Origin of the sequence: Vibrio sp. 10N.261.46.E11, from assembly GCF_041472735.1 — a bacterium.
Lineage (GTDB): Bacteria > Pseudomonadota > Gammaproteobacteria > Enterobacterales > Vibrionaceae > Vibrio.
Window position 1 is genome coordinate 57,672 of the sequence record NZ_JBFRQW010000060.1, and the last position, 51,835, is coordinate 109,506.

General features: G+C 45.8%; 47 protein-coding genes, 1 pseudogene and 1 riboswitch (1 of these 49 running past the window's edge). Of the genes and pseudogenes, 24 read left to right on the forward strand and 24 right to left on the reverse strand.

Annotated elements, in window-relative coordinates:
- The 3 genes in view from AB4407_RS17915 to AB4407_RS17925 are tightly spaced (at most 16 nt apart) and all read left to right on the forward strand, a layout consistent with a single transcriptional unit that may run on beyond the window.
- Window positions 1-268, forward strand: the end of a protein-coding gene (locus AB4407_RS17915; protein ID WP_012603002.1) for a virulence factor BrkB family protein. Its footprint begins 674 nt before the window's first position; 268 of the gene's 942 nt are visible here — the last part of the coding sequence; its start codon lies beyond the left edge, outside the window; the stop codon is at window positions 266-268.
- The gene (gene dtd, locus AB4407_RS17920) at window positions 240-674 is read left to right on the forward strand and encodes a D-aminoacyl-tRNA deacylase (RefSeq protein WP_004735590.1); all 435 of its coding nucleotides are present in this window, start codon (window positions 240-242) and stop codon (window positions 672-674) included. The genes AB4407_RS17915 and dtd overlap by 29 nt, the downstream gene beginning before the upstream one ends.
- A gap of 16 nt (window positions 675-690) precedes the next feature.
- A complete protein-coding gene (locus AB4407_RS17925; protein ID WP_372121508.1) occupies window positions 691-1,626 on the forward strand; it encodes a YiiD C-terminal domain-containing protein in 936 nt (311 codons plus the stop codon).
- 39 nt (window positions 1,627-1,665) lie between these two features.
- Here the strand turns inward: AB4407_RS17925 and AB4407_RS17930 are convergent, their stop codons facing one another.
- The 4 genes from AB4407_RS17930 to hslR all read right to left on the reverse strand — a co-directional run bounded on the left by AB4407_RS17930 (window position 1,666) and on the right by hslR (window position 7,052).
- On the reverse strand, window positions 1,666-3,636 hold the full coding sequence (locus AB4407_RS17930) for an AsmA family protein (protein WP_372121509.1): 1,971 nt from the start codon (window positions 3,634-3,636) through the stop codon (window positions 1,666-1,668).
- Between the two features lie 154 nt (window positions 3,637-3,790).
- A complete protein-coding gene (gene pckA / locus AB4407_RS17935) occupies window positions 3,791-5,416 on the reverse strand; it encodes a phosphoenolpyruvate carboxykinase (ATP) (RefSeq protein WP_123284190.1) in 1,626 nt (541 codons plus the stop codon).
- Between the two features lie 337 nt (window positions 5,417-5,753).
- Window positions 5,754-6,647, reverse strand: coding sequence for an Hsp33 family molecular chaperone HslO (gene hslO, locus AB4407_RS17940; protein WP_372121510.1), 894 nt, complete (start codon window positions 6,645-6,647; stop codon window positions 5,754-5,756).
- Window positions 6,648-6,665: 18 nt separating this feature from the next.
- A complete protein-coding gene (gene hslR / locus AB4407_RS17945) occupies window positions 6,666-7,052 on the reverse strand; it encodes a ribosome-associated heat shock protein Hsp15 (RefSeq protein ID WP_372121512.1) in 387 nt (128 codons plus the stop codon).
- 288 nt (window positions 7,053-7,340) lie between these two features.
- On the opposite strand from hslR, the gene gspC reads away from it, so the two are divergent.
- The 12 genes from gspC (at window position 7,341) to AB4407_RS18005 (ending at window position 18,932) form a co-directional block, all read left to right on the forward strand.
- Window positions 7,341-8,264, forward strand: a complete 924-nt coding sequence (gspC, locus tag AB4407_RS17950; protein WP_372121514.1) for a type II secretion system protein GspC — start codon at window positions 7,341-7,343, stop codon at window positions 8,262-8,264.
- Between the two features lie 41 nt (window positions 8,265-8,305).
- The gene (gene gspD, locus AB4407_RS17955) at window positions 8,306-10,330 is read left to right on the forward strand and encodes a type II secretion system secretin GspD (protein WP_280604601.1); all 2,025 of its coding nucleotides are present in this window, start codon (window positions 8,306-8,308) and stop codon (window positions 10,328-10,330) included.
- A complete protein-coding gene (gene gspE, locus AB4407_RS17960; RefSeq protein ID WP_004735599.1) occupies window positions 10,330-11,832 on the forward strand; it encodes a type II secretion system ATPase GspE in 1,503 nt (500 codons plus the stop codon). Before gspD ends, gspE begins: the two co-directional genes overlap by 1 nt.
- A gap of 1 nt (window position 11,833) precedes the next feature.
- Window positions 11,834-13,054, forward strand: a complete 1,221-nt coding sequence (gspF, locus tag AB4407_RS17965; protein ID WP_004735600.1) for a type II secretion system inner membrane protein GspF — start codon at window positions 11,834-11,836, stop codon at window positions 13,052-13,054.
- An 88-nt stretch (window positions 13,055-13,142) separates the two neighbouring features.
- On the forward strand, window positions 13,143-13,586 hold the full coding sequence (gene gspG / locus AB4407_RS17970) for a type II secretion system major pseudopilin GspG (RefSeq protein ID WP_004735601.1): 444 nt from the start codon (window positions 13,143-13,145) through the stop codon (window positions 13,584-13,586).
- 99 nt (window positions 13,587-13,685) lie between these two features.
- On the forward strand, window positions 13,686-14,279 hold the full coding sequence (gspH, locus tag AB4407_RS17975; protein ID WP_065682029.1) for a type II secretion system minor pseudopilin GspH: 594 nt from the start codon (window positions 13,686-13,688) through the stop codon (window positions 14,277-14,279).
- A complete protein-coding gene (gene gspI / locus AB4407_RS17980; RefSeq protein WP_372121515.1) occupies window positions 14,266-14,640 on the forward strand; it encodes a type II secretion system minor pseudopilin GspI in 375 nt (124 codons plus the stop codon). Before gspH ends, gspI begins: the two co-directional genes overlap by 14 nt.
- On the forward strand, window positions 14,627-15,412 hold the full coding sequence (gspJ, locus tag AB4407_RS17985) for a type II secretion system minor pseudopilin GspJ (protein ID WP_372121516.1): 786 nt from the start codon (window positions 14,627-14,629) through the stop codon (window positions 15,410-15,412). The genes gspI and gspJ overlap by 14 nt, the downstream gene beginning before the upstream one ends.
- Window positions 15,396-16,445: a type II secretion system minor pseudopilin GspK gene (gene gspK / locus AB4407_RS17990; RefSeq protein WP_372121517.1), complete on the forward strand. Its 1,050-nt coding sequence runs from the start codon at window positions 15,396-15,398 to the stop codon at window positions 16,443-16,445. Before gspJ ends, gspK begins: the two co-directional genes overlap by 17 nt.
- Window positions 16,414-17,643, forward strand: a complete 1,230-nt coding sequence (gene gspL / locus AB4407_RS17995; RefSeq protein ID WP_372121518.1) for a type II secretion system protein GspL — start codon at window positions 16,414-16,416, stop codon at window positions 17,641-17,643. Before gspK ends, gspL begins: the two co-directional genes overlap by 32 nt.
- A 19-nt stretch (window positions 17,644-17,662) precedes the next feature.
- Window positions 17,663-18,145: a type II secretion system protein M gene (locus AB4407_RS18000; protein WP_372121519.1), complete on the forward strand. Its 483-nt coding sequence runs from the start codon at window positions 17,663-17,665 to the stop codon at window positions 18,143-18,145.
- 7 nt (window positions 18,146-18,152) lie between these two features.
- A complete protein-coding gene (locus AB4407_RS18005) occupies window positions 18,153-18,932 on the forward strand; it encodes a type II secretion system protein N (protein ID WP_102257549.1) in 780 nt (259 codons plus the stop codon).
- A 121-nt stretch (window positions 18,933-19,053) separates the two neighbouring features.
- Here the strand turns inward: AB4407_RS18005 and cysQ are convergent, their stop codons facing one another.
- The 4 genes from cysQ to AB4407_RS18025 form a co-directional block, all read right to left on the reverse strand.
- On the reverse strand, window positions 19,054-19,881 hold the full coding sequence (gene cysQ / locus AB4407_RS18010) for a 3'(2'),5'-bisphosphate nucleotidase CysQ (RefSeq protein WP_009848015.1): 828 nt from the start codon (window positions 19,879-19,881) through the stop codon (window positions 19,054-19,056).
- Window positions 19,882-19,917: 36 nt separating this feature from the next.
- Window positions 19,918-20,469 (reverse strand): ADP compounds hydrolase NudE, encoded by a 552-nt coding sequence (gene nudE, locus AB4407_RS18015; protein ID WP_017094150.1) that lies wholly within the window; start codon window positions 20,467-20,469, stop codon window positions 19,918-19,920.
- A gap of 339 nt (window positions 20,470-20,808) precedes the next feature.
- Window positions 20,809-21,393, reverse strand: a complete 585-nt coding sequence (nfuA, locus tag AB4407_RS18020; protein ID WP_004735612.1) for a Fe-S biogenesis protein NfuA — start codon at window positions 21,391-21,393, stop codon at window positions 20,809-20,811.
- Between the two features lie 109 nt (window positions 21,394-21,502).
- Entirely contained in the window at window positions 21,503-22,216 is a 714-nt protein-coding gene (locus AB4407_RS18025) for a ComF family protein (RefSeq protein WP_372121520.1), read from the reverse strand.
- Window positions 22,217-22,309: 93 nt separating this feature from the next.
- On the opposite strand from AB4407_RS18025, the gene bioH reads away from it, so the two are divergent.
- Window positions 22,310-23,086: a pimeloyl-ACP methyl ester esterase BioH gene (bioH, locus tag AB4407_RS18030; protein WP_372121521.1), complete on the forward strand. Its 777-nt coding sequence runs from the start codon at window positions 22,310-22,312 to the stop codon at window positions 23,084-23,086.
- Between the two features lie 174 nt (window positions 23,087-23,260).
- Window positions 23,261-23,734: a hypothetical protein gene (locus tag AB4407_RS18035; RefSeq protein WP_009848010.1), complete on the forward strand. Its 474-nt coding sequence runs from the start codon at window positions 23,261-23,263 to the stop codon at window positions 23,732-23,734.
- Window positions 23,735-24,016: 282 nt separating this feature from the next.
- Here AB4407_RS18035 and AB4407_RS18040 read toward each other — a convergent pair whose 3' ends face one another.
- A complete protein-coding gene (locus AB4407_RS18040; protein ID WP_372121522.1) occupies window positions 24,017-26,347 on the reverse strand; it encodes a Tex family protein in 2,331 nt (776 codons plus the stop codon).
- 663 nt (window positions 26,348-27,010) lie between these two features.
- On the reverse strand, window positions 27,011-27,493 hold the full coding sequence (gene greB, locus AB4407_RS18045; RefSeq protein WP_239829138.1) for a transcription elongation factor GreB: 483 nt from the start codon (window positions 27,491-27,493) through the stop codon (window positions 27,011-27,013).
- A gap of 175 nt (window positions 27,494-27,668) precedes the next feature.
- On the opposite strand from greB, the gene ompR reads away from it, so the two are divergent.
- Together ompR and envZ are read left to right on the forward strand one after the other, a co-directional pair.
- On the forward strand, window positions 27,669-28,388 hold the full coding sequence (gene ompR / locus AB4407_RS18050) for a two-component system response regulator OmpR (RefSeq protein ID WP_008218409.1): 720 nt from the start codon (window positions 27,669-27,671) through the stop codon (window positions 28,386-28,388).
- A gap of 145 nt (window positions 28,389-28,533) precedes the next feature.
- Entirely contained in the window at window positions 28,534-29,829 is a 1,296-nt protein-coding gene (gene envZ, locus AB4407_RS18055; RefSeq protein ID WP_372121523.1) for a two-component system sensor histidine kinase EnvZ, read from the forward strand.
- 176 nt (window positions 29,830-30,005) lie between these two features.
- Here the strand turns inward: envZ and recG are convergent, their stop codons facing one another.
- From recG to gmk, 4 genes are all read right to left on the reverse strand, one after another.
- The gene (gene recG, locus AB4407_RS18060; RefSeq protein WP_102249009.1) at window positions 30,006-32,084 is read right to left on the reverse strand and encodes an ATP-dependent DNA helicase RecG; all 2,079 of its coding nucleotides are present in this window, start codon (window positions 32,082-32,084) and stop codon (window positions 30,006-30,008) included.
- A 179-nt stretch (window positions 32,085-32,263) separates the two neighbouring features.
- Window positions 32,264-34,390 (reverse strand): bifunctional GTP diphosphokinase/guanosine-3',5'-bis pyrophosphate 3'-pyrophosphohydrolase, encoded by a 2,127-nt coding sequence (gene spoT / locus AB4407_RS18065; RefSeq protein WP_372121524.1) that lies wholly within the window; start codon window positions 34,388-34,390, stop codon window positions 32,264-32,266.
- A gap of 45 nt (window positions 34,391-34,435) precedes the next feature.
- Window positions 34,436-34,708: a DNA-directed RNA polymerase subunit omega gene (rpoZ, locus tag AB4407_RS18070; RefSeq protein ID WP_009848003.1), complete on the reverse strand. Its 273-nt coding sequence runs from the start codon at window positions 34,706-34,708 to the stop codon at window positions 34,436-34,438.
- A 119-nt stretch (window positions 34,709-34,827) separates the two neighbouring features.
- On the reverse strand, window positions 34,828-35,451 hold the full coding sequence (gene gmk, locus AB4407_RS18075) for a guanylate kinase (RefSeq protein ID WP_048661314.1): 624 nt from the start codon (window positions 35,449-35,451) through the stop codon (window positions 34,828-34,830).
- Between the two features lie 324 nt (window positions 35,452-35,775).
- Window positions 35,776-35,875: riboswitch (purine riboswitch) on the forward strand.
- A 58-nt stretch (window positions 35,876-35,933) separates the two neighbouring features.
- On the opposite strand from gmk, the gene AB4407_RS18080 reads away from it, so the two are divergent.
- Together AB4407_RS18080 and AB4407_RS18085 are read left to right on the forward strand one after the other, a co-directional pair.
- Entirely contained in the window at window positions 35,934-37,304 is a 1,371-nt protein-coding gene (locus tag AB4407_RS18080; RefSeq protein WP_372121525.1) for an NCS2 family permease, read from the forward strand.
- Window positions 37,305-37,447: 143 nt separating this feature from the next.
- The gene (locus AB4407_RS18085) at window positions 37,448-37,873 is read left to right on the forward strand and encodes a phosphate-starvation-inducible protein PsiE (RefSeq protein ID WP_009848000.1); all 426 of its coding nucleotides are present in this window, start codon (window positions 37,448-37,450) and stop codon (window positions 37,871-37,873) included.
- An 89-nt stretch (window positions 37,874-37,962) separates the two neighbouring features.
- Here the strand turns inward: AB4407_RS18085 and AB4407_RS18090 are convergent, their stop codons facing one another.
- The 10 genes from AB4407_RS18090 to AB4407_RS18135 all read right to left on the reverse strand — a co-directional run bounded on the left by AB4407_RS18090 (window position 37,963) and on the right by AB4407_RS18135 (window position 49,932).
- Window positions 37,963-39,381 (reverse strand): hypothetical protein, encoded by a 1,419-nt coding sequence (locus tag AB4407_RS18090; RefSeq protein WP_372121527.1) that lies wholly within the window; start codon window positions 39,379-39,381, stop codon window positions 37,963-37,965.
- A gap of 121 nt (window positions 39,382-39,502) precedes the next feature.
- Window positions 39,503-41,086, reverse strand: a complete 1,584-nt coding sequence (locus tag AB4407_RS18095) for a PTS transporter subunit EIIC (RefSeq protein WP_009847994.1) — start codon at window positions 41,084-41,086, stop codon at window positions 39,503-39,505.
- A gap of 9 nt (window positions 41,087-41,095) precedes the next feature.
- Window positions 41,096-42,526 (reverse strand): Sapep family Mn(2+)-dependent dipeptidase, encoded by a 1,431-nt coding sequence (locus AB4407_RS18100; protein WP_372121529.1) that lies wholly within the window; start codon window positions 42,524-42,526, stop codon window positions 41,096-41,098.
- Between the two features lie 80 nt (window positions 42,527-42,606).
- Complete coding sequence (gene rpiA, locus AB4407_RS18105; RefSeq protein WP_032555301.1) at window positions 42,607-43,320, reverse strand: ribose-5-phosphate isomerase RpiA; 714 nt, start codon at window positions 43,318-43,320, stop codon at window positions 42,607-42,609.
- 1 nt (window position 43,321) lies between these two features.
- Window positions 43,322-45,316, reverse strand: a complete 1,995-nt coding sequence (gene tkt, locus AB4407_RS18110; RefSeq protein WP_372121530.1) for a transketolase — start codon at window positions 45,314-45,316, stop codon at window positions 43,322-43,324.
- Between the two features lie 9 nt (window positions 45,317-45,325).
- Window positions 45,326-46,279, reverse strand: coding sequence for a transaldolase (gene tal, locus AB4407_RS18115; RefSeq protein WP_017099278.1), 954 nt, complete (start codon window positions 46,277-46,279; stop codon window positions 45,326-45,328).
- Window positions 46,276-47,019, reverse strand: coding sequence for an HAD family hydrolase (locus tag AB4407_RS18120; protein ID WP_372121531.1), 744 nt, complete (start codon window positions 47,017-47,019; stop codon window positions 46,276-46,278). The genes tal and AB4407_RS18120 overlap by 4 nt, the downstream gene beginning before the upstream one ends.
- 53 nt (window positions 47,020-47,072) lie before the next feature.
- Window positions 47,073-48,233 (reverse strand): iron-containing alcohol dehydrogenase, encoded by a 1,161-nt coding sequence (locus AB4407_RS18125; RefSeq protein ID WP_372121532.1) that lies wholly within the window; start codon window positions 48,231-48,233, stop codon window positions 47,073-47,075.
- Between the two features lie 115 nt (window positions 48,234-48,348).
- On the reverse strand, window positions 48,349-49,080 hold the full coding sequence (locus tag AB4407_RS18130) for a ribulose-phosphate 3-epimerase (protein ID WP_012603032.1): 732 nt from the start codon (window positions 49,078-49,080) through the stop codon (window positions 48,349-48,351).
- 9 nt (window positions 49,081-49,089) lie between these two features.
- Window positions 49,090-49,932, reverse strand: a complete 843-nt coding sequence (locus AB4407_RS18135) for an HAD family hydrolase (protein WP_029225314.1) — start codon at window positions 49,930-49,932, stop codon at window positions 49,090-49,092.
- 211 nt (window positions 49,933-50,143) lie between these two features.
- On the opposite strand from AB4407_RS18135, the gene ulaR reads away from it, so the two are divergent.
- From ulaR to AB4407_RS18150, 3 genes and pseudogenes are all read left to right on the forward strand, one after another.
- A complete protein-coding gene (gene ulaR / locus AB4407_RS18140; RefSeq protein ID WP_009847985.1) occupies window positions 50,144-50,920 on the forward strand; it encodes an HTH-type transcriptional regulator UlaR in 777 nt (258 codons plus the stop codon).
- Between the two features lie 40 nt (window positions 50,921-50,960).
- Window positions 50,961-51,035 (forward strand): annotated as a pseudogene (locus AB4407_RS18145) (phosphate-starvation-inducible E); the annotation flags it as partial.
- Between the two features lie 309 nt (window positions 51,036-51,344).
- Entirely contained in the window at window positions 51,345-51,557 is a 213-nt protein-coding gene (locus AB4407_RS18150; RefSeq protein WP_017071067.1) for a cold-shock protein, read from the forward strand.
- Window positions 51,558-51,835: the final 278 nt, after the last annotated feature.

Here is a 51,835-nt window from a genome sequence, read left to right on the forward strand (position 1 = left end):
ATTCGAACTCAGTAAGAAAGGCTTTGCGGCTTACATTACTCAGTTTCCGTCTTACCAGTTGATTTATGGCGCATTAGCGGCGATTCCCATTCTTTTTGTTTGGGTCTATTTGTGCTGGTTGATTGTGCTAGTGGGTGCTGAAGTGACGGCCGCGTTGGGCGAGCAGGAACAGTGGAGTGACTCACAAGAAATGGTACACTCGTCGGATAAAGACAAAATTACAGAGCAAGGAAACAACAGTGATAGCACTGATCCAGAGAGTAAGTGAAGCTGCCGTCCGTGTTGATGGCGAAGTCGTGGGTGAGATTGAGCAAGGTTTATTAGTTCTGTTAGGTGTAGAAAAAGGTGATGACGAAGCCAAAGCCAAACGTTTGATGGAACGAGTGACCACTTATCGTGTCTTTGGAGATGAAGACGATAAAATGAATCTCAATGTAAAGCAGGTAGAAGGTAAGGTATTAGTGGTTTCTCAATTCACTCTGCCAGCTGACACCAAGAAAGGGACACGTGCTGGATTTTCTCGCGGTGCTCACCCAGAAGATGCAGAGCGTCTTTACAACTACTTCTCTGACCAATGTGAATCAGTGTTGCCAACGGAACGTGGCCGATTCGCAGCCGACATGAAAGTGTCTTTGGTTAATGATGGCCCAGTGACATTCTGGCTGCAGGTTTAGGCTTAAAGGAATAAGCATGTTTAAACTCATAACCCCGACCACCGAAAATCAACTGAACAAGTATTACCATTTTCGCTGGCAAATGCTCCGCGAACCTTGGCGAATGCCGGTCGGTTCAGAGCGCGATGAATATGACCCAATGAGTCACCATCGCATGATTGTTGATGGTCGAGGTCGCCCGATGGCGATTGGTCGTCTCTATATCACCCCAGATCTAGAAGGTCAGATCCGCTACATGGCGGTGAAGAACTCTCGCCAAAGCAAAGGCATGGGCTCACTTATCTTGGTTGCGCTAGAGTCACTGGCACGTCAAGAAGGGGCGAAGCGTTTGGTGTGTAATGCTCGTGAAGATGCGATCTCATTCTATGAGAAGAATGAGTTTGAGCGTCGTGGTGAGATTAACGACCAACGCGGGCCTGTGCGTCACCAACAGATGGTAAAACCTCTTGATCCGATGGCTGATGTACTGCGCAAACCAGAATGGTGTAATGAGCTTCAACAGCGCTGGGAGCATCAGATCCCGATCAGTGACAAGATGGGCATCAAGATTAACCAATACACGGGTTATCAGTTCGAGTGTAGTGCTCAGTTAAATCCAAACCTTAACCCGCATAACACCATGTTTGCTGGCTCAGCCTTTACCTTGGCGACCTTAACCGGTTGGGGTATGACATGGTTACTCATGAAGGAGCGTGGGTTGACTGGTGATATCGTACTAGCAGATAGTAATATTCGTTATCGTCATCCAGTTGAGCAAAATCCAGTGGCATCCACGTCATTGGATGGGATTAGTGGCGATTTAGATCGCCTCGCGTCTGGCAGAAAAGCTCGTATCATCATTCACGTGACCATTAACAGTGGCGACATGGAGGCGGTTGAGTTTACAGGAACCTATATGCTGATCCCTGACTACAAAAAGAGATTATCAACAGACTCCAATGTAAGCGTATAGCTGACAATGGCTAGCAGATAAAGATACAGATAGAAGGCGCTACTCTTGTGGAGTGGCGCTTTTTTGTTGGCAGTCGTTAATCTCGGAATACTCAGCTTGGGTGAGCTTTCCTGATATTTGGTGGCATGGGTCGGATAGTGAAATAGAGAGAGTGTGTTGCTCGGTTTTTAGCAAGTCGAGCTCTCCAGACATTTCGCCATTTAACGTTTGAATCCTTTGTTCGCCTTGCTCTGCTGCCGATGCACCAATAATGTGCACTGGCTCGAGTGTGAAGCGTCCACGGTCAAAATTCGCATTGAGCTCTGGGATTTCAAACACGTTATCAGTCGATGTTTCAGAAAGCTTGTCATTAAAGGTCATCACTCCTTGGCGAACGCTACCAGTGAGTTGACCTGTTGTGGAATAGCCGAGCATTAATGAATCGCCGTATAAACCCGCAGCTTGAAGTTCAAACTCGCCATAACCGGTTGCGTCGAGCGGTAATTCCAGTGGTTGCAAGATTGGCGAGATAGGCAAGCCATCGACAGAGATATCTATACTCCACGGCTTGCTGATTTGGTTAAAGTCGAGAGTAGCATTCGCTTCAATATAGCCATTCTTTAATGGTGCAAATAGGCGTGTCAGCGTCCATTTTCCTTGCTCGCTATTCATTTCAACCACCGGCTGTGCGCTAATAATGTTTTGGTAGCTGGCATCATTCGCGCTGGCCATCAGCTTTCCTTGCCACAGACCTAGCTTTCTATCTTGTAGCAGTTGAACCTGATGTCCCTCGACATGAAGCCCTGAGACCTGCCAGTAAGGTTTTTCTGCGAGTTGGACAAGTTGGCTGCGTTCTATGTTAATTCGGCTAATTTCGATATTCTGGAGCTGCGTGAGCCAAGGTATCAAGCGAGTGGCGGGTAGAGGGCTATCTTGGCTTTCCGTAATCCACTTTATACCTTGCAGGTCGAGCTGCGCTAATTGAATGCTGCTAGGAGTAACCTTGCCATTGAGCTGTACAGTGCCCTGCAGGAATTGAGTATAGAAATCTTCAATCTGTATCTGGTTTGGCTCTAGGTTTAGCTTGATATTTGGCTCGACAAACATGTCTTCATCAATGGTCACTCCCTCTGCTTGCAGAGAGAAAATGGCTTTCTGTTGCTTCCACAGTTCAAAGGGTAGTTGGATATTTTCTAACGAGGCATCAAAGGCTGCGAGATGGCCACCTTTCCACTCTACATCGCTACGCAGAATATCTAGGCTGTTGATGTGGTTAATCTGAATACCTGCCACATCCCACTCTTTGCTTAGTAGGTTTTGGGTTTGCTGCTGATTGAGTCGTAAGCCATCGATGGTCACATTCACTAACGACCAATCTTGCTGATATTGCTCTGCTTGTCCGGAAATCTTAGCGCCACGCCAGTCAAACGAAGTACCATAAAGGGTGCTGTCACTCGGCTTGAGGTCCAGGTCAATCAACAGGTTATCGAATGCTTCACCTTGCCAATATAACTGCGAGGCTGAAAGTTGGGTTTTGCCATAAGGTAGCAGTGAGTTTTGGTTATCCCACACGGGGTCGGCGATCTGAAGGTCGATGCCTCGTGCATTAAAGTCTGGAGTCGAGAAATCTAGGTTATTGATTGCTAGCTGACGGAGCTTGAGGTTTGGTTGGGTAAACACTGATGTGAATGTGTCTAGATCGTTGGCTTCTAACTGCAGTCCGCTGATCAATACAGAGTCCAAAACCAGCTTAGTTTCAAGAATAGAGTCTGGGCTGAACCAGATGTCGACCTTGTCGATATACAGGGGTGGTTGTTTTTCCGATTGGCTTTGGGTGATGCCCATCAAGGTGATGTGATAAGGCGCCTGATACTCAACATCTTCAATGAGCACAGGTTGTTCAATCGTATGCTTGATAAAAAAGTTAGCAACATCGGCGCGGTATTGGGTTTGTAGGCTTAACAGCAATGCTGCGATAAACGCAACGGCGATAGCCAACACAATGCCGAACACCATGAATACCTTTTTCATTCCCTGAAAGCCTTAAATCTCAATAGTCTTAAAACAGAGTGGAACAAAAAGGGTCAAGCATCAACAAAAAAGCCCCTCAAAAGAGGGGCTTGCTACAAAAATATCATTTTAAATTGGGCGTTCGCTTTTGGCTAAGCCCGAGCAGATGGTTGGATTAGTCCAGTTGAGGACCAGCGGCAACCAGTGACTTACCTTCAGCGTTGTCTGTGTACTTGTCAAAGTTGTTGATGAAGCGTTCGGCTAGATCTTTCGCTTTGCTTTCCCATTGTAGTGGGTCAGTGTACGTGTCGCGTGGGTCAAGAATCGCTGGGTCAACATCGTGTAGCGCTAGTGGCACTTCTAGGTTGAACATAGGGATAACCTTAGTATCAGCCTTGTCGATAGAGCCATCTAGGATTGCGTCGATGATGCCACGAGTATCTTGAATAGAGATACGCTTGCCTGTGCCGTTCCAACCTGTGTTCACTAGGTAAGCTTCAGCGCCAGCTGCTTCCATACGTTTCACGAGCACTTCAGCGTACTGAGTTGGGTGAAGAGTAAGGAACGCCGCACCAAATGCCGCAGAGAATGTTGGTGTTGGCTCAGTAATACCACGCTCAGTACCTGCTAGTTTCGCAGTGAAGCCAGATAGGAAGTGGTACTTCGTTTGCTCTGGAGTCAGTTTAGAAACTGGTGGTAGTACACCGAATGCATCAGCAGTCAGGAAGATAACTTTTTGAGCATGGCCTGCTTTTGATACTGGTTTAACGATGTTATCGATGTGGTGAATCGGGTAAGAAACACGAGTGTTCTCAGTTTTTGAACCGTCATCAAAGTCGATAGAGCCATCACCACGAACCGTTACATTTTCTAGTAGTGCATCGCGACGGATTGCATTGTAGATTTCTGGTTCTGCCTCTTTAGATAGGCGAATGGTTTTCGCGTAACAACCACCTTCGAAGTTGAAGATGCCATCGTCGTCCCAACCGTGCTCATCATCACCGATTAGCTCACGTTTAGGATCGGTTGATAGAGTTGTTTTACCTGTACCAGATAGGCCGAAGAAGATGGCAACATCGCCTTTCTCGCCGACGTTTGCACTACAGTGCATTGAAGCGATGCCTTGCAGAGGCAGTAGGTAGTTCATCATTGCGAACATGCCTTTCTTCATCTCACCGCCGTACCAAGTACCACCGATGATTTGAACGCGCTCTGTTAGGTTGAAAGCAACGAAGTTTTCAGAGTTTAGACCCTGTTTTTCCCAGTTAGGGTTCGTTGTTTTAGCACCGTTCATTACCACGAAATCAGGTTCGAACGTTGCTAGCTCTTCGTCTGTAGGACGAATGAACATGTTCTTAACGAAGTGCGCTTGCCACGCTACTTCAGTGATAATACGTACACTTAAACGCGTATCTGGGTTAGCACCACAGTAACCGTCAATGACAAATAGGCGCTTGCCAGATAGCTGAGTTGTCACAAGCTCTTTAAGCTCATCCCATACTTCAGTTGTAATCGGTTTGTTGTCATTTTTGCCTTGATCTGACCACCACATGGTATCGCGTGTAGTGTCATCTTTAACAATGTACTTATCTTTTGGTGAGCGGCCAGTAAAGATACCAGTATCAACCGCAACAGAGCCTAGTTCCGTTACTACGCCTTTTTCGTAGCCTTCCAAACCTGGCAGTGTCTCTTCAACGAATAACTGCTCGTAGCTAGGGTTACGAAGAACTTCAGTAACGCCAGTCAGTCCGTGCTTAGTTAGATCAATTTGTGCAGCCTTAGTATGTTCCATAACGGTCATAGGTGCTCCTTGTAGGATATTTTGTAGGGATTTTGTATTAATTTTTTATTGTTATCTGCTCACCATGCTAGCAACGAGACTCTGGGGAAACAGGGATATAGCTCAAAAAATATCCATATTAACCGTGAGGTTTTAAGCGCCTCATCACATATTGGCCTGACTAGTCTATCCTGTACGCAAACCTTTGCGCTAGGGGAGGGGATATTATTAATTGATTAAAATTAAGAGGTGATTTTATTACGAGATGTTACGGAGTTTGCGCTATTTTGATCACAAAAAAGGCCAGCGTAGTGCTGACCTTTTTGGGGTAAATTACGTGTTTTTGGTACGCCGTAAATTAATGAACCGTATTGCTGCCTTTATCTGCCGCTTCTGCATACAGAGCATCAACATCATTCTTGTCGAACGAGTAGTTTGTGCCACAGTAATCGCAGTGTAGAGCAACGCTGCCTTCCGTGCTAAGGATGTCGTAGATCTCCTCTTGAGCGACAGTAATGATAGCGGCACCGCTTCGGTCACGTGAACAACCACAGAAGAATTCAACCGGTTGTGGTGTGAACAGTTGTACTTTCTCTTGGTTGTACAAACGGTAAAGCAGTTCGTTTGCTTCTAGAGTGAATAGCTCTTCGTTTTTAACTGTGTCCGTTAACTGCTCTAGGTGCTCGAAGTCATCTGGCGTACCGGTACCGTCTGGCATAACCTGCAGCAACATACCCGCAGCGTGTGCTTTGCCTTCATGTTCACCCGTACGTAGCCATAGACGAGTCTTTAGCTGTTCAGAGTTTGCGAAGTAACCTTCAAGGACTTCAGCTAGAGTGTCGCCTTCAAGACCAACGATCCCTTGGTAACGTTCACCTTTCTTAGGATCGATAGTGATCACTAGGTGGCCTTTACCCATAAGCTCGTGCAGGCCTGCGTCGTCAGCAATATCGCCTTCAAAGCGAGCAACACCACGGATTTTCTGGTCGTTATCGCCATTGATAACAGCCAGAGATACTGGGCCGTCACCTTGCAGTTGCATAGTGATAGAACCTTCAAACTTTAGAGTCGCCGTGAGTAGCGTCGTTGAAACCAGTAGCTCACCCAACAGTTTTTGTACTGGTGCTGGGTATTCCTTGCTAGAAATAATCTGTTGGTACGCTTCATCCATCTGTACCAATTCACCACGAACTGATAGGTCTTCAAATAGGTAGCGATTTAAAACATTACTTGTAGACATTGGGTTGGCCATTTGGCTATTCCTTCTAGCTTATTGAGTCTTGAACTTGATGATGTCACGACGTTGCTTTTTATCTGGGCGACGTTCTGGTGCTGGGCTATGAGCATTCAATTTACGTTGTTTTGCAAACTCTTCTCTCTTTGCCAAGCTCTCGGTGGTTTCTTCATAGAGGGTTTGAGCAAGGGGAGCTCCGCCGCGATGGGCAGAGATTTTCTCGATAGTCACCGTCTTTTCTTCATTACCTTGACGCAGGGTAATCACTGCCCCAAGTTCGACAATTTTACTTGGCTTACTGCGTTGACCATTATAGTGGACTTTGCCGCCATCGACCATATTGCGAGCAATAGAGCGGGTTTTGTAAAAGCGGGCTGCCCACAACCATTTATCGAGTCTGACAGCTTCATTAGTAGTTTTCATATAGGGCTGTGCCTTATTCAGTAAGAAATGAATGCGGTTTAACTGTAATGAACAGTGCGCAACATGCTTTTGATGATGCTAATCACATTAAGTAGAAGCTTAAAGTGGAGGCGGTTGGCATTTTTTTCAAGTCATAATACAAAATAGCCATGTAATGCCGCTTTATCGATTTGCTATGATATAATCGAGGATCTTATGCTTAAGTAAGCTTGGTATCGAACGAATGAATAAAAAAGCTGAAAGTTTAATGATTTGCAGCGTTTGTCGTCATGAAAAGGGGCAAGGAAAGTGAACTTTTTAGAGCTCAAGAATCGCGCAGGAAATTCTCCTGTGTTGAGCCGCTTATTAGAAAATGGATTTGTACTTCAGCAGAAACTAAGCCTAGCGATGTGTTGTATGTTGATTGCAGCTTCCGCATGGATTTTAGGACAGCTTGCATGGTTTATTGAACCTGCTGAGCAAACCGTCGTGCCTTGGAAAGCAACAGCTTCATCGTCTTCTACTCCTCAATCGACCCTTGATATCTCTTCTTTGCAGCGGAGCAACCTTTTTGGTGCCTATAACCCAACAACGCCAGTTGTGGTTGAACAGCAAGTTATCCAAGATGCGCCAAAGACACGATTAAATCTAGTTTTGGTCGGTGCTGTTGCCAGTTCTAATCCAAGACTGAGCTTAGCCGTGATCGCTAATCGCGGTACGCAGGCGACCTACGGAATTAATGAAGAGATAGAAGGCACCCGAGCTAAGCTTAAAGCCGTATTAGTCGACCGCGTAATCATTGATAACTCAGGGCGAGACGAAACCTTGATGCTTGAAGGTATTGAGTACAAGCGTTTAGCTGTCTCAGCGCCTGCAGCACCTCGCGCTTCTTCTTCGGTTCGTGGTAATAACCCGGCTTCTGCAGAAGAGAAGCTTGATGAAATTAAAGCGAAGATAATGAAAGATCCGCAACAAATCTTCCAATATGTTCGATTGTCTCAGGTGAAGCGCGACGATAGCGTTATTGGTTATCGTGTGAGCCCTGGCAAAGATTCAGAACTTTTTAACTCAGTAGGGCTCCAAAACGGAGATATTGCTACTCAGTTAAATGGACAAGACCTGACAGACCCTGCTGCTATGGGCAACATATTCCGTTCTATCTCAGAGCTGACAGAGCTAAACCTCGTCGTCGAGAGAGATGGTCAACAACATGAAGTGTTTATTGAATTTTAAAACTTTGCGTCTAACGAAGGACGAAAGTGTAGGAGAAGTACGTGAAGCATTGGTTTAAGAAAAGTGCATGGTTATTGGCAGGAAGCTTAATCTGCACACCCGCAGCCATCGCGAGTGATTTTAGTGCCAGCTTTAAAGGCACTGATATTCAAGAGTTTATTAATATTGTTGGTCGTAACCTAGAGAAGACGATCATCGTTGACCCTTCGGTGCGCGGAAAAATCGATGTACGCAGCTACGACGTACTCAATGAAGAGCAATATTACAGCTTCTTCCTAAACGTATTGGAAGTGTATGGCTACGCGGTTGTCGAAATGGACTCGGGTGTTCTTAAGATCATCAAGGCCAAGGATTCAAAAACATCGGCAATTCCAGTCGTTGGAGACAGTGATACGATCAAAGGCGACAACGTGGTGACACGTGTTGTGACGGTTCGTAATGTCTCGGTGCGTGAACTTTCTCCTCTGCTTCGTCAACTAAACGACAATGCAGGCGCGGGTAACGTTGTGCACTACGACCCAGCCAACATCATCCTTATTACAGGCCGAGCGGCGGTAGTAAACCGTTTAGCTGAAATCATCAAGCGTGTTGACCAAGCGGGTGATAAAGAGATTGAAGTCGTTGAGCTAAAGAATGCCTCTGCGGCAGAAATGGTACGTATTGTTGATGCGTTAAGCAAAACCACAGATGCTAAAAACACACCTGCCTTCCTACAACCTAAATTAGTTGCCGATGAACGTACCAATGCGATTCTTATCTCAGGTGACCCTAAGGTACGTAGCCGTTTAAGAAGGCTGATTGAACAGCTTGATGTTGAAATGGCAACCAAGGGCAATAACCAAGTTATTTACCTTAAATACGCAAAAGCAGAAGATCTAGTTGATGTGCTGAAAGGCGTGTCGGACAACCTACAATCAGAGAAGCAGACATCAACCAAAGGCAGTTCATCGCAGCGTAACCAAGTGATGATCTCAGCTCATAGTGACACCAACTCTTTAGTGATTACCGCACAGCCGGACATCATGAATGCGCTACAAGACGTGATCGCACAGCTGGATATTCGTCGTGCTCAAGTATTGATTGAAGCCTTAATTGTTGAAATGGCAGAAGGTGACGGTGTTAACCTGGGTGTGCAGTGGGGCAACCTAGAAACGGGTGCCATGATTCAGTACAGCAATACCGGTGCATCGATTGGCGGTGTGATGGTGGGTCTAGAAGAAGCAAAAGATAAAACGGTTGATCGAGTTGTAACTCCAAGTGATGGATCGAAACCCTATACGGTGAAAGAGACAGAAAAGGGTGACTATTCAACGTTAGCATCTGCTCTTTCTGGCGTTAATGGCGCCGCAATGAGTGTGGTGATGGGTGACTGGACCGCCTTGATCAGTGCAGTAGCGACCGATTCAAATTCAAATATCCTATCTTCTCCAAGTATCACCGTGATGGATAACGGCGAAGCGTCGTTCATTGTGGGTGAAGAGGTGCCTGTTTTAACTGGCTCGACCGCAGGCTCAAGTAACGATAACCCATTCCAAACGGTTGAACGTAAAGAAGTGGGTATCAAGCTAAAAGTCGTGCCACAAATCAATGAAGGTGACTCAGTTCAGCTGCAAATAGAACAAGAAGTATCGAACGTATTGGGCGCCAATGGTGCGGTTGATGTGCGTTTTGCTAAGCGTCAGCTAAATACGTCAGTGATTGTTCAAGACGGTCAAATGCTGGTGCTTGGTGGCTTGATTGACGAGCGAGCACTGGAAAGTGAATCTAAGGTGCCGTTCTTGGGTGATATCCCTGTTCTAGGACACCTGTTCAAATCAACCAGTACTCAGGTTGAAAAAAAGAACTTAATGGTCTTCATCAAACCAACCATTATTCGTGATGGTATGACAGCCGATGGTATCACTCAGCGTAAATACAACTTCATCCGTGCTGAGCAGTTGTACAAGGCTGAGCAAGGGCTGAAATTAATGGCAGATGATAACATCCCGGTATTGCCTAAATTTGGTGCCGACATGAATCACCCGGCTGAAATTCAAGCCTTCATCGATCAAATGGAACAAGAATAATGGCTGAATTGGTAGGGGCGGCACGTACTTATCAGCGCTTGCCGTTTAGCTTTGCGAATCGCTATAAGATGGTGTTGGAGTATCAACATCCAGAGCGCGCACCGATACTTTATTATGTTGAGCCACTGAAATCGGCGGCGATCATTGAAGTGAGTCGAGTGGTGAAAAATGGTTTCACGCCACAAGCGATTACTCTCGATGAGTTTGATAAAAAGCTGACCGATGCTTATCAGCGTGACTCGTCAGAAGCTCGTCAGCTAATGGAAGACATTGGTGCTGATAGTGATGATTTCTTCTCACTAGCGGAAGAACTACCTCAAGACGAAGACTTACTTGAATCAGAAGATGATGCACCAATCATCAAGTTAATCAATGCGATGCTGGGTGAGGCGATCAAAGAGGGTGCTTCGGATATACACATCGAAACCTTTGAAAAGTCACTTTGTATCCGTTTCCGAGTTGATGGTGTGCTGCGTGATGTTCTAGCGCCAAGCCGTAAACTGGCTCCGCTATTGGTTTCACGTGTCAAGGTTATGGCTAAACTGGATATTGCAGAAAAACGCGTGCCACAAGATGGCCGTATCTCTCTGCGTATCGGTGGTCGAGCGGTTGATGTTCGTGTCTCAACCATGCCTTCTTCGCACGGTGAGCGTGTGGTAATGCGTCTGTTGGACAAAAACGCCACTCGTCTAGACTTGCACAGCTTAGGTATGACAGCAGAGAACCACGAAAACTTCCGTAAGCTGATTCAGCGCCCACACGGCATTATCTTGGTGACCGGCCCGACAGGTTCAGGTAAATCGACGACCTTGTACGCAGGCCTGCAAGAACTCAACAGCAATGAACGAAACATTTTAACCGTTGAAGACCCGATCGAATTCGATATCGATGGCATTGGTCAAACACAAGTGAACCCTAAGGTTGATATGACCTTTGCGCGAGGCTTACGTGCCATTCTTCGTCAAGATCCTGATGTGGTCATGATTGGTGAGATCCGTGATTTGGAAACCGCAGAGATCGCTGTCCAAGCCTCTTTGACAGGTCACTTAGTTATGTCGACTCTGCATACCAATACTGCCGTCGGTGCGATTACACGTCTGCGTGATATGGGCATTGAACCTTTCTTGATCTCTTCTTCACTGCTGGGTGTTTTGGCTCAGCGCTTGGTTCGTACTTTATGTAACGAATGTAAAGAACCTTATGAAGCCGATAAAGAGCAGAAGAAACTGTTTGGGTTGAAGAAGAAAGAAAGCCTGACGCTTTACCATGCCAAAGGTTGTGAAGAGTGTGGCCATAAGGGTTATCGAGGTCGTACTGGTATTCATGAGCTGCTGATGATTGATGACTCAGTACAAGAGCTGATTCACAGTGAAGCGGGTGAGCAGGCGATTGATAAAGCAATTCGTGGCACAACACCAAGTATTCGAGATGATGGCTTGAGCAAAGTTCTGAAAGGGGTAACGTCCCTAGAAGAAGTGATGCGCGTGACCAAGGAAGTCTAGTATGGCGGCATTTGAATACAAAGCACTGGATGCCAAAGGCAAAAGTAAAAAAGGCTCAATTGAAGCAGATAATGCTCGTCAGGCTCGCCAAAGAATCAAAGAACTTGGCTTGATGCCGGTTGAGATGACCGAGGCTAAAGCAAAAACAGCAAAAGGTGCTCAGCCATCGACCAGCTTTAAACGTGGCATCAGTACGCCCGATCTTGCGCTTATTACTCGTCAAATATCAACGCTCGTGCAGTCTGGTATGCCGTTGGAAGAGTGCTTGAAAGCCGTTGCCGAACAGTCTGAAAAACCTCGTATTCGCACCATGCTACTCGCGGTGAGATCTAAGGTGACTGAAGGTTATTCGTTAGCAGACAGCTTGTCTGATTATCCCCATATCTTCGATGAGCTATTCAGAGCCATGGTCGCTGCTGGGGAAAAGTCAGGGCACCTAGATGCGGTATTGGAACGATTGGCTGACTACGCAGAAAACCGTCAGAAGATGCGTTCTAAGTTGCTGCAAGCGATGATCTACCCAATCGTGCTGGTGGTGTTTGCGGTGACGATTGTGTCGTTCCTACTGGCAACGGTAGTGCCTAAGATCGTTGAGCCTATTATCCAAATGGGACAAGAGCTTCCTCAGTCGACACAATTTTTATTAGCATCGAGTGAATTTATCCAGAATTGGGGCATCCAACTACTGGTGTTGACCATTGGTGTGATTGTGTTGGTTAAGACTGCGCTGAAAAAGCCGGGCGTTCGCATGAGCTGGGATCGCAAGTTATTGAGCATCCCGCTGATCGGCAAGATAGCGAAAGGGATCAACACCTCTCGCTTTGCACGAACACTTTCTATCTGTACCTCTAGTGCGATTCCTATCCTTGAAGGGATGAAGGTCGCGGTAGATGTGATGTCGAATCATCACGTGAAACAACAAGTATTACAGGCATCAGATAGCGTTAGAGAAGGGGCAAGCCTGCGTAAAGCGCTTGATCAAACCAAACTCTTTCCCCCGATGATGCTGCATATGATCGCCAGTGGTGAGCAGAGTGGCCAATTGGAACAGATGCTGACAAGAGCGGCAGATAACCAGGATCAAAGCTTTGAATCGACGGTTAATATCGCGTTAGGCATTTTTACCCCAGCGCTTATCGCGTTGATGGCTGGCTTAGTGCTGTTTATCGTGATGGCGACGCTGATGCCAATGCTTGAAATGAACAATTTAATGAGTGGTTAACCTGCTGCTCATCAGACGTTAGTTTTTGGATTATCGAGAAGAAGGACATCATTCCCCTTAACTCGCTATCTGTAATTTGGAGAAAATAATGAAAAATAAAATGAAAAAACAGTCAGGCTTTACCCTATTAGAAGTCATGGTTGTTGTCGTTATCCTTGGTGTTCTAGCAAGCTTTGTTGTACCTAACCTGTTGGGCAACAAAGAGAAGGCGGATCAACAAAAAGCCATCACTGATATCGTGGCGCTAGAGAACGCGCTCGACATGTACAAGCTGGATAACAGCGTTTACCCAACAACGGATCAAGGCCTTGACGGGTTGGTGACAAAGCCAAGCAGTCCAGAGCCTCGTAACTACCGAGACGGCGGTTACATCAAGCGTCTACCTAACGACCCATGGGGCAATGAGTACCAATACCTAAGCCCTGGCGATAACGGCACAATTGATATCTTCACTCTTGGCGCAGATGGTCAAGAAGGTGGTGAAGGTATTGCTGCGGATATTGGCAACTGGAACATGCAGGACTTCCAATAAGCTTCGGCTTGTCGTCGGTTGATACGTTCCTGTTGTTTGATTCGTTATTGTTGCTTGATACGTTATTGATGGTAGTACGCAAAAAATGGAGTCTACAAGGTGAAAACTAAGCAAACACAGCCAGGTTTCACCTTGATTGAGATTCTTTTGGTGTTGGTATTACTGTCAGTATCGGCGGTCGCGGTGATCTCGACCATCCCTACCAATAGCAAAGATGTTGCTAAAAAATACGCTCAAAGCTTTTATCAGCGAATTCAGCTACTCAATGAAGAGGCTATTTTGAGTGGCTTAGATTTTGGTGTTCGTGTTGATGAAAAGAAATCGACCTACGTTCTGATGACGTTGAAGTCTGATGGCTGGCAAGAAACTGAGTTCGAAAAGATCCCTTCTTCAACTGAATTACCGGAAGAATTGGCACTATCGCTGACATTAGGTGGTGGCGCGTGGGAAGACGATGATCGTCTTTTTAATCCGGGAAGCTTGTTTGATGAAGATATGTTTGCGGATCTTGAAGAGGAAAAAAAGCCCAAGCCACCTCAGATATACATTTTGTCGAGTGCTGAAATGACGCCATTTGTATTGTCGTTTTATCCAAATACCGGAGACACCATACAAGATGGTTGGCGTATTCGAGTGTTGGATAATGGTGTGATTCGACTGCTAGAGCCGGGAGAAGAAGATGAAGAGGAATAACCGTTCTTCTTATCGTTCTCGAGGAATGACTCTGCTTGAAGTATTAGTTGCGCTCGCTATCTTCGCTACGGCGGCGATCAGTGTGATTCGTGCTGTCACCCAACACATTAATACCCTCAGTTATTTAGAAGAAAAAACCTTCGCGGCGATGGTTGTTGATAACCAGATGGCCTTAGTCATGCTGCATCCTGAGAAGCTTAAAAAAGCGCAGGGCACGCAAGAGTTAGCAGGAAGAGAGTGGTTCTGGAAGGTGACTCCCATCGATACCAGCGATAATTTATTAAAGGCGTTTGATGTGAGTGCGGCAACCAGTAAGAAAGCTTCTCCAGTGGTCACGGTGCGCAGCTATGTGGTCAATTAAAAGCGTGTGGTTAAGTAAAATCGTGTCGTTAGCGAAGAGCAAGTCGCTAAGTAAAAGCATGTCGGCAAATAAGCATACGCCGCGTAAACAAGGTATATCTTCAAAAGGGAGAGGCTTTACTTTAATCGAAGTTTTGGTCTCGATTGCCATCTTTTCCACGTTAAGCATGGCGGCTTATCAGGTGGTAAATCAGGTCCAACGAAGCAACGAACTCTCTATTGAGCGCAGTGCTCGTTTAAATCAACTGCAACGCAGTTTAGTCATTTTAGATAATGATTTTCGCCAGATGGCGGTACGACAATTTCGTACCAATGGTGAAGAAGCATCATCTAAGCTGATCCTAATGAAAGAGTATTTACTGGATTCCGACAGTGTTGGCATCATGTTTACTCGCCTTGGTTGGCACAACCCACAGCAGCAGTTCCCTCGCGGAGAAGTCACCAAAGTAGGCTACCGCATAAAAGAGGAAACGCTTGAGCGTGTATGGTGGCGTTACCCCGATACACCTGCCGGCCAACAAGGTGTGATTACTCCTCTGCTTGATGATGTTGAGAACCTGGAGTTCGAGTTTTATGACGGAAGCCGCTGGGGCAAAGAGTGGCAAACCGATAAATCCCTGCCGAAAGCGGTGAGGCTCAAGCTGACACTGAAAGACTATGGTGAGATAGAACGTGTTTATCTCACTCCAGGTGGCACCCTAGATCAGGCCGATGATTCTTCAAGTAATGACTCTTCAGGCAGTAGTGAGGGGAATAATGACTCATCGAACTAATAAGCGTATAGCGACAAGGTCAGCCTTGGGACGTAAACAACGTGGTGTCGCGCTGATCATTATTCTGATGCTATTGGCGATCATGGCCACTATTGCTGGCAGCATGTCTGAACGTCTGTTTACGCAATTCAAGCGCGTTGGCAATCAACTGAATTACCAACAGGCTTACTGGTATAGCATTGGTGTAGAAGCGCTTGTCCAAGACGGTATTAGGCAAAGTTATAAAGATAGTGATACGGTGAACTTAAGCCAGACATGGGCGTTAGAAGAGCAGGTATACCCATTGGATTATGGCCAAGTTAAAGGGCGTATCGTTGATGCGCAGGCTTGTTTCAATCTTAATGCGCTCGCTGGGATTACGACGACATCAAGTAACCAAACCCCTTATTTAGTGAAGGTTTGGCAAACCTTACTGGAAAACCAAGATGTGGAGCCTTATCAGGCTGAGGTTATCGCAAATTCAAGTTGGGAATTTCTGGACTCTGATACTCGAGCCACCTCTTCGACGGGTGTAGAAGACAGCACTTATGAGGCGATGAAGCCAGCTTATTTGGCGGCGAATGGCTTAATAGCGGATGAATCAGAGCTGCGAGCCGTTTATCAGGTCTCTGGTGAGGCAATGGAAAAGGTACATCCATTTATTTGCGCTTTGCCCACTGATGATTTCCGATTAAACGTGAATACCATCTCGGAAAAGCAGGCATCTTTACTGGAAGCAATGTTTGCACCCGGTCTAAGTGAATCGGACGCCAAACAGCTGATAGACAAGCGCCCATTTGATGGCTGGGATTCGGTGGATGCGTTTATGGCTGAGCCTGCTATTGTTGGTGTGAGTGCTGAAGTCAGCAAACAAGCGAAAGCATATTTAACTGTAGATAGCGCCTATTTTGAGCTAGATGCAGAGGTATTAGTTGAGCAGTCTCGTGTACGTATACGAACGCTTTTCTATAGTAGTAATAGAGAAACAGTGACGGTAGTACGCCGTCGTTTTGGAGGAATCCGTGAGCGAGTTTCTGACCGTTCGACTGAGTAGCGAACCACAAAGCCCAGTGCAGTGGTTGGTTTGGTCGACAAGCCAACAAGAAGTGATAGCAAGTGGTGAGCTGTCTCGCTGGGATCAGCTTGATGAGTTAACGCCTTACGCTGAAAAGCGTAGCTGTATCGCTTTATTGCCGGGAAATGAGTGCTTAATTAAGCGTGTTGAAATTCCGAAAGGTGCTGCTCGCCAGTTCGACTCTATGCTGCCATTTTTGTTAGAAGACGAAGTGGCACAAGATATCGAAGACTTACATCTAACCATTTTAGATAAAGATGCAACGCACGCTACTGTGTGTGGTGTAGATCGCGAGTGGTTAAAACAAGCTTTAGACCAGTTTCGCAAAGCTAATATTATTTTCCGTAAGGTGCTACCAGATACACTAGCCGTGCCTGTTGAAGATCAAGGCATCAGTGCATTGCAAATCGACCAGCATTGGCTATTACGTCAAGGTCATTATCAAGCGGTATCGATCAGCAAAGCATGGTTACCGATGTTTTTGCAAAGTGATTGGGTTGTAGCTGACGACGAAGAACAACCTACGACTATCTTCAGCTACACCACAATGCCGAGCGACGATGTACAGCAGCAAAGCGGTATGGAATGGCAAGCCAAGCCTGCGGAATTGGTGATGTCTTTGCTGAGTCAACAAGCGATCACAAGCGGCGTAAATTTACTGACGGGCACCTTTAAAACCAAATCTTCTTTCAGTAAATATTGGCGTGTATGGCAGAAGGTGGCGATTGCTGCTTGCTTGCTGGTGGCCGTGATTGTGACTCAGCAAGTGTTGAAGGTGCAGCAATACGAAGCACAAGCACAAGCCTATCGCATGGAGAGTGAGCGTATCTTTAGAGCCGTTCTGCCAGGTAAACAACGAATTCCGACAGTAAGCTACCTTAAGCGTCAGATGAATGATGAAGCTAAGAAATACGGTGGCTCAGGCGATGGTGACTCCTTACTTGGTTGGTTAGCATTGCTGCCAGAAACGTTAGGACAAGTGAAATCGATCGAAGTCGAAAGTATTCGCTATGATGGCAATCGTTCTGAAGTTCGATTACAAGCTAAAAGCGCTGATTTTCAACATTTTGAAACGGCGAAAGTGAAACTTGAAGAGAAGTTTTCCGTTGAACAAGGGCCATTGAACCGTAATGGCGATGCCGTATTTGGCAGTTTTACCCTTAAGCCCCGTCAGTAACTGCGCAAGGAGATCTGTGATGAGAAATATAATTGAACCACTCCAAGCGTGGTGGACTTCAATAAGTCAAAGAGAGCAACGATTAGTCGTTGGTTGCTCAATTTTATTGGTAGTAGGTATCATTTATTGGGGGCTAATACAGCCCCTCAGTCAGCGAGCTGAACTGGCACAGAGTCGCATTCAAAGTGAAAAGCAACTACTGGCTTGGGTTACCAATAAAGCCAATGAGGTGGTTGAACTAAGAGGCAATGGTGGCATTAGTGCTAGTCAGCCTTTGAATCAATCCGTGCCTGCATCTATGCGTCGTTTCAAGATTGAATTGATACGAGTGCAACCACGTGGCGAGATGCTGCAAGTGTGGATTAAACCTTTGCCATTTAATCAATTTGTTGATTGGCTGACATACCTGAGAGAAAAGCAGGGTGTTGAGGTTGAGTTTATGGATATTGATCGCTCTGATAGCCTTGGGGTTATTGACGTCAACCGACTACAGTTTAAATGAGGTTAATGTGAAACGCGGTTTATCTTTTAAGTATGGTTTGTTATTTAGCAGCATCTTTATCGTTTTTTTCTCGGTAAGTTTGTTGCTGCACTTGCCGGCTTCTTTTGTTCTCAAACATGCGCCCGTTGTACGTGGTTTAAGCATTGAAGGTGTTGAGGGCACGGTTTGGCAAGGTCGCGCTAACAATATTGCGTGGCAGCGTGTCAATTACGGCTCAGTGCAGTGGGACTTCCAGTTCTCTAAACTATTCCAAGCCAAAGCAGAACTTGCAATTCGCTTTGGTCGTAACAGCGACATGAACTTATCTGGTAAAGGGCTTATCGGGTATAGCATGAGCGGTGCTTACACGGAAAACTTAGTGGCATCAATGCCAGCTAGCAACGTGATGAAGTATGCGCCAGCGATACCTGTGCCAGTGTCTATTGCAGGACAAGTTGAACTGACTATCAAACATGCGGTTCATGCTCAACCTTGGTGCCAATCGGGTGAAGGTACGCTTGCTTGGTCGGGCGCTGCGGTTGATTCTCCGGTTGGCTCGTTAGATTTTGGCCCTGTGATTGCTGACATCAGTTGTGAAAACAGCACTGTTTCAGCGAAAGGTAATCAGAAGAGTGCTCAAGTTGATAGTGAGTTTTCTGCGAGCGTAACGCCAAATCAAAGCTACACCTCGGCCGCATGGTTTAAGCCGGGCGCTGAATTCCCACCTGCGATGCAGAGTCAGCTTAAGTGGTTGGGCAACCCTGACAGCCAAGGTAAGTACCAATTTACTTATCAAGGCCGTTTTTAGCTAAATAGCTAAGGGTTACTAAACGACGAAATATAAATAAAACGGGCACCTCAGTGAGGTGCCCGTTTTATTTTTTCTGAGAATCTAGAGGATATCTGACGGTTAAAGAGAGCAAGTAAGCCTAGTCTTTACCTTGTAAGATTTCTGCCCACGGTAAGTCAGCATCACCAAGCACAATGAAGTTCGGGTTCTCAAGCGTCTCTCTTTCATTGTACGAAAGCGGCTCTAACTGGGTACTTAAGATTCGTCCGCCAGCTTCTTCAACAATGCACTGGGTTGCTGCGGTATCCCACTCTCCGGTTGGTCCAATACGTAGATAACAGTCCACAGCACCTTCTGCGACTAAACATGCCTTAAGCGCAGCAGAGCCAAGAGGAACTAAGTCGTAGTTCCAAGCAGAGCTCATACGGTTAGTGATTCGATTGATGTCTTGGCGACGGCTGATTGCCATCGCGATCGATTGGTTTGGTAGCTCGTGACGATGCGTTTTGATTTTAACGCTGTCATTAAGGTCTGGAATTTTCCATGCACCTTTACCACTGTAAGCGTAATAACTCACACCTGAAACAGGTGCGTATACCACGCCCATTACTGGCTTGTTGTGTTCGATTAGGGCAATAATTGTCGCGAAATCGCCACTTCGTGCGATGAACTCCTGTGTACCGTCCAGCGGGTCAACCAACCAGTAGCGATCCCATTGAGAACGTTGCTCTAGGCTGATATCAGCGGCTTCTTCCGATAACACCGGAATATCAGGTGTCAGTTCGCTAAGTTTTTTCGAGATCAGTTTATGAGCGGCGAGATCAGCACTAGTGACGGGCGTATCATCACTCTTGGTAAACTCTTCGTAATCTTTTTTCTCGTAGATCTCTAAGATCAGTTGCCCAGCAGAGCGAGCAATCTCAATGACAGAGGGCAGCAGGTGAGACAAATCTTTTGTTATTGGCATAAATATTCTCTTACTCTTCGAGTGATTCTGACTGTTTTAATTATTGTTTAATACGCGAAGGGCTAATAGTAGGGCGGTAATACTGCGAGCCTCACAGAAGTCGAGATGCGTTAACAGTTCTTCGGCTTGAGCAAGTGGCCAGCGCACAATGTCTAGTGGCTCTGGTTCATCACCTTCTAGCTTCTCTGGATAGAGCTCTTCTGCGATAAACAGCGTCATTTTGCTAGAGAAATAAGAGGGGGCGAGAATCACTTCTTTTAGAGGAGTAAGCTTGTTGGCACCAAAGCCAATCTCTTCTTTTAGTTCACGAACCGCGGCTTGATTTGGTTGTTCGCCTGGATCAATTAGACCTTTTGGGAAGCCGAGTTCATAGCGCTCTGTACCCGCAGCGTATTCACGCACTAACAGAATATCGCCTTGTTCAGTAATCGGAACCATCATGACTGCGTTTCGACCGCTGGGCTTCATACGTTCGTAAGTGCGCTCTTCACCGTTTGAAAAGCGTAAATCGAGAGACTCGATAGAGAACAGTTTTGATTGAGCGACAGTTTGCTGAGCCAAAATTTCTGGTTTGGTCCTTTTTGTCATTGCGCTCACTCCTTAACTCATTGGAATTCTTTCTTATAAAGTCATTCTAATATAGGGGAAATGACGGTGAGTTCCTAGATCCTAGCTTTCATATCCTAGAATTATTGGAGCAGGAACCGATTGTGATCACTTGAATACCTTACTGCAAATGGTAACGCCCCACTATTATTGGCATTGAACGAGAAATAGACGGTTCGGAAGTGCTCTGCTGTTTTAAACATAAAAAAAGGTTGATGCTTGCGCATCAACCTTTTGATTGAATCTTTAACTTTCTACTGGCTAAGACTTCATGAGTACTTAGTCGTAGGAGCACTTAGTTGTGCCTAGTAGTAAGGGTGATTAGTAGTAAGAGTGCTCACCGCGGTCGTGTTCAGTTGCATCACGAACGGCTGTCAGTTCACCTTCGAATTGTTGAAGAAGTTCTTTCTCGATGCCTTCTTTTAGCGTTACATCAACCATAGAACAACCGTTACAACCACCGCCGAATGCAACGATAGCAGCACCTTCTTCAGTGATCTCTACTAGGCTAACGTGACCGCCGTGGCCAGCAAGCTGTGGGTTCACTTGGGTTTGGATTGCATACTCAACACGCTCTATCAGAGTTGCGTCGTCTGATACTTTACGCATTTTAGCGTTTGGTGCTTTAAGCGTTAGTTGAGATCCCATTTTGTCAGTCACGAAGTCAATCTCAGCTTCGTCTAGGAATGGTAGGCTTAACTCATCTACGTATGCCGAGAAAGCGTCGAAAGAAAGCTTAGTGTCAGACGCTTCGATAGCATCTGTTGGGCAGTAAGAAACACCACACTCAGCGTTTTGTGTGCCTGGGTTTACCACGAACACACGAATGTTTGTACCTTCAGGCTGCTGTGACAGCAGATTGGCAAAGTGAGTTTGAGCTGTTTCTGTAATAGTAATATTTGACACGACGAATACCTGAGTAGATTTGTAGGTTATTAGCGCCATTCTACTCCTGTCAGACTTGTAATTCAGCCCTTTTTTGTTGGATTGCTGTACAAGTAGTGATTCACAGCTTTTATCCAGAGGGCTCAGGAGTGCGGCAGATGCAGTAAATATCAATCCTTTTCACACCTACTTCAAGTAGTAATTGGCATAATTGATACACAGTACTGCCGGTGGTTACAACATCATCAATTATCGCGACGTGAGAGGGGATGTTTTCTTGAACGTCTTGTTTTCGCAGCGTAAAAGCATTCTTTAGATTGTGTAATCGTGCGGATTTAGTCAGTCCTTGCTGAGAAGCGGTTGAGCGAATTCGACGGAACAGCACCTCATCTTTAACGCCAAGTTCTTGAGCTGTGTAATTAGCCAGCAGCTGACTTTGATTAAAGCCACGATGAATATATCGACGCCAATGTAGAGGGACACTGGTGATCAGCGGAGCAGGGTGCTCGATACGTGAAGCCAATAGCTTTGACAGATCGCGTGCAAACCAAAATTTATCGGCGTATTTCATCTGTTGGATATAACGTGCCGTTGGGAAGGTGTAGTCCCCAACGCAATAGAGACGATGCCAAGGTGGAGGTTGAGATAAGCACTGTCCGCACTGATCTACTGTGATCAGTGTTTTTAAGCCACATCGTTGGCAGCGAGGAACTGGCTCAAAGAGATTAAGACAAGAATTGCACCATCTAGGGTGATCATCGTCGGCAAGCTTATCTAGCTTACACAGGTGGCATTGAGGTGTGACCAGACGCGGTGTGTGTTTTTGTAGCCAATCGGATAACATAGCTCGTGATGCTTTTGGGTTAGGGTGTTCCTTTTACTCACAATACTGAAAAGCACGGATTATCGCTGATGGAAAAAGTAGGGAATATCGAGAATGAGTGACACGTTATATTGGCATGTTTCTGGGCAAGGGCCTGATTTAGTGTTGGTTCACGGCTGGGGAATGAACGGTGCGGTATGGCAACAAACCGTTGATGCATTACAAGCTGATTTTCGAGTGCATGTTGTTGACCTTCCTGGGTATGGACACAGTTCTCGTTGCCACGCTCAAGATCTTGAAGAGATAGCTCAGCAACTGTTGGCCGAAGCTCCAAAGCAGGCTATTTGGGTCGGTTGGTCACTGGGTGGCTTGGTCGCAACACACATGGCTTTGCATCACTCAGATTACGTAAGCAAATTGGTGACTGTTGCCAGTTCTCCTAAATTCGCTGCGGCTAAAGAACCCGTGTTATGGCGAGGCATTCAGCCAAACGTATTAAGCGCATTTACCGAACAGCTGGTTGAAGATTTCCAAACCACCATTGAGCGCTTTATGGCACTGCAAGCCATGGGCAGCCCTTCTGCAAGGCAAGATGTAAAACAACTCAAGCAAGCGGTACTGTCTCGTCCGCTTCCGAATCCTGATTCTTTGTTAGCGGGTTTGAAAATGTTGTCAGACGTTGACCTCCGTGAGCAACTGCCGCAGATCTCTGTGCCTATGCTGCGTTTGTACGGGCGACTGGATGGATTGGTGCCAATCAAAGTAGCAAAAGATCTGGGTAGCGCGCTGCCTCATACCGAACAATATATCTTCACGCAGTCTTCACATGCCCCGTTTATGACAGAAGCCGATGCCTTTTGCAGTGAACTAGTTAGCTTCGCGCAAAAATAATCGCTAAATTTATCGCTGGCTTGGTCGATATATAACCTAACCAACATGTTGCATGACACTCAGACCTAACTCTCTCCAGAGTTGATTGCGGTAAGTTGGGCTATGCCTGTTGTGCTTACTCGGCACAACAGTGTTATGGCAACAGTGATGGGCGATTCTTGAGGAGAGTTCGCGATGATTGTGTCACCTGCAACTGCAGTAAGTGTGCCACTAATCGCCCCGTCCGTTAATGTGCAAACAGAGCAAGTTGCGCGTGATAATAGAGTCCGAGAACCTGTTGCTCCCGCAGTAGCATTGGCGAGAACCAATGCAGAGCGTAAGGTAAAATCAGACGATAAACGAAGGCAGCAGTCGGCTTGGGATCCTTCAGACCATCCAGGTTATGAAATGGAGAACGAGTCAGAGGCCAATTCGGTTAGCCATGAAAAGCCACAAGATCCTTTTGACAGGCTGTTCAGCTTATTGGCTCTGAGAACATACAGTGCTGATCAAGGAAAGGGCTATACCATGCGTTTCCGCCTGCCAAAGCATGTTTTAGATGCGGCGATTCAGGAGGGACAGATGGAGAAACGACGTAAGGTCATAAAGTATCATTATGGTCATGCTGTTGCGCCTCATGCTCCGTCAGAGATGTTAGTCGTATTATAGTTATACTCTTCATACTTGAAGCTGTAGCGTTGTTAACTGCGTAAGTTCACCGGAACGCCGGCCGCCCTAAGCACATAGAACCTCTATGCTCATAGGGATGAACTTCATTCCTTTGTAAGGAAAAGGTTGCCTAGCTGCAACCCCAATTATTTTGAGTATAAACACGAAGAATACAACTAAGTTTCGATGTCTTTTTTGAACACATAATAAAAAAACCTGCATACCCTAAGGGATGCAGGTTTTCTGTTTTAAGTACATCCGTTTTGCAGACGAGCTAACGGATTACTTTTTCGCTTTAGCGAAGGCAGCTGCGAAAGCACCACCCATTGCGGCATTTTGTTGTGGCTCTTCACGACGGCGTTGGCCACCTTGTGAATTTTGATTTGAGCGGTTTTGCGTACGAGGTGCACTTGAACGTTGAGCACGGTTGTCTTGTCCCGGCTCGTCCTTCATACGCATGCTGAGTGCAATACGTTTACGCTGAACATCCACCTCCATCACCTTCACTTTCACGATGTCGCCCGCTTTAACCACTTCACGTGGGTCAGAGACAAAGCGATCGGTGAGCGCTGAAATGTGTACTAGGCCATCTTGGTGAACACCAATATCCACGAAGGCACCAAAGTTGGCCACGTTCGACACCACGCCTTCTAGAATCATGCCTGGTTCTAGGTCTGAAACGCTGTTTACGCCATCTGCGAAGGTTGCCGTCTTGAACTCAGGGCGAGGGTCGCGTCCCGGCTTATCCAGCTCCTTGATGATGTCGGTGACCGTTGGTACACCAAAGTTTTCATTGGTGTAATCAACCGCGTGTAAACTACGTAAGAAGTCGGTGTTACCCACCAGAGATTTGATGTCTTTTTGGTTTTTCTCTGCGATAGTTTTCACTACTGGGTAAGCTTCTGGGTGAACCGATGATGCATCTAACGGGTTCTTACCATCCATAATACGTAGGAAACCAGCACACTGTTCAAAGGCTTTTGGCCCCAAGCGAGCGACTTTCTTCAGCGTAGTACGTGCTTCGAAGCGACCATTCTCATCACGGAAATCCACGATGTTTTGAGCGATGGTGCTAGAAAGGCCAGCTACGCGAGTCAGTAGCGCAGCCGAAGCGGTATTCACATCAACACCAACCGCGTTTACACAGTCTTCGACAATCGCATCTAGGCGCTTAGCAAGCATAGTTTGGCTCACATCGTGTTGGTATTGGCCCACACCAATCGATTTAGGATCAATCTTCACCAGCTCCGCCAGTGGATCTTGTAGACGACGAGCGATAGATACTGCACCACGGATCGATACGTCCATGTTCGGGAATTCTTTCGCCGCTAGCTCAGACGCTGAATAAACTGAAGCACCTGCTTCGCTAACAATAATTTTTTGCGCTTTTAGGTTGCCGCGCTTAATCACATCAGCCACGAAGCTGTCGGTTTCGCGTGAAGCCGTGCCGTTACCAATCGCAATCAAATCAACATTGAACTGGCGAACCATCTGCTCAACAACGTGTGCTGACTTGTCGTATTGCTTTTGCGGTGGGTGAGGGTAAATAGTCTCTGTCGCTAGAACTTTACCTGTTGAGTCCACAACAGCGATTTTCGAACCGGTACGTAAACCTGGATCCAAGCCCAATGTTGCTCGAGGGCCAGCAGGCGCAGCCATTAGCAGATCTTTAAGGTTGGTGGCGAATACTTCAATCGCTTCGATCTCTGCTCGTTCTTTCATCGCGCCCATCAACTCAGTTTCCATGTGCATAGAAACCTTGATGCGCCATGCCCAGCTAATCACTTGTTTACGCCATGCATCCGCAGGAGCGCTGCTTAGGGTAATACCGTAGTGATCAGAGATGATGTTCTCGCAGTATGAACCACGTACACCTTCTTCTTGCTCTGGGTCTGCGTTCATTGCCAGTGTTAGGAAGCCTTCATTTCGGCCACGCAGCATTGCAAGGGCACGGTGAGACGGTACTTTGCTAAGCGCTTCGTTGTGCTCGAAGTAGTCTTTGAACTTCTCACCTTCGTTCTCTTTGCCAGCCACAACACGAGCACCAAGCTCTGCGTTGCGGTTCAGGTGTTGGCGAATCTTTTCAAGCAGGTTTGCGTCTTCCGCAATGCGCTCCATCACGATTGCACGTGCCCCATCGAGTGCGGCTTTAGTATCAGCAATGCCTTTATCGCTGCTGATGAAGTTAGCTGCTTCGGTTTCAGGATCGTGCTGTGGTTCATTCCAAAGTGTATCGGCAAGTGGCTCTAAGCCTGCTTCGATTGCGATTTGACCTTTGGTACGACGCTTTGGTTTGTATGGCAGGTATAAATCTTCAAGGCGCGTCTTGCTGTCGGCTTGAGTGATATCACGCTCCAGTTCTGGCGTGAGCTTGCCTTGATCTTGAATCGATTTCAGGATCGTTTGGCGACGATCGTCTAGCTCGCGAAGGTATGAAAGGCGACTATCAAGGTTACGTAGTTGGGTATCGTCTAAGCCACCCGTGACTTCTTTACGGTAGCGGGCAATAAAGGGAACGGTGTTACCGTCGTCAATTAGGTTTACTGCGGCGGTGACTTGCTCTGAACGAACATTCAGTTCTTCAGCAATCAGTCGACAGATAGCTTGGCTCATCCGATGAATCTCTTATTTAATATCATGATAAATACATGGGGGTGAGCGTACGCTTTTTCTAGCTTTGGCTGTGTAATTATCCTGTCAGAAGTCCAATTTCCGTTTCTGATACCCACTTTGTGCGAGATCTCTCACACGTGGTGTGCGACTAAGTCACTTTAAATCGATGAAATCGTCTTAAAATAAATCTAAGTTGCTGATTCTATTTGGTTATGTGTTTGTGGGCGTATTTCTCACCTGAAATGTTTTTTGGGACTGTCTAGGAAACTCGCCCAAATACCGTAATATTTAACTTGTCGACAGGGAGTTGGCAGGAACAGGAAAAAGCCTAATGGACTAGGTATCTTCAGGATGAAGATTTGATTACTTAGGATGAGTGGTCAGCAAGGAAGTGATAATCTCTGGATGAGATTCGCCAGTCAGGATGACAGGCTAGAATGGACACCGCTAGGATGGCGATGAACAAAAAGGAAATTGGTTAAAGGATTTAGCCACTATCAAGGAAAGATGCAGGGAGCACCTTATCTCGAAGAGATAAACAGTAGCCGGATTGCTGCGATAGAGACTTAACCCCGCTAGGCGAAAGCCTAGCGGGGTTTTCTTTTATCTGGAGTTTGGGTTTGCTGAACACTCAGCTCATCACTAAGTGTTTATTAAGTTTGGTTATTCGTTGTCTGCGTAGCGAATCGAGTTAATGAACCACTCTTTGTCGCCTTCCGGTGTTTTTACCGTAAACTCATCATCCACTTCTTTCTTCAGCAGAGCTCTAGCCATTGGTGAGTCGATAGATATATAGCCTTTAGCATCGCCATAGATCTCCTCTGGGCCGACAATTCGAAACTTCTTAATTTCCCCCTCATCATTCTCAATTTCGACCCAAGCCCCGAAAAATACCTTACCTTCTTGTTGTGGCGAGTAATCAACGATCGTGACATCAGGTAGGAACTTTCTTAAGAAACGTACTCGGCGATCGATCTGACGAAGTAAACGCTTATTGAAGGTGTAATCTGCGTTTTCTGAACGATCTCCAAGGCTTGCAGCCCAAGTGACTATCTTAGTAATTTCAGGACGCTTCTCGTGCCATAAGTGGTCATGCTCTGCTTTGAGCTTGTTATAACCTTCTCGGGTGATAAGTTTGGTTTTCATAAATCTGACTTAATGAAATGATGATCTAAGATAGAATATATAGAAAGGCAACATACGTTAACAATTATTTAGGCGACTTTTTCTCCAATAATGTTACATTTTTAATGTATTGAACTCATTAGACTGTGCCCAAAAGCTTATAACCCAATAAGCGATTAATAGGTGGAACCATTACATGCAAGAAAACTACAAAATTTTAGTGGTCGATGACGATGCTCGTTTACGTGCACTGTTAGAACGCTATCTGTCAGAGCAAGGCTTTCAAGTGCGTAGCGTGGCAAACAGTGAGCAAATGGACCGCCTGTTAACCCGTGAAAACTTTCACTTGATGGTATTGGACTTGATGTTGCCGGGTGAAGATGGTCTATCGATCTGTCGTCGTCTAAGAAACGCAAACAACTCGCTGCCTATCTTGATGCTGACGGCAAAGGGTGATGAAGTGGATCGTATTGTGGGTTTGGAAGTGGGTGCCGATGATTACCTACCAAAACCATTCAACCCACGTGAACTGCTGGCTCGCATTAAAGCGGTACTGCGTCGCCAAGTGATTGAAGCACCGGGCGCACCAAGCACAGAAGAGTCTGTGGTTGAGTTTGGTGAGTTCAGATTGAACCTAGGTACGCGTGAAATGTTCCGTGGTGAAGAGCCAATGCCGCTTACTTCAGGCGAATTTGCGGTACTTAAGTCGCTAGTGACTAACGCGCGTGAGCCAATGTCTCGCGATAAGCTGATGAACATGGCTCGTGGTCGTGAGTATTCAGCAATGGAACGTTCTATCGATGTTCAGATTTCACGTCTGCGTCGTCTCGTGGAAGAAGATCCAAGTAAACCTCGCTACATCCAAACGGTGTGGGGCTTAGGTTATGTATTCGTTCCAGATGGCAAAGCTGTGTAATCTAGTTTTGCTAGTTCTGTGATTCAGAATTCTTTATTTACGGGTCATCTCATTAATATGTGATGGCCCGTTTTGTATTCAGTACAGTGGTTTAAAGCTATAGTTCCCACTCTATCCCTTTATCATCTCTCACTTTAGGTCTCCTATGCGCATACGTAGCTCCTTTACTCAGTCGATAGTGCTCTTCTTAACCTTACTGGTTGCTAGCCAAGTTTTTTCTTATTACGCCGTGTTCAACTATGCCTTGATGCCGAGTTTGCAGCAGTTCAATAAGATTCTGGCTCACGAGTTAAACCTCGTATTGGATCAAGGCAGCGATATCGAAATCGATGCGCCACTGCGCCAGCGTGTGCTTGAGCAACTCGGGGTGACCGTTCACGCCAAAGACAGCGAAGCATCGGGTGAGTATTACCATGCGATGTCGATTGACCTAATGAGTGAGGAAATGACCAAAGAGATCGGTTCTGAAACCGAAGTACGATTGGTTTTGGGTAAAGAGAGTTACGTGTTGTGGATGGATATCGCACAGTTGCCGAATTCATTGATTCGAATTCCGCTGTCTGAGCTGCAAGAAGAAGATTTTGCGCCGCTATTTCGCAATAGCTTGATCATGGCGATGTTGATTGTCGCTGGTGGCTGGCTGTTTATCCGTTTGCAAAATCGGCCGTTGATCGCGTTAGAGAAAGCGGCGCAAGGGGTGGGGCGTGGCGATATTCCACCGCCCTTATCTGTGCAAGGTGCACAAGAGATTCGCTCGGTAACTCGAGCCTTTAATCAGATGTCGAAAGGCATTCAAGAGCTCGAAGAAGACCGTGCTTTGCTGATGGCGGGTATCAGTCATGACCTGCGTACACCACTCACGCGTATTCGCTTAGCGACCGAGATGATGTCGCCAGAAGACAGCTATCTAGCGGAAGGGATCATCAGTGATACTGAAGAGTGTAATGAGATCATCAGTCAGTTTATGGATTACCTAAAGCCAGTTGACCGATACTCATTCCAAGCGGTATTTGTCGATGATATTGCACGCGAGGTCTCCAGCTCTGAAGGTGGCTATGAGGTCCAGATTGAAACTGATATTCCAGAAACTATGAAACCTGCGTTAGGTAACCCGATCGCGATGAAGCGTGCAGTGAGTAACTTGGTGGTTAATGCGCTACGTTATGGCAATGGCTGGGTCAAAGTATCGACAGGCATGACAGCAGATAACAAGCTCGCTTGGGTGACGGTAGAAGATAATGGTCCGGGTATTCCACAAGACCAGATCGGGAAGCTGTTTGAACCCTTCACGCGCGGTGATACCGCTCGTGGTAGTGAAGGGACAGGTTTAGGCTTGGCGATCGTGAAACGTATTGTCAGCCAACACCAAGGTGCAGTGGTGGTGAATAACCGCAGTGAAGGTGGCTTGAAGGCGCAGATCAGTTTCCCTGTGAAACCCTAGTTATCATCGGTCTGTTTTATGGTGACGGGTTTGGTTCGGGGAGCTGTTAAGAGATCCTCGACTCGGTCACTCTTCCCTCTCGGGGAATCTCGCTCTTGCTTGATGAAAGTAACGCACACTAAAAAGGCTTCCTTGAGGGAAGCCTTTTTACGTTTGGAATGCGGTTTCAGCGTTAACTAAGCCTTAGAGTAAACATCGCGCTCACCCAGCCAGCGGTTGATGATTGCCTTAGCGTTGTCTGGGTAGCTATCGTGGATATGACGCGCGATACGCTGCACTTCAGGTATCAAACGCTGGTCACGGACTAAGTCGGCAATCTTAAAATCAGCCAAGCCTGTCTGCTTGGTACCAAGTAGTTCACCGGGGCCACGAATCTCTAAATCACGCTGAGCAATAACAAAGCCATCGTTACTTTCACGAAGTACCCCTAAGCGCTTCTGAGCGGTTTTAGATAGTGGGGAGTGGTACAACAGTACACAATGGCTTGCGACCGAACCACGCCCAACACGGCCACGCAGTTGGTGCAGTTGCGCTAGACCAAGACGCTCTGGGTTCTCGATGATCATTAAGCTTGAATTCGGTACATCTACACCGACTTCAATCACGGTTGTAGCAACTAACAGGTGCAGTTTGTTCTCTTTGAATTCCTGCATCACCGCTTGTTTCTCTGCGGGTTTCATTCGGCCATGAACCAAACCAATTTTTACGTCGGGCAGTTTGCGTTGCAGCTCTTCTGCCGTATCCGCTGCAGCTTGAGCTTCCAGTACTTCTGATTCATCGATCAACGTACACACCCAGTAAGCTTGTTTGCCTTCATTGAGACACGCATTTTTCACACGTTCAACAATGTCATCGCGCTTGGTATCAGGAATCGCCACGGTTTGAATTGGGGTTCGCCCCGGTGGTAACTCATCAATAATCGAGGTTTCAAGGTCGGCATAGGCCGTCATCGCAAGCGTTCGTGGAATTGGCGTAGCAGTCATCACCAACTGATGAGGGTAATAACCTTGCTTCGCGCCTTTTTCACGCAGCTCTAGTCGCTGGTGGACTCCAAATCGGTGTTGCTCATCAATGATCACTAAACCAAGATTTTTGAATTCGACATGCTCTTGGAATAGCGCATGAGTACCGACCACCATTTGCGCTTCGCCGCTGGCAATTCGTGTTAGTTCAGTTTCACGAGCTTTGCCTTTGAGCTTACCTGCTAGCCACCCAACTTGAATACCCATTGCCTCAAACCAGTTGGCAAAGTTAATCGCGTGTTGTTCCGCGAGTAGTTCAGTTGGTGCCATCAGTGCTACTTGTTGACCGTGTTCGAGTGCGCGAACCGCCGCCAGTGCAGCGACTAAGGTTTTTCCAGAGCCCACATCACCTTGCACTAAACGCATCATAGGGTGCGGCTTTTCCAAGTCAGCTTCGATCTCTTTGGTCACTCGTGCTTGGGCATTGGTTGGTGAAAACGGCAGCTGAGCCAGTAGCTTATCTTTAAGAGTGTTTACTGGAGGAAAAGGCATTGCCTTGTCTTGCTGCCCTTTGCTACGAACAGACAACATAGACAGGTTTTGAGCCAGTAACTCTTCCATAATTAGGCGCAGTTGCGCAGGGTGTTTACCTTCATCAAACAGCTCTAGGTCAATGCCCGGGGGCGGCCTGTGAATGGTATGCAGTGCTTGTGCGAGGGTAATTTGGTGGTCGTATAGACCAGACGGTAGCAGCTCATTGACGGCTGCTTTATCGATTAACTCTAGAGCTTGGTCTGTGAGGTTACGTAGCGTGACTTGTCTTAGCCCTTCAGTGGTTGGATACACCGGAGTCAGATTCGCTTCAACGTCTGGTTGCTGCCTAGGAGCAAAGAATTTGTAATCCGGATGGACAATCTCAAGCCCCATATTGCCGCGCTTGATCTCACCATAAGCATGCACTTGTTTGCCTTCGGCAAAGTTATTCTTCATTCCTGCAGTAAAGTTGAAAAAGCGCAGCGTAATCGTGCCGTTACCGTCGCTGATCTTTACTGCGAGCATCTTACGTTTACCGAAAATGGTATCAACATGCATCACCTTGCCTTGCACAGCAGCCCACAGCCCGGCATGCAGCTTTACGATGGGATAGATACGAGTTCTATCTTCATAGCGCAAAGGCAGATGAAATAACAGGTCTTGTACATTGTTAAGCCCAACCTTTTCCAGTTTCTCTGCGACTTTTGCGCCGACTCCAGATAAAGAGTTGAGAGGGATAGCAGATAAAAGCTGTGACATAACAAGGCTCATAAACGTAAGAGAGATAATCTATTCAAGCATTTTACTGGATTTTTGTACAGGCATGAATAGCATGAAGCTAGGGGAACTCTAGAATCGCAGCCACAAAAAAATCCCCTTAAGCGATAAAACATTAAGGGGATTTCAATTCTTAGCAAAGTTGCCAATAAATTCGAACGTTAGTTCTTACGACGTCTTACTTTGAGCGCGTGTGGCATCACACGTAGCTTCTTCATAATGCTCGCTAAATGAACACGATCTTTCGTGGTCAACAAGATAGTCACTGTGTACAAGCGTCCGTCACGTTCTTCGGTTGAAATACCGTGAATGTTCGAGCCGGTTTTCGAGATAACGTTAGTTAGCTCAGCCAGCGCACCTTGATGGTTCTGTAATTCGACCTGAAGTTCAGCAGTGAACTCTTGGTTGTAATCGTCAGACCATTCAACCGCCATGTATTTATCCGGTTCTTTCTGGTAACCACGAACGTTTGGACACGATTCACGGTGCACCACAAGACCACGACCTGGAGATACATGAGCAATAATGTGATCATCTGGAATCGGGTGACAACAGTTGGCGAACGTCAGTAATAGGCCTTCAGCACCACGGATAGGTAATTTCTTCCTAGGCGTATCGCTGTTGTTTGCCACTTCAGTCAGTTCGTCAGCATCGCCCAATAAACGACGAGCAATAACGATACTCATCAGCTCACCAAGACCAATCGATGCTAGCAAGTCTTCAATGTTATCGAGACGTAGATCAGACAATACATGTTCGATATTCTCTTGACCGACATCGGCAATAGAGTGTTCACCAAGTGCATGGTTCAGTAGGCGACGGCCAAGGGTAATCGACTCTTCACGACGCATCGTTTTCAGGACCTGACGGATCTTCGTACGCGCACGTGAGGTCACTACGTAGTTGAGCCATGCTGCATTCGGACGTGCGCCCGGAGCACTGATGATCTCAATAGTTTGGCCATTCTTCAGCGATTTGCTGAGTGGGTAAGGGTTCATGTCTACACGAGCACCTACACACATGTTGCCGACGTCGGTATGCACCGCGTAAGCAAAATCGACTGCTGTTGCGCCTGCTGGAAGTTCGACAATGCGACCTTTCGGCGTGAATACGAAGATCTCATCTGGGAACAGGTCAGATTTAACGTTTTCAATGAATTCGAATGAGTTACCTGCACTTTGTTGTAGCTCAAGTAAGCTCTGCATCCAACGTTGGGCTTTAACCTGCGCGGTTGTGCCGTTACTGCTACGCGAGCCATTACCTTTGTAAGACCAGTGCGCCGCGACACCTTTATCTGCCATCTGCTCCATATCTTCGGTACGGATTTGGACCTCAACTGGCACCCCGTGAGGGCCGATCATTGACGTGTGCAGAGATTGGTAGCCGTTGGCTTTTGGTACCGCAATATAGTCTTTCATGCGGCCAGGACGAGGCTTGTACAGACTGTGGGCCTGACCAAGTACGCGATAACAAGTATCAGGTGTTTCAACTACGACGCGGAAAGCGTAGATGTCCATAATGGTGTGGAAGCGCTGCTCTTTGGTTTTCATCTTGTTATAGATGGAGAACAGATTCTTTTCACGACCAAGTACGCGAGCAGGCAAACCGACTTCTTCAAGGCGGCCTTCGATTTCGCTATGGATACGTTGGATCATCTCCTTACGGTTACCACGCGCAGCTTTCACTACGTTTTTAAGTACGCGATAACGGTTAGGATAAAGGGCTTCGAAGCCCAACTCTTCTAATTCTGTCTTGATGTTATGAATACCAAGACGGTGAGCTAGCGGAGAATAAATTTCAAGAGTTTCACGAGCAATACGACGCTTCTTATCAGGGCGAAGTGCCCCAAGCGTACGCATGTTGTGAGTACGGTCAGCTAATTTGATCAAGATAACGCGGATGTCTTGCACCATAGCGAGAACCATCTTACGGAAGTTCTCTGCTTGCGCTTCTTTGCGATCACGAAATTTAAGCTTATCCAGCTTAGATACACCATCAACCAGTTCAGCAACGGTATTGCCGAATTGAGCTTCTAGCTCCTCTTTTGTAACTTCAGTATCTTCAATTACATCGTGGAGTAGGGCAGCTTGCAGAGTTTCGATATCCAGACGCATTTCTGCCAGGATTCTTGAAACTGCTACAGGGTGAATAATGTATGGTTCACCCGTTGAACGGGTTTGCCCTTCATGGGCGTCTCTCGCTACCACATAAGATTGACGCAGAGCCTCAACTTGAGGCTCTGTTAGGTATTCTTGGGCAACGTCTTTGAGGCTATCGAATAGATACAAATTAAAGGCCCGGAAGGTTAATTAGTTCGAATGACGTTGATTCTATTAGCGAGTGTGAGCGATGCTACTTACTGCTGCAAGTTCAGCCGCTTCTTGCTCTTGTTGCTCTTGACGCTCACGAGCATCTAGTACGTCTTTAGTGATAAGACCTTCTTCGATTTCGCGAAGAGCGATAACCGTTGGCTTATCGTTTTCTTCAGGCACTAGTGAATCTTTGCCGCCAGTTTGCATTTGACGTGCGCGGCGAGCCGCAATAAGAACTAGGTCGAAACGGTTGCCAACTTTTTCAACAGCGTCTTGAACAGTTACGCGTGCCATGAGGACTCCAAATAGTAATTAACTAATAAATTTTTGATGACGAGAAAGTATACAAGTTTAACTAGAGACTTTCTAGCTCACCGTATACTTATCTCAATGGAAAATCTAGGGGATCTAGATTATTCCGCTAATAAAGCAGTAAGCATGCCGCTGTATTTCGCTGCTTGCTTATCTTCTTTTAAGCGCTCCGCACGAATGATAGCTCTGAAGTCCATTAGGGCTGCATCAAAGTCGTCATTCACGATCACATAATCATATTCTGCATAGTGAGAAATCTCTGATTTTGCTTCGCTCATGCGTTTCGCAATAACTTCGTCGCTGTCTTGACCGCGAACATTCAAACGACGCTCTAGTTCACCATTTGATGGTGGAAGAATGAAGACACTCTTCGCTTGAGGCATTTGTTCACGGATCTGACGAGCACCTTGCCAGTCGATATCTAGGAATACATCGATACCGCGGTCTAGGTTTTCTTCAATCCAAACGCGTGAAGTACCGTAGTAGTTGCCGAAAACTTCAGCGTACTCTAGGAACTCACCTTTCCCTATAAGGTCTTCAAAATGATGCTTCTCTACGAAGTGGTAGTGAACACCATTTTCTTCACCAGGGCGCATACCGCGAGTGGTGTGTGAAACAGATACCTTCATTGCGTAGGTTGGATTGGTTTCTAGCATTGCTGAGATCAAGCTCGACTTACCTGCGCCACTAGGTGCAGATACGATGTAAAGAGTACCTTTGCCCATCTGTATATTTCCACTGTTGGTTGGATTGAGTGAAGGTGATAAACCGACACTATAAAAGATAGCACTGACTCTAATTATTGCTCCGATGGTTACGTCTATAAAGGGATAACAAGTAAAACTAATAGAGGCAACTGGTGAAAATTAGGTCAGAAAAATGGAGGCGAAGAGTAGCATATTTAGGTGGTTGAGAACAACTGGCTTGATCGTTATTTATTAGCGAATGATCTTCTCGACGATCTTCGTAGAAATGTAATGACTCTTCATCTTCAATTTTTTATGTGATCGCGACAAAATTTGTTGAAGTTTTAATCTCAATCCTTACAATCCGCGCAAACGATTAAATGCTGTATATGTTTGATGAAATGGGTCAAATGTTTCTACTACCGAGCCTACCTTGGTGACTACAGTTTTTAGTGTAGATCCCCCTCTATTCTCACAGCATTTAAATCTCAAATTTCTTAATTTAATACATAGGTTTTGTTGTGAATACCGACTCCACCCTGAAAGCCCAGAAGACATCTGGCTCACTTGACACCCTGTTCAAACTCTCAGAGAGAAAGACCACGATCAGTACTGAGCTATACGCAGGTTTTATTACCTTCTTAGCGATGAGTTATATCTTAGCGGTTAACCCAGCAATTTTGGGTGGCATTCCGGGAATGGACAAAGGTGCAGTCTTTACAGCGACCGCTCTTTCCGCTGCTATCGCAACGCTTATCATGGGCGTTTGGGGTAACTATCCAGTCATGCTAGCGCCTGGCATGAGCATGAATGGCTTCTTCAAAGGTTTACTATTAAGTGGCTCAGTTGCGGTACTTTGGAATGAAGCATTATTTGGCATCTTCCTGTCGGGTATCCTTTATCTTGCTTTCTCATTGACCAATATCCGTAAGTCGATGATTGAATCGATTCCTGAAGATTTGAAGTTGGCGATTACTGTCTCTCTCGGCTTGTTCATTGCTTTCTTAGGCCTCAAGAATGCAGGCATCATCGTGTCTAATCCGTTCGTACTGGTTGGCTTAGGTGACATTTCCGATCCGAAGGTGATTATCGCTTATGTGAGTATCTTCATCGCATTGGGCTGTATGGTTCGTGACATTAAACTAGCAACCTTCATCTCGTTCGTTTCTGCTATCGCGCTGACCATTCTTGCTGATGTATTCATGGGCACATCAAACGCACCCATCCCAGACCAATTTTTTTCTATGCCACCAAGCATGACGGGCAGCTTTGGCGCTATCTTTGACTTCTCAGCTTTTACGCCTGAGAAAATGTTCGATTTGTTGTTCATCGTACTTATCTTCCTGATTGTCGATTTTTTCGATGGCTTGAGCACGATTGTGGGTGTTGGCCGCGATGCGGGTATCATCGACAAAGACGGTAAAGTGCCGAACGCAAAATCGGCGCTAGTGGCAGATGCGGGCGGTACGGTGATTGGTTCTATTCTGGGTACCACATCGATTACTGCTTTCTCTGAATCGGGGATTGCTTCTTCTCAAGGTGCGAAAACAGGTTTAGCTGCGGTCATGGTAGCGGGTCTGTTCTTAATTTCACTGTTCCTATACCCAATCTTCTCTATTTTCTCAGCCGCAATGGTTGCACCTGCGATGGTTGTAGTTGGCATCTACATGGTGGGCCGTCTTGGTCAGATTAACTGGGAAAAGAAAGAGTCACGCATTGCAGCTTTCTTCACCATCATGTTCACTGTTTTAAGCTTCTCACCAGCGAACGGTATGGCGATGGGTTTCATCAGCTACGCATTCACAATGGTTGTTGCAGGTAAGCGTAAAGAAGTTCACCCTCTTATCTACGGCCTGTGTGTAGTGTTCTTAACTTATCTGATTCTGTTGTAAGGTTAGTTAGCCACTAGAAAGTTGCTAAGTAAAAAAACAAGTCGATGGCTCTGCAGTGAATGTGGGGCCATTTTTGTATTCGTCGCTTCTCTAGAGCGCATGCTAATGTAGAGACTGGATTAATTATTTTTTTAAGAGTGACTATGCCTTCTCACTTACCTAAATCTTTTAGTAAGCCGTTTTTAAAAGTATTTCACATTATGGAAGCGGTATTGCTGGTGGCGATCACGCTCGCGACCTTGTTTGCGATGGTCGAAGAGTTCATGCATGTTTTTGCTGAACGTCGAGTGCAATTGACCGATATTCTACTGATGTTTATCTATTTAGAAGTGTTGGCGATGGTTCAGCAGTTTGTGATGAACGGTAAGATCCCGGTTCGATATCCGATTTACATCGCGATGATGGCAATAGCTCGCTACATCACTTTAGGCATGAAAGAGTTAGATGCAGTTCTCATCGTTTGGTTGTCTGTTGCAGCGTTTATCTTAGCAGCAGCAACACTTTTGATTCGAGTCGGGCACCATTACTGGCCATATGTGGATCTTCGAACCAAGCAGCCGGATGAGTAATTCAATTAACTGAAATATGATGATCTAAAAAATTCGCCCAGCATTGCTGGGCGAATTCATTTAGTAACATACTAACCTGATAAGCAGTGTTAGAAGTTATAGATCAGTGCGATTTCAACACGGGAAATGTCATCACTGCTACTGCCGACTACGTCACGTGTGTAGTCGCTATCTAATGCGTAGTACATATTTAACTCAGACTTTAAGTTGCCTGTGATGTAATTATGGAATTGCAGATAGAACTGGGTGTAAGCGTATTTTTCGTCAGACTCTGCACCAAATAATACATCTTGGTTGAGTGTATAGATTGCATCATCTGTGTTGGCACGCCATGTCGACATAAAGCCAGCGATGATGGATTGTTTCGGCTGATACTCAATCACAGTGTAAGAACCGACCTGCATTGCGTTGCCGTAAGCGCCGTCATGCGCGAAACCCAGTGGGTCACCTGTCCACAAAGGGTTAAACGTGTTCACTTTGTCGCTGTCTTTATCTGAACCTGATGCATAATGTAGGTTCAGACCTAAGCGATAGTTCCAGTCTGCTTTCCAGTTGTAGTTCAAATCGGCATAAGCCATGTAGGCTGAGATATCTTTACCTGCATGATCACCAAATTGGTAAACACCGTCGAGCATGTAACCAAACCCTTCACTCACAAAGTCATGGGCATGTAAGCCTAAAACTTGAATGTCGACGTCACCATCTGGTGCATTAACAAAGCTTTCATTGGTGAGTCTATTACTCATTATGTAGGCTTGCATTGCCCCGAAGTCAGTTCTCCAATTAGCGAATAAGCCGGTCGATTTTTTGCCATTGGTTTTATCATCCCAGTTGCCACCGAAGCTGCCATCTTTGTAGAGAGGGAATACTTCTTCGCCGTAGTATGCGTCAAAATTGATGCCTGCTACGCTGTATTTTGCGCTGGCTGCATTCCAACTTGATTGAACTGGCGTTGGTTCACGGTTCATCATTTGCCATTCATTTAAGTATATTTCTTGGCGACCAAGGCGGGTACTTAGGTATTGCTCACCGTCATCGAGTAATTTGAATTCGGTAAACAACTGGTGGAAGTCAGTACCGGCATCGTCAACTGGACCCGGACTATCGAGGTTAGTGTAGTTGGTTCGAATTTCACCAAATACACGCATCCAGTCTTGGTAAGTCACATTGGTGGAGAATTGCATGCGAGTACGCAGTTCATTTTTCTTGCGGTTTTCTCCGTCGTACATGTGATTCCAACGGTTATCGACTGCGGCTTTTACATTACCGCTAAATGAGACTTTCCAGTCACCACTGTCATCAATATCCAAGCGTTTGAGTTTTTCTGAAAAGCTTTTTTGACTTTCGTCTAGACCATCGACATAGCTCCAGTCCTCATTGGCTCTATCTCCCCAGAAGACGATCGGGTTGCGCTCAGACCAGCTTGATGTTGTATTTTCGTTTGCGTGTAGGACGCCAGAAACACAAAGAGCAAGTAAAGTAACTGCATGTTTTGTCATTGCTTTCATTTTTATATTTCCCATATTTCAGGTGCACGAATCCCTTCCTGTGACTTGTAGTCACAGGAGGAATTGTCAGTTATTGGTTTCTATAGATTCGTAACAGTAGGGTTACGGAAGTTGCGCTTAGCTAAGAGTCGACACCAAGGGCTTCTTTGATACCAGAGGCAATCGTAATAACGTTGGCTCCATATATCACTTGAATGCCTTTATTCATTCTGACGACACCAATTGCGTTGAGCTGTTGTTTCCAAACTTTATCGCTTGCCGTTAGTGATTCGTCATGCAGCGAAACACGCAGTCGAGTTGCACAGTTTGTCACGTTCTCAATGTTGTCAGCTCCACCCAGCGCCTTAATGATTTCAACAGGCAGTCCTTTTGAGGTCTGATCCTTTTTCTTTTTAAAGTCTTCTTTTGAATACAGGGCGATATCACCATCTTCTTCTTCGCGACCTGGAGTTTTTGAATCAAACTTTAGGATGAAGAACTTGAATGTGTAGAAGTAAATCGCGAAGTATAGTGGGATAATCCACAATAGAGCCCAAGCATGAACCTTTTCAGGTTGTAGTAGGTTAGGCACCATAAATAGCAGCTGATTTCCGTGAATTGAAACACCCATCATTTCGGTGATCACATAAGCAAGACCATTTAGCGGAACATGCACTGCAAAGAATAGGAATGGTTGGACGAATAGGAAGGTATATTCTAGTGGCTCGGTAATACCGATAACAGCAGCCGTAAATACCGCAGGCACCATGATAGCGGCTACCTTCTTACGATTGGCTGTTTTTGCTGTTACGTACATTGCATAAGCAGCACCCGTTAGGCCACCAATTTGGATTGGAATACGACCGCTGGTAAAGTTATGTGTAATGTAGCTCGTTGCCTCTGGTGAACTCATTTGGCCATTCATGATGTTACGAACACCTTCGTAAACAACACCATCAATCTCCATTACGCCACCAACACGAGTGTATTCAATAGGGAAGGCGATAAGGTGATGTAAGCCAAATGGCAATAAGCCTTTGTCAAATACGCCAAATAGGAAAGAGCCAAAAATACCTGAGCTAGTAATCAAAGTAGTGATGGACTGCAGTGCCCCAGCGATCGGCGGCCAAGCGTAGTAAACAAACAGCGCGATAGGCATGATAGCGAAGTAAGCAAAAATCACTACGGCACGAGGGCCTGAGAAGAAGCTCAAGAGTGCAGGCATTTCGAATTTGTAGTAACGGTTGTGGATCCAAGCCGTAATACAACCAACAAGAATACCGCTAAAGATCCCCATGTTGTAAGCGAAGATACCTAAAGACTCACCCCATAAAGAGTTGAAGTTTTGCGCTGCTACTTTGTCGTAGCCAGCATCATTCATTAATGACGCAACGCTTGTAGTTTCTTGAGTCCATCCGTGAAATGCAGCGATCGATCCGATAGCGACGTTGAAACACATGAACATGGTAAAGCCAGTGAAGGCTGCCCAACCTTTTTCAGATTTCGCCAGCGCGAACGCTAGACCAATCGCAAAGAAAGGCGGTAGATTGCGCATGACCATCAAGCCAAGATCTAACATCAGCTTAAAGAATGCCCAAATAACAGAGTCGGTAGCAGACATTTGGTTTACAACACCAGCGCCCACACCAATAAATATACCTGCGATAACCAGTACGATGATGGATACCATCATACCTCCAGCAAGTGCTTGAACCTTATCTCTCATAATTTACTCCTAAAGTGATATGAGAACTTTCACGTATATTGTTATTGCTCTTTTTAATGACTCGATGCTGAGCCTTTCATTAGGCTCATGGACACGAGTCACATCACCAGGAAAAGTAGGTCCGAATGCCACACCATTGTTTAGCGCGCGCGCGTAAGAAGCCGCACCTTTACTAAAGCACTGAGCGTCCATTTTGGTCACTTCGGAATAAGCTTTTCCCATTGCTTGGATAAGTTCACTTTCGGGTGAGAGGTAAGATAGAGGTAAGTACTGGTGTTCAATCAATCTCACTCCGTATTGTTGGGATACATACTGGAGTTGGGTACGAGCTTGATCGATAGTCAGTCCTTTAGGAAACCGAAAATCAAAATCCAAGTTGTAGCCATGTTGATTCAAATTGATGGAGGAGACACAGCATGTAGTCGACCCCATTTCCTTATCTTGGTGTGCTAGCCCTAATTTCGAAGCATCATTGGAATCACTAAAACACGCGTCTAGTAAATCAATTAAATTTCGAGAGTTAGTGTCTAACCCTTCAACATGTCGCATGTGACGAACAAACTGATCCATACAGTTATCGACCTTATGCGGGTTGCGAGATTTCTCCCACGGCGTTGACAACTCAACGCAGTACAACTCCTTTTGTTGGTGGTTGTCACTTTGTGCCACATTGGCAAGAGTGACCGTTGCTGAAGTTTCAAATGTTGCTGCTACTTCAGCCGCTTTTTCTCCTGTCAGATAAATCGATAATTGATAGCAGGTGGATGTTCTGTCACGCTCACTTTCAATGCTTACGATCTGACAAGTTCCTAGGCCATTGTGAGTTGGGAATTCTCGTTGCAATGACGCATATAGGATGCCTTTTTCTCCATTAACGATTGGGAAGTCGCCATCTGGAGAGAAACCATAATCCGGTTGAGGGTTATGATTAAAATAATGCTCTACACATTCCCAAGTTGTCTCTTCTGCGCCGCCGATGATCACTCTTATTTTTTTGTCGAGTGTTACATCAAGCGCTTTAAACATCTTGAGAATATACAGACTGGCCATTAACGGGCCTTTGTTGTCGGTAACGCCTCGCCCCAATAAGTCATCACCTTGTTGGTGCATCTCAAATGCAGGGGTTAACCATGAGTCCAAATTACCGGCTTCTACCACATCTACATGATGCAATATGCCGATTTCTTGTAAGCCTTCGCCAAAGCTGACGTCCAAGGCATAACCATCATGATCACGGACTTCAAACCCTTCTCGTTTCGCCCAGTTAATGAGAAAGTCGAATGCGTTTCTAATCGGTAAACCAAAAGGAGCATTGGGTGAACAGCTGCTGATATCTCGTACAGACGGAATAGCAATTAGCTCAGATAGATCACGCGTAAACGTTTCAATATTTGAATCAAAATAGCGCAGTGTTTGAGCTGAAAAATTGCTTTCCGTCATGTTTTATTCCTAAATTATCCTTACTGACATGCTTGTAAATAGACTTGCAAGCGAGGTCTCATTTTGATTATAAATCCCAGCTATTGAACGTGTTGCTTTGATAATAAATACGTACCTTCTGCATTCGAAAAAGCCATGAAATCGGCCGTTCTTTGCGCGAAAATACCGTTCTCGACGACGCCAGGAATAGCGTTAATTTGGAGTTCTAATCGCTTTGGTTCAGCGATGTCCAAATGAGCAACATCGAGAATGATATTGCCGTTATCAGTGGTGCAGTCTTGGCGCAACGTCGGGTGTCCACCAAGGCTTTGTAAGGCATTAAACACAGCAGTTTGTGCGGCAGGTAAAACCTCTACAGGGAGTGGAAACTTTCCGAGTTGAGTGACCAATCGACCGCTATCTGCGATGGTGATGAAGCTTAGAGCAAGCGTCGCGAGTACTTTTTCACGAGCCAGTGCCGCACCACCACCTTTCACGGTCATGCCGGTTGTAAGACCTTCATCAATGCCATCAATGTAGAAATCAACACGGCCACATTCAGATATGGATATCTCATTCAGCCCTGCAGAGGATAAAGCTCGACTTGAGCGAACCGAACTGGATACGCAATGAGCAAACTCAGCGCCACTTTCTTTTAATAGTTGAATGAAAACTTCAACTGTTGCACCAGTTCCGATACCAATCACGCTAGAAGGTGTTAGCGTTTTTAGGACTTGCTCTAAGGCTACTTTTGCAGCCTTAGTTCGCAGGCAGTCTTGGCTTTGGTTTTCAATAAAGCGTTGTGCCATGCTCATATTACTTCTCCAGAACCGCTAGGGATTTTTCAACGATGTTTTCGACTGTAAATCCAAACATTTCGAAGAGTTGTTCTGCTGGTGCTGATTCACCAAAGCTTGTCATTCCCACAATGTCGCCGTGTAGCCCGACATACTTGAACCAGTAGTCACGGATACCAGCCTCTATGGCAACTCGTGCTGTAACATGGCTTGGTAAAACCTGTTCCTTGTATTCCGCGCTTTGTGCGTCAAAAATATCGGTGGCCGGCATTGAAACTACGCGGCAGCGAACATGGCTGAGTTGTACTTTTGCTTCCATGGCGAGTGCTACTTCAGAGCCCGTAGCGATTAGAATCAGCTGTGGGTCACCTTCACAGTCAGAAAGGATGTATCCACCTTTCGCTACATTGGAAAGCGTGTTTTGGTCACGTTCGAATTGAACAAGGTTCTGGCGAGAGAAAATCAATGACGTTGGGCCATCAAAACGTTCGATAGCAGACTTCCAAGCCACCGCGGTTTCTACTTGGTCGCAAGGACGCCAAGTGCTCATGTTTGGGGTAAGTCGAAGCGATGCGATTTGTTCAACCGGTTGGTGTGTCGGACCATCTTCCCCCAAACCGATAGAGTCATGGGTATAAACGAAGATACTGCGTTGCTTCATTAGTGCTGCCATACGAAGCGCGTTACGAGCGTACTCCATGAACATCAAGAACGTACCGCCGTATGGGATAAAGCCACCATGCAACGCCACGCCATTCATCATTGCAGACATCGCAAATTCACGAACGCCGTAACTCAAGTAGTTTCCTGACGCATCTTGAGCGGTAATTGCTTTTGAGCCTGACCAGTTAGTTAAGTTTGAAGGGGTTAAATCGGCAGAACCTCCCAAAAACTCTGGCAGTATTGGTCCGAATGCTTCAATAGTATTTTGTGATGCTTTGCGAGTCGCGATGGTTTGTGGATTCGCTTGCAAAGTCTGGATTAGATCTTGAGTGTGCTGATCCCAATTTTCAGGTAATAGGTTCTGGCTACGACGCAAAAACTCAGCGGCTAATTCTGGGTGCGTCTCTTGATAAGCATTGAAACGTGTTTGCCAGTCATCTTCATTGCTTTGTCCTTTATCTTTCCCATCCCATGCTTGGTATACATCTTGAGGAATTTCAAATTCAGGATGGTCCCAGCCGAGGTTGAGTCGAACCAATGCGACTTCATCAGCACCTAACGGAGCACCATGACAGTCATGACTGGCTGACTTGTTTGGTGAGCCAAAACCAATCACGGTTTTGCAGCAAATTAAGGTTGGTTTATCTGTTACGGCTTTAGCTTCAGTAATCGCTTTGTGAATATCATCAGCGTTATGACCATCAACATCAGCAATAACATGCCAACCGTAGGCTTCAAAACGTTTTGGTGTGTCATCAGAGAACCAGCCGTCGACTTCGCCATCAATCGAAATGCCATTGTCATCCCAAAAAGCGACCAGTTTCCCTAATCCAAGCGTACCGGCAAGTGAACATGCTTCATGAGAAATACCTTCCATCATGCAGCCGTCGCCCATGAACACGTAGGTGTGGTGATCAACAATGTCGTGGCCTTCACGGTTGAACTGTTCAGCCAGCACTTTTTCAGCCAAAGCCATGCCGACACCGTTGGTGATGCCTTGTCCTAATGGGCCGGTAGTGGTTTCAATACCTGGAGCGTAACCGTATTCAGGGTGACCTGCGGTTTTACTGTGTAATTGACGAAAAGATTTGATGTCATCCATTGATAGCTCGTAACCAGATAGGTGTAACAAGCTATAGATAAGCATTGAGCCATGGCCATTCGACAAGATAAAACGGTCGCGGTCGGCCCAGTTAGGGTTGCTCGGATTGTGTTTTAGAAAATCACGCCATAGAACTTCAGCGATATCGGCCATGCCCATCGGTGCTCCGGGGTGGCCCGAGCCTGCTTTTTGTACTGCGTCCATGCTTAGAACGCGAATAGCGTCGGCTAATTTAGTTCGTGTAATCATCATCTTCTCCTACAGGCGTGCTTCGATCATGGTTTCTAACTTGCCTTGATCGACGGCAAAGTTACGGATGCCTTCGGCGAGCTTTTCTGTTGCCATCGGGTCTTGGTTCATCTCCCAGCGGAACTGTGCTTCAGTCATGGCTGTTGGTGTCTCTTTGATGGTGTCACGGTCGGCAAAGAGTAGGCGCTCAACAGAGCCTTCTTGTGCTGCAAGTTGGTCTAAAATTGCAGGGCCTATGGTCAAACGGTCACAGCCCGCTAATGCTAGGACTTCATCGGCATTGCGGAAGCTCGCGCCCATCACAACCGTGTTGTAGCCATGATCTTTGTAGTAGTTGTAAATTTCAGAGACTGAAACGACACCAGGATCTTCATGAGGAAGGTACTCTTTTTTATCGGTATTGGTTTTGTACCAATCTAGGATACGACCGACAAAAGGTGAGATTAAGAATACACCGGCTTCTGCACAGGCTTTGGCTTGTGCAAAGTTGAACAGCAGCGTTAGGTTGCAATTGATGCCTTCTTTCTCTAGTTCTTGAGCTGCTCGAATGCCTTCCCAAGTTGACGCTAACTTAATTAGGATTCGGTCGTTACTGATGCCAGCTTCGTTATACATGCCGATAAGCTTACGAGCTTTTGCCAAGCTTGCGACTCTGTCGAATGACATACGAGCGTCGACTTCTGTTGAGATGCGCCCCGGTACCGTTTTTAGAATTTCTAAACCAATGTTGACCGCCAGTTTGTCTCCAGCGTCGATCAACTGTTGTGATTTGTCGTTGCTTTGTGCTTTTGCCCAAGTGATCGCATCGGCGATTAAGTGATCGTATTGCGGCATTTCTGCGGCTTTTAGTACTAGAGATGGGTTAGTTGTGGCGTCTTCAGGTTGAAATGCAGCAATAGCATCAATATCACCTGTGTCGGCAACGACAGTGGTGTGCTTTTTCAGTTGTTCTAATTTATTCATTGTTCATTCTCGGTAAGTTGGTTTATCAATTGCAGTAGCGTTTGATCATTCATCGAACTCAGCACCACGTTGGCTAGCGAGACATCGAGGTGACGAGTGAGCAAATTGGTGACTGCAACTGTTGGTATTCCTGCCGATCGAGCCGCCATAATTCCAGGAGGGGAATCTTCGAAAGCGATGGCTTGATGGGCAGATACACCGAGTTGTTCTAATGCCGCTAAATACACATCGGGATGTGGTTTCCGTCTATCTGAGGCAATGTCTTCTGCTCCGATAAAGCAGTCGAAATAGTGTGTAAGGTTCAAACGATTCAGAATTGGCATGTAATGTTCAGCCTCTGAGCTGGTGGCCAGTGCAATGCTCAATGAGTGTGATTTAGCAAAGTCTAGATACTGACGGACACCTTCTCGTTCTGTTATTGAAGCAATTAATTGGTAGGCATGAGCGATCACTCGATCGCGAATTTGTGAATCGGAGAGCTTTTGATTCGACGCTTTGTTGAATAGTTGATAAAGGTAGGTTGCTGGCGCTGAGCTCCCAACTAGGCCAGCAACCTGGAGTGGCGAAACTTCAACTCCGTATGGTTTTAACAAAGCTTCCCAGGCTTTGAACATACAGGTTTCGGTATCGACGAGAAGGCCATCGAAGTCAAAGACCAACGCTTTTAGGTTACTGGCAATGAATTCCTCTCTTTCCAATTTCAAAGCTGTATGACCTAAAGTGTTGTTCTTGTATTCCATGTTTCAATCTCCATTTTCTTTAATTATGACAAACGTGAATTTGTGACTGTCGCTTATTCAACCAAACTGGCCTGCAATACTTTTTTCATTTCTTCACCACTGGTTAGTGGTAGATCAAAGCAAAAAGCCGGCTCCAACTTTTGAACATCTTCTTTGGTGACACCTACTTGAGTTAAGTTCGATTCAAGACCGATACGTTCAAGGAATTTCACAAGAGCAGCCGCTAATGATTGAGCTTTTTCTTCGGTACTTCCCACAGCACCAAATAACTCAGCCACTTGAGCAAATCTCTCTGGTTGCTTGCGCCATTGAAGTTGTGCATAAGCTGGATAAACCACTGCGAGTGTTAACCCATGTGGTAGGTTTGTTTTGCTACTACCTAAGATTTCGCCTAAAGGGTGTGGTGCCCCCGCACCGCCATTAGCTAGCGAGATCCCGCCAAGTGTGTCTGCTTTCGCGAGTTGGCAGCGGCCATGTAAATCTGCGCCGTTGTCGACAACACTCGGTAGGTGATCAATGACAAGCTTCATTGCTTCTAACGCCATACCATCAACAAATGGAGATGGTCGAGTACCCGTAAATGATTCAAACGCATGTGAAAAAGCATCAAATCCTGTCATAGCTGTCATACGTGGAGGCAGTGTCAGCATGAGCTCTGGATCGATTAACGCTTCACAAGGGAAAAATTCAGGGTGAAACAGTGTTAGCTTTGCATGTTGCTCAAGGTCGGTAATCACTGCCGCTTGCGTCACTTGAGAGCCAGTTCCCGATGTTGTAGGTACAGCGATCAAAGGTACGACTTTCGCGGGTAGTGGGTTGACGTCCCCAAACGGTGAATCATAAGTGGCAAACCAATGAGCCCAATCTAGAGACTCTGCATTAATTGTTGCCGAAATGATTTTTGCTGTATCAATCGATGAACCACCACCAATGGCCAACACCACATCACAGTTATTTCCGATGGCCACTTGGCGGCCAAGTTCAACGACGGTTGTAGGCGGATTCGGTACGACACCATCAAAATGAGTCACTTCAATTCCTTGCTCTGAAAGCAAAGTAAAAATGCGGTCATAGGCTGGCTTTACTGCATCAAAAATAGGTTCGGATACTACTAGGCAACGTGTGCCATATTGAGCGATAAGCTGACCTATTTTCTGAATCTCACCCGCACCAAAGGTTAGCTTGGTCGGTTGATAGTGTTGAAACTGTGTCATGGTTTAATCCTTGGTAGTGGTGCCAAACCCGAGCATAGAGGGGGGTAGGTTTAGCACCGTTATTTCTAGATTGCTGTGGCGCATCGATTCGATAGAAGCTGCGCTAGGCAATTACTTAAACGGTTTCGACTTCTTTTGTGTCTGCCGCTGCTTTATCTTCCAGTTGGTCGATTGCTGCGCGGAAGTCACGAACGCCTGCTGTGATGCCGTCTTTGTGGCCAAAGATATTTGTCGATGCAACCATCACGTCAATATCTTCATTAAGCAGTTCTTCGATGTTGTGGTTACGGATACCGCCATCAACACATAGCTCACAGTTAGGGTTGCGTTCGTTGATGAGTTCACGTGCTTCGCGGATCATTGCAATCGCAGATTTGCGCCATAACCATTCATCATCGCCATCAGTAATGCCGTGAATAACAATGTGTAAACGGTCTAGGTAGTAGATAGATTCTTTAACAAATGACACTGGCGTTAATGCACCAACGGTTAAACCAAATTTCATTCCGTGGTTTTGACAGTACTTAATGATGTAACACAGAGGAGCACCGATAAAATGCTCAGCTGGTAGAATCAGCATGTCTGCACCAGCAGCAGCGATTTTATCGATAAATAACTTGTCGCAATCTTTGAAGTAAGCGTGAACTTCAATTGGCTTTTCAGTGTAAGGACGAATGCCTTCAACAATTTGATGCCCCCCCATCAATTGCAGGTTTTTCAGGTCATGCATATCTGCTGCATCACAGTGGATGTAATCGGCACCAGCATCAGATACTTCTTTCACTACGTCTGCAATGTGGCCGTAATCTACGTGTGCTAATCCTGCGGCAATTTTTACTTTTTTCATGATTTATCCTTAGTAACTAAAAGTGTTTTGGCATGTGTGTTGGCCTTCTTGCACTATCAAGCGAAGGTACTGGCCAATTCCACAGCCGTTGTTATTGGTAACAATTAGATTAGCCATGCCTTTTAAAGCAGGGCTGGCATTAGCCATTGCGACAGGTTCTCCGACAAGTCGGAACATAGAGGCATCGTTGTCCCCATCCCCAAAAGCAATGGTGTTATGAGATGAAATTCTTTGGTCATTTAGCCACTGCTGAAGAGCGTGGCCTTTGGTGGCTGCTTTAGACGTAATGTCCAATTTATTCGGTGTTGATAAGTCAGCTTGGAAGTGCGTTTTTAAGGAATCTCGTAACTGGTTTAGAGATTCTTTGTCTTGGCTAGACACTAATACTTTGTATACATCGCCACTGCGAGCGATGAGTTCGGTCAGCGTTGGGATAACCTGCAGCTCCATTGCGGCATTAATAACCTCAGCCTTTTTTTCTAAACCCTTTGTATGAGTTGATTCTTTTTGAGCAAAGATGCCTTTACTTGAATAGATGGTGAAGGCGAAATGTCCATCATTCAGTAAGCTCAACAGACCCGTTAGTGATTCATGACTAATTGTGTGCTGATGTTGAACACGTTGTGTTTTAGGGTCATAAATATAGGCACCATTGCAGCAGATGATTGGTAGCGATAATTGAAGCTGGTCAACATATGGCATCATCAGCTGGTGCGGTCTACCACTCGCCAAGCTCACCTGATATCCATTATTAACGGCAAGACAAATCGCTTGTTTGTTAGTCACGCAGATCTGCTCAGCATCACTTAACAGTGTTCCATCTAAATCAATCATTACTGCTTGGTATTTCATTTTACTCTCCAGTGACTTCTCATGACGCAAAATGACTATAGACGGTCAAATGCGGTCACGTAAAGTCATTTTTGATTTATTATGAACAAAACAATGGTTTCTATCACATATTTCGAGTCAAATTAATTCAAAAGAGTTCATTTTGAGAATCTAATTGCTCAAAAGTTCATAATGCGTCAAAATAATTCAAAAGAACTTAATGGTATGAACAATGAATGAAGCTCAGCGTCATAGAAGCTTGTTAGATCATCTAACGAGTCATACGTTTATAACGACAAATGACTATGTGAAGATGTTAGATATCTCTTTATCTACAGCTCGTCGGGACATTACAAAGTTGGCGGAAGAAGGGAGGCTGAAAAAAATCCGTAATGGGGCAGAGGTAATCAATTTTGACTCGTCCCTAGCCGCAACTCATGCACCAAGCAGCTTTATCCCCTGCGAAACAGATATAGAAAGCTATGTAGCGAAAAAGCGAATTGCTAAAGCTGCGGCAGATATGTGTGAAGAGCACGACAGTATTATTGTGAGTGGTAGCAATACGACTTTTTTGATGGGAGAGCATTTAGCGCATCGTGATGTGCAAGTTGTGACGAATTTTATGCCATTGGCTTATCAGCTGATTAGTCAAGATCATCAAAGTATCATCATACTTGGTGGCCAATATCTACCCGAACGTCAGATCACTATTTCTCCAGATGAAGAAGCAGCAGATGACCATAAAAGTCGTTTTGTCTTCTTTACGGGTACGGGTGTTACGACAGCTGGTGTGCATACCTCTGATCTATTGGTCTATATGGCAGAGAAAAAGCTGCTGGAGTATGGTGATCGTATTGTGGCTCTGATAGATAGCAGCAAAGTAGGTAAGCATGGTGGAAAGTTACTCGCTACCGCTTCTCAGATTGACACATTGATTACAGATGACGGCGCTGACCCTAAGGTGCTTGATGCTTTACGAGAACTAGGTGTGAAGATACTGGTAGTTTAGTTACGTGGAGAGTGCTGTTGCGGCGCTTGTTTTTGCTTTTGTCGTACTCTTGATTCGAGTAGGGCACCATTACTGGCCATATGTGGATCTTCGAACCAAGCAGCCGGATGAGTAATTCTTTAAGATCAGAGCTTTGTAAATGAAGTTCAGTGATGTTGTAGGGCTGAATAGAAGTTAACTGAACAAAAAATAGTCATTTTATTCAAATAACGCTTTACAACCTGGTCAGGATCACCAAGAATGTGCTTGCTCTGTTTTCAGGGTTATTAAATGAAACATCCAGTTGTAAAGTAAAACCCTTAGTATTGCTTCATTGTTATTCTCAGTGTTTCCCTTGGCTTCATAGATACATTAAATAATTCAAGCTTTCAGCGCATCGCACTTTTTGGCGATTAATTTTTTATTTTTATATAAGGGACACATCATGTCTAACAAAGTAAACGGCGTAGTAAAATGGTTTAACGAAGAGAAAGGTTTCGGTTTCCTAACTCAAGACAACGGCGGCGCTGACGTATTCGTACACTTCCGTGCTATCGCTTCTGAAGGTTTCAAGACTCTTAAAGAAGGCCAACAAGTGTCTTTCGAAGTAGAGCAAGGCCAAAAAGGTCTTCAAGCTGCAAACGTTGTAGCTCTATAAGATTTTAAGTCGGCGCAGGTTGCATTAGCAACTTGCGTCACTTTCTCTCGCAAACCAGTTTTCCCCTCAGTTTTACCGTAATACTCTTCCCCATTTGCAATACCTCCTCTAAATATTAAAAGTCCTTTTGTACACCTGATCCGTTCTATCTATCGCTGTATCTATCTTTTGTGCTAAGACATCTCCTGCGTAATAATCTGCTCACTTAGTCATCCTGATTGTCATTACTGTATCCATAAAAAAACCCCTAAAACTAGGCAACACCTATCATTTAAGGT

Excerpts from the sequence above, each read along its gene's own strand:
- hslR (WP_372121512.1), bottom strand. The coding sequence starts at position 7,052 with ATGAAAACTACTAATGAAGCTGTCAGACTCGATAAATGGTTGTGGGCA.
- AB4407_RS18095 (WP_009847994.1), bottom strand. The coding sequence starts at position 41,086 with ATGAGAGATAAGGTTCAAGCACTTGCTGGAGGTATGATGGTATCCATC.
- envZ (WP_372121523.1), top strand. The coding sequence starts at position 28,534 with ATGCGCATACGTAGCTCCTTTACTCAGTCGATAGTGCTCTTCTTAACC.
- tal (WP_017099278.1), bottom strand. The coding sequence starts at position 46,279 with ATGAATAAATTAGAACAACTGAAAAAGCACACCACTGTCGTTGCCGAC.
- AB4407_RS18120 (WP_372121531.1), bottom strand. The coding sequence starts at position 47,019 with ATGGAATACAAGAACAACACTTTAGGTCATACAGCTTTGAAATTGGAA.
- pckA (WP_123284190.1), bottom strand. The coding sequence starts at position 5,416 with ATGACCGTTATGGAACATACTAAGGCTGCACAAATTGATCTAACTAAG.
- nudE (WP_017094150.1), bottom strand. The coding sequence starts at position 20,469 with ATGACAAAAAGGACCAAACCAGAAATTTTGGCTCAGCAAACTGTCGCT.
- hslO (WP_372121510.1), bottom strand. The coding sequence starts at position 6,647 with ATGGCCAACCCAATGTCTACAAGTAATGTTTTAAATCGCTACCTATTT.
- gspG (WP_004735601.1), top strand. The coding sequence starts at position 13,143 with ATGAAAAATAAAATGAAAAAACAGTCAGGCTTTACCCTATTAGAAGTC.
- AB4407_RS18100 (WP_372121529.1), bottom strand. The coding sequence starts at position 42,526 with ATGACGGAAAGCAATTTTTCAGCTCAAACACTGCGCTATTTTGATTCA.
- AB4407_RS18000 (WP_372121519.1), top strand. The coding sequence starts at position 17,663 with ATGAGAAATATAATTGAACCACTCCAAGCGTGGTGGACTTCAATAAGT.
- AB4407_RS18150 (WP_017071067.1), top strand. The coding sequence starts at position 51,345 with ATGTCTAACAAAGTAAACGGCGTAGTAAAATGGTTTAACGAAGAGAAA.
- rpoZ (WP_009848003.1), bottom strand. The coding sequence starts at position 34,708 with ATGGCACGCGTAACTGTTCAAGACGCTGTTGAAAAAGTTGGCAACCGT.
- AB4407_RS18085 (WP_009848000.1), top strand. The coding sequence starts at position 37,448 with ATGCCTTCTCACTTACCTAAATCTTTTAGTAAGCCGTTTTTAAAAGTA.
- ompR (WP_008218409.1), top strand. The coding sequence starts at position 27,669 with ATGCAAGAAAACTACAAAATTTTAGTGGTCGATGACGATGCTCGTTTA.
- AB4407_RS18040 (WP_372121522.1), bottom strand. The coding sequence starts at position 26,347 with ATGAGCCAAGCTATCTGTCGACTGATTGCTGAAGAACTGAATGTTCGT.
- gspF (WP_004735600.1), top strand. The coding sequence starts at position 11,834 with ATGGCGGCATTTGAATACAAAGCACTGGATGCCAAAGGCAAAAGTAAA.
- bioH (WP_372121521.1), top strand. The coding sequence starts at position 22,310 with ATGAGTGACACGTTATATTGGCATGTTTCTGGGCAAGGGCCTGATTTA.
- AB4407_RS18130 (WP_012603032.1), bottom strand. The coding sequence starts at position 49,080 with ATGAAAAAAGTAAAAATTGCCGCAGGATTAGCACACGTAGATTACGGC.
- ulaR (WP_009847985.1), top strand. The coding sequence starts at position 50,144 with ATGAATGAAGCTCAGCGTCATAGAAGCTTGTTAGATCATCTAACGAGT.
- gspK (WP_372121517.1), top strand. The coding sequence starts at position 15,396 with ATGACTCATCGAACTAATAAGCGTATAGCGACAAGGTCAGCCTTGGGA.
- AB4407_RS18135 (WP_029225314.1), bottom strand. The coding sequence starts at position 49,932 with ATGAAATACCAAGCAGTAATGATTGATTTAGATGGAACACTGTTAAGT.
- gspE (WP_004735599.1), top strand. The coding sequence starts at position 10,330 with ATGGCTGAATTGGTAGGGGCGGCACGTACTTATCAGCGCTTGCCGTTT.
- AB4407_RS18035 (WP_009848010.1), top strand. The coding sequence starts at position 23,261 with ATGATTGTGTCACCTGCAACTGCAGTAAGTGTGCCACTAATCGCCCCG.
- cysQ (WP_009848015.1), bottom strand. The coding sequence starts at position 19,881 with ATGCCAATAACAAAAGATTTGTCTCACCTGCTGCCCTCTGTCATTGAG.
- tkt (WP_372121530.1), bottom strand. The coding sequence starts at position 45,316 with ATGATTACACGAACTAAATTAGCCGACGCTATTCGCGTTCTAAGCATG.
- AB4407_RS18025 (WP_372121520.1), bottom strand. The coding sequence starts at position 22,216 with ATGTTATCCGATTGGCTACAAAAACACACACCGCGTCTGGTCACACCT.
- gmk (WP_048661314.1), bottom strand. The coding sequence starts at position 35,451 with ATGGGCAAAGGTACTCTTTACATCGTATCTGCACCTAGTGGCGCAGGT.
- greB (WP_239829138.1), bottom strand. The coding sequence starts at position 27,493 with ATGAAAACCAAACTTATCACCCGAGAAGGTTATAACAAGCTCAAAGCA.
- AB4407_RS17925 (WP_372121508.1), top strand. The coding sequence starts at position 691 with ATGTTTAAACTCATAACCCCGACCACCGAAAATCAACTGAACAAGTAT.
- AB4407_RS17930 (WP_372121509.1), bottom strand. The coding sequence starts at position 3,636 with ATGAAAAAGGTATTCATGGTGTTCGGCATTGTGTTGGCTATCGCCGTT.
- recG (WP_102249009.1), bottom strand. The coding sequence starts at position 32,084 with ATGTCACAGCTTTTATCTGCTATCCCTCTCAACTCTTTATCTGGAGTC.
- AB4407_RS18125 (WP_372121532.1), bottom strand. The coding sequence starts at position 48,233 with ATGACACAGTTTCAACACTATCAACCGACCAAGCTAACCTTTGGTGCG.
- gspJ (WP_372121516.1), top strand. The coding sequence starts at position 14,627 with ATGTGGTCAATTAAAAGCGTGTGGTTAAGTAAAATCGTGTCGTTAGCG.
- gspI (WP_372121515.1), top strand. The coding sequence starts at position 14,266 with ATGAAGAGGAATAACCGTTCTTCTTATCGTTCTCGAGGAATGACTCTG.
- rpiA (WP_032555301.1), bottom strand. The coding sequence starts at position 43,320 with ATGAGCATGGCACAACGCTTTATTGAAAACCAAAGCCAAGACTGCCTG.
- AB4407_RS18090 (WP_372121527.1), bottom strand. The coding sequence starts at position 39,381 with ATGAAAGCAATGACAAAACATGCAGTTACTTTACTTGCTCTTTGTGTT.